Annotated in this window: 51 protein-coding genes (1 of these 51 running past the window's edge); 37 read left to right on the top strand and 14 right to left on the bottom strand. The window is 64.2% G+C overall.

All coding sequences use genetic code 11. The features are described from left to right. A protein-coding gene (locus tag H7A85_RS03630; protein ID WP_182084551.1) for a RidA family protein crosses the window boundary here: on the bottom strand, window positions 1-267 show its 5' portion. The gene continues 198 nt to the left of window position 1, outside the view; only the first 267 of its 465 coding nucleotides appear in the window; its start codon is at window positions 265-267; its stop codon lies off the left edge, out of view. A gap of 93 nt (window positions 268-360) precedes the next feature. On the opposite strand from H7A85_RS03630, the gene H7A85_RS03625 reads away from it, so the two are divergent. From H7A85_RS03625 to lpxB, 14 genes are all read left to right on the top strand, one after another. Next, a complete protein-coding gene (locus H7A85_RS03625) occupies window positions 361-1,173 on the top strand; it encodes a DUF1849 family protein (protein ID WP_182084550.1) in 813 nt (270 codons plus the stop codon). Between the two features lie 164 nt (window positions 1,174-1,337). Further along, window positions 1,338-2,135 (top strand): 30S ribosomal protein S2, encoded by a 798-nt coding sequence (gene rpsB, locus H7A85_RS03620; protein ID WP_182084549.1) that lies wholly within the window; start codon window positions 1,338-1,340, stop codon window positions 2,133-2,135. A gap of 109 nt (window positions 2,136-2,244) precedes the next feature. After that, the gene (gene tsf, locus H7A85_RS03615) at window positions 2,245-3,171 is read left to right on the top strand and encodes a translation elongation factor Ts (RefSeq protein ID WP_182084548.1); all 927 of its coding nucleotides are present in this window, start codon (window positions 2,245-2,247) and stop codon (window positions 3,169-3,171) included. Between the two features lie 102 nt (window positions 3,172-3,273). Further along, window positions 3,274-3,987 (top strand): UMP kinase, encoded by a 714-nt coding sequence (pyrH, locus tag H7A85_RS03610; protein WP_182084547.1) that lies wholly within the window; start codon window positions 3,274-3,276, stop codon window positions 3,985-3,987. Between the two features lie 37 nt (window positions 3,988-4,024). Continuing rightward, entirely contained in the window at window positions 4,025-4,582 is a 558-nt protein-coding gene (gene frr / locus H7A85_RS03605) for a ribosome recycling factor (RefSeq protein WP_182084546.1), read from the top strand. Between the two features lie 49 nt (window positions 4,583-4,631). Next, window positions 4,632-5,360 (top strand): isoprenyl transferase, encoded by a 729-nt coding sequence (locus H7A85_RS03600; RefSeq protein ID WP_182084545.1) that lies wholly within the window; start codon window positions 4,632-4,634, stop codon window positions 5,358-5,360. Between the two features lie 3 nt (window positions 5,361-5,363). Further along, window positions 5,364-6,215 (top strand): phosphatidate cytidylyltransferase, encoded by an 852-nt coding sequence (locus H7A85_RS03595; protein WP_182084544.1) that lies wholly within the window; start codon window positions 5,364-5,366, stop codon window positions 6,213-6,215. A 70-nt stretch (window positions 6,216-6,285) separates the two neighbouring features. Further along, window positions 6,286-7,419: an RIP metalloprotease RseP gene (gene rseP, locus H7A85_RS03590; protein ID WP_244630917.1), complete on the top strand. Its 1,134-nt coding sequence runs from the start codon at window positions 6,286-6,288 to the stop codon at window positions 7,417-7,419. Between the two features lie 199 nt (window positions 7,420-7,618). Continuing rightward, a complete protein-coding gene (gene bamA / locus H7A85_RS03585; protein WP_182084543.1) occupies window positions 7,619-10,039 on the top strand; it encodes an outer membrane protein assembly factor BamA in 2,421 nt (806 codons plus the stop codon). Window positions 10,040-10,067: 28 nt separating this feature from the next. Next, the gene (gene lpxD, locus H7A85_RS03580; RefSeq protein WP_182084542.1) at window positions 10,068-11,135 is read left to right on the top strand and encodes a UDP-3-O-(3-hydroxymyristoyl)glucosamine N-acyltransferase; all 1,068 of its coding nucleotides are present in this window, start codon (window positions 10,068-10,070) and stop codon (window positions 11,133-11,135) included. Then, window positions 11,107-11,577: a 3-hydroxyacyl-ACP dehydratase FabZ gene (gene fabZ, locus H7A85_RS03575; RefSeq protein WP_280514901.1), complete on the top strand. Its 471-nt coding sequence runs from the start codon at window positions 11,107-11,109 to the stop codon at window positions 11,575-11,577. The genes lpxD and fabZ overlap by 29 nt, the downstream gene beginning before the upstream one ends. A 2-nt stretch (window positions 11,578-11,579) precedes the next feature. Then, complete coding sequence (gene lpxA / locus H7A85_RS03570) at window positions 11,580-12,386, top strand: acyl-ACP--UDP-N-acetylglucosamine O-acyltransferase (RefSeq protein WP_182084541.1); 807 nt, start codon at window positions 11,580-11,582, stop codon at window positions 12,384-12,386. A gap of 17 nt (window positions 12,387-12,403) precedes the next feature. Beyond that, entirely contained in the window at window positions 12,404-13,267 is an 864-nt protein-coding gene (gene lpxI, locus H7A85_RS03565; RefSeq protein ID WP_182084540.1) for a UDP-2,3-diacylglucosamine diphosphatase LpxI, read from the top strand. Further along, complete coding sequence (gene lpxB / locus H7A85_RS03560; protein WP_182084539.1) at window positions 13,264-14,451, top strand: lipid-A-disaccharide synthase; 1,188 nt, start codon at window positions 13,264-13,266, stop codon at window positions 14,449-14,451. The genes lpxI and lpxB overlap by 4 nt, the downstream gene beginning before the upstream one ends. Before the next feature lie 3 nt (window positions 14,452-14,454). Here lpxB and gltA read toward each other — a convergent pair whose 3' ends face one another. Both gltA and gltX read right to left on the bottom strand, forming a co-directional pair. Continuing rightward, window positions 14,455-15,744: a citrate synthase gene (gene gltA, locus H7A85_RS03555; RefSeq protein ID WP_182084538.1), complete on the bottom strand. Its 1,290-nt coding sequence runs from the start codon at window positions 15,742-15,744 to the stop codon at window positions 14,455-14,457. Between the two features lie 139 nt (window positions 15,745-15,883). Then, window positions 15,884-17,305, bottom strand: coding sequence for a glutamate--tRNA ligase (gltX, locus tag H7A85_RS03550; RefSeq protein ID WP_182084537.1), 1,422 nt, complete (start codon window positions 17,303-17,305; stop codon window positions 15,884-15,886). A gap of 926 nt (window positions 17,306-18,231) precedes the next feature. On the opposite strand from gltX, the gene H7A85_RS03545 reads away from it, so the two are divergent. Continuing rightward, window positions 18,232-19,758: a ComEC/Rec2 family competence protein gene (locus H7A85_RS03545; protein WP_244630915.1), complete on the top strand. Its 1,527-nt coding sequence runs from the start codon at window positions 18,232-18,234 to the stop codon at window positions 19,756-19,758. On the opposite strand, the gene lexA is transcribed toward H7A85_RS03545, so the two are convergent. The 6 genes from lexA to H7A85_RS03515 form a co-directional block, all read right to left on the bottom strand. Then, on the bottom strand, window positions 19,712-20,416 hold the full coding sequence (gene lexA, locus H7A85_RS03540) for a transcriptional repressor LexA (protein ID WP_182084535.1): 705 nt from the start codon (window positions 20,414-20,416) through the stop codon (window positions 19,712-19,714). The genes H7A85_RS03545 and lexA overlap by 47 nt on opposite strands. Window positions 20,417-20,478: 62 nt before the next feature. Beyond that, window positions 20,479-21,696: a gephyrin-like molybdotransferase Glp gene (glp, locus tag H7A85_RS03535; RefSeq protein WP_182084534.1), complete on the bottom strand. Its 1,218-nt coding sequence runs from the start codon at window positions 21,694-21,696 to the stop codon at window positions 20,479-20,481. Next, on the bottom strand, window positions 21,693-22,175 hold the full coding sequence (gene moaC / locus H7A85_RS03530) for a cyclic pyranopterin monophosphate synthase MoaC (protein ID WP_182084533.1): 483 nt from the start codon (window positions 22,173-22,175) through the stop codon (window positions 21,693-21,695). The genes glp and moaC overlap by 4 nt, the downstream gene beginning before the upstream one ends. After that, window positions 22,168-22,977: an indole-3-glycerol phosphate synthase TrpC gene (gene trpC / locus H7A85_RS03525; protein ID WP_182085047.1), complete on the bottom strand. Its 810-nt coding sequence runs from the start codon at window positions 22,975-22,977 to the stop codon at window positions 22,168-22,170. The genes moaC and trpC overlap by 8 nt, the downstream gene beginning before the upstream one ends. Continuing rightward, complete coding sequence (trpD, locus tag H7A85_RS03520; RefSeq protein ID WP_182084532.1) at window positions 22,977-24,002, bottom strand: anthranilate phosphoribosyltransferase; 1,026 nt, start codon at window positions 24,000-24,002, stop codon at window positions 22,977-22,979. Before trpD ends, trpC begins: the two co-directional genes overlap by 1 nt. Further along, a complete protein-coding gene (locus H7A85_RS03515) occupies window positions 23,999-25,885 on the bottom strand; it encodes a peptidylprolyl isomerase (RefSeq protein ID WP_182084531.1) in 1,887 nt (628 codons plus the stop codon). Before H7A85_RS03515 ends, trpD begins: the two co-directional genes overlap by 4 nt. 162 nt (window positions 25,886-26,047) lie before the next feature. On the opposite strand from H7A85_RS03515, the gene tpiA reads away from it, so the two are divergent. The 14 genes from tpiA (at window position 26,048) to H7A85_RS03445 (ending at window position 40,203) form a co-directional block, all read left to right on the top strand. Beyond that, entirely contained in the window at window positions 26,048-26,800 is a 753-nt protein-coding gene (gene tpiA / locus H7A85_RS03510) for a triose-phosphate isomerase (RefSeq protein WP_182084530.1), read from the top strand. 80 nt (window positions 26,801-26,880) lie between these two features. Next, window positions 26,881-27,456: a preprotein translocase subunit SecG gene (gene secG, locus H7A85_RS03505; RefSeq protein WP_182084529.1), complete on the top strand. Its 576-nt coding sequence runs from the start codon at window positions 26,881-26,883 to the stop codon at window positions 27,454-27,456. A 108-nt stretch (window positions 27,457-27,564) separates the two neighbouring features. Continuing rightward, window positions 27,565-29,193 carry a CTP synthase gene (locus H7A85_RS03500; RefSeq protein WP_182084528.1) on the top strand — a complete coding sequence of 543 codons (1,629 nt, stop codon included), beginning with the start codon at window positions 27,565-27,567 and terminating at the stop codon, window positions 29,191-29,193. A gap of 20 nt (window positions 29,194-29,213) precedes the next feature. Next, complete coding sequence (gene kdsA, locus H7A85_RS03495) at window positions 29,214-30,047, top strand: 3-deoxy-8-phosphooctulonate synthase (RefSeq protein ID WP_182084527.1); 834 nt, start codon at window positions 29,214-29,216, stop codon at window positions 30,045-30,047. A gap of 77 nt (window positions 30,048-30,124) precedes the next feature. Beyond that, on the top strand, window positions 30,125-31,399 hold the full coding sequence (gene eno, locus H7A85_RS03490) for a phosphopyruvate hydratase (RefSeq protein ID WP_182084526.1): 1,275 nt from the start codon (window positions 30,125-30,127) through the stop codon (window positions 31,397-31,399). A gap of 106 nt (window positions 31,400-31,505) precedes the next feature. Next, on the top strand, window positions 31,506-31,844 hold the full coding sequence (locus tag H7A85_RS03485) for a septum formation initiator family protein (protein ID WP_244630913.1): 339 nt from the start codon (window positions 31,506-31,508) through the stop codon (window positions 31,842-31,844). A gap of 283 nt (window positions 31,845-32,127) precedes the next feature. After that, the gene (gene pdhA / locus H7A85_RS03480) at window positions 32,128-33,090 is read left to right on the top strand and encodes a pyruvate dehydrogenase (acetyl-transferring) E1 component subunit alpha (protein WP_244630912.1); all 963 of its coding nucleotides are present in this window, start codon (window positions 32,128-32,130) and stop codon (window positions 33,088-33,090) included. Window positions 33,091-33,100: 10 nt separating this feature from the next. Next, window positions 33,101-34,519, top strand: a complete 1,419-nt coding sequence (locus H7A85_RS03475) for a pyruvate dehydrogenase complex E1 component subunit beta (protein ID WP_182084524.1) — start codon at window positions 33,101-33,103, stop codon at window positions 34,517-34,519. Window positions 34,520-34,792: 273 nt separating this feature from the next. Then, the gene (locus H7A85_RS03470) at window positions 34,793-36,196 is read left to right on the top strand and encodes a pyruvate dehydrogenase complex dihydrolipoamide acetyltransferase (RefSeq protein ID WP_182084523.1); all 1,404 of its coding nucleotides are present in this window, start codon (window positions 34,793-34,795) and stop codon (window positions 36,194-36,196) included. 14 nt (window positions 36,197-36,210) lie between these two features. Next, complete coding sequence (locus tag H7A85_RS03465) at window positions 36,211-36,846, top strand: SGNH/GDSL hydrolase family protein (RefSeq protein ID WP_182084522.1); 636 nt, start codon at window positions 36,211-36,213, stop codon at window positions 36,844-36,846. A 58-nt stretch (window positions 36,847-36,904) separates the two neighbouring features. After that, entirely contained in the window at window positions 36,905-38,356 is a 1,452-nt protein-coding gene (gene lpdA, locus H7A85_RS03460; protein WP_182084521.1) for a dihydrolipoyl dehydrogenase, read from the top strand. 119 nt (window positions 38,357-38,475) lie between these two features. Beyond that, a complete protein-coding gene (locus tag H7A85_RS03455; protein ID WP_182084520.1) occupies window positions 38,476-38,730 on the top strand; it encodes a GlsB/YeaQ/YmgE family stress response membrane protein in 255 nt (84 codons plus the stop codon). Between the two features lie 42 nt (window positions 38,731-38,772). Further along, a complete protein-coding gene (gene lipA, locus H7A85_RS03450) occupies window positions 38,773-39,741 on the top strand; it encodes a lipoyl synthase (RefSeq protein ID WP_182084519.1) in 969 nt (322 codons plus the stop codon). Between the two features lie 3 nt (window positions 39,742-39,744). After that, the gene (locus H7A85_RS03445) at window positions 39,745-40,203 is read left to right on the top strand and encodes a type II toxin-antitoxin system RatA family toxin (RefSeq protein ID WP_182084518.1); all 459 of its coding nucleotides are present in this window, start codon (window positions 39,745-39,747) and stop codon (window positions 40,201-40,203) included. On the opposite strand, the gene H7A85_RS03440 is transcribed toward H7A85_RS03445, so the two are convergent. Together H7A85_RS03440 and H7A85_RS03435 are read right to left on the bottom strand one after the other, a co-directional pair. Then, window positions 40,200-40,700, bottom strand: coding sequence for a CinA family protein (locus H7A85_RS03440; RefSeq protein WP_182084517.1), 501 nt, complete (start codon window positions 40,698-40,700; stop codon window positions 40,200-40,202). The genes H7A85_RS03445 and H7A85_RS03440 overlap by 4 nt on opposite strands. A 2-nt stretch (window positions 40,701-40,702) precedes the next feature. Continuing rightward, window positions 40,703-41,881 carry a bifunctional 2-C-methyl-D-erythritol 4-phosphate cytidylyltransferase/2-C-methyl-D-erythritol 2,4-cyclodiphosphate synthase gene (locus H7A85_RS03435; RefSeq protein WP_182084516.1) on the bottom strand — a complete coding sequence of 393 codons (1,179 nt, stop codon included), beginning with the start codon at window positions 41,879-41,881 and terminating at the stop codon, window positions 40,703-40,705. A 227-nt stretch (window positions 41,882-42,108) separates the two neighbouring features. Between H7A85_RS03435 and dusB the strand changes: the two genes are divergently transcribed. From dusB to hflX, 8 genes are all read left to right on the top strand, one after another. Next, complete coding sequence (gene dusB, locus H7A85_RS03430) at window positions 42,109-43,122, top strand: tRNA dihydrouridine synthase DusB (RefSeq protein WP_244630910.1); 1,014 nt, start codon at window positions 42,109-42,111, stop codon at window positions 43,120-43,122. Window positions 43,123-43,126: 4 nt separating this feature from the next. Continuing rightward, window positions 43,127-44,272 (top strand): ATP-binding protein, encoded by a 1,146-nt coding sequence (locus H7A85_RS03425; RefSeq protein ID WP_182084514.1) that lies wholly within the window; start codon window positions 43,127-43,129, stop codon window positions 44,270-44,272. Continuing rightward, the gene (gene ntrC, locus H7A85_RS03420) at window positions 44,272-45,720 is read left to right on the top strand and encodes a nitrogen regulation protein NR(I) (RefSeq protein WP_182084513.1); all 1,449 of its coding nucleotides are present in this window, start codon (window positions 44,272-44,274) and stop codon (window positions 45,718-45,720) included. The genes H7A85_RS03425 and ntrC overlap by 1 nt, the downstream gene beginning before the upstream one ends. 76 nt (window positions 45,721-45,796) lie before the next feature. Next, window positions 45,797-48,025, top strand: coding sequence for a PAS domain-containing sensor histidine kinase (locus H7A85_RS03415; RefSeq protein WP_182084512.1), 2,229 nt, complete (start codon window positions 45,797-45,799; stop codon window positions 48,023-48,025). Continuing rightward, window positions 48,025-49,386: a sigma-54 dependent transcriptional regulator gene (locus tag H7A85_RS03410; RefSeq protein WP_182084511.1), complete on the top strand. Its 1,362-nt coding sequence runs from the start codon at window positions 48,025-48,027 to the stop codon at window positions 49,384-49,386. The genes H7A85_RS03415 and H7A85_RS03410 overlap by 1 nt, the downstream gene beginning before the upstream one ends. Window positions 49,387-49,401: 15 nt before the next feature. After that, the gene (gene trkA, locus H7A85_RS03405; protein ID WP_182085045.1) at window positions 49,402-50,778 is read left to right on the top strand and encodes a Trk system potassium transporter TrkA; all 1,377 of its coding nucleotides are present in this window, start codon (window positions 49,402-49,404) and stop codon (window positions 50,776-50,778) included. A gap of 174 nt (window positions 50,779-50,952) precedes the next feature. After that, window positions 50,953-51,201, top strand: coding sequence for an RNA chaperone Hfq (gene hfq / locus H7A85_RS03400; protein WP_182084510.1), 249 nt, complete (start codon window positions 50,953-50,955; stop codon window positions 51,199-51,201). Next, a complete protein-coding gene (gene hflX, locus H7A85_RS03395) occupies window positions 51,202-52,608 on the top strand; it encodes a GTPase HflX (RefSeq protein ID WP_244630909.1) in 1,407 nt (468 codons plus the stop codon). A 41-nt stretch (window positions 52,609-52,649) separates the two neighbouring features. Here hflX and mazG read toward each other — a convergent pair whose 3' ends face one another. The 3 genes from mazG to H7A85_RS03375 all read right to left on the bottom strand — a co-directional run bounded on the left by mazG (window position 52,650) and on the right by H7A85_RS03375 (window position 57,428). Then, window positions 52,650-53,513 carry a nucleoside triphosphate pyrophosphohydrolase gene (gene mazG / locus H7A85_RS03390; protein WP_182085043.1) on the bottom strand — a complete coding sequence of 288 codons (864 nt, stop codon included), beginning with the start codon at window positions 53,511-53,513 and terminating at the stop codon, window positions 52,650-52,652. Between the two features lie 2,200 nt (window positions 53,514-55,713). After that, on the bottom strand, window positions 55,714-56,784 hold the full coding sequence (locus H7A85_RS03380; protein WP_182084508.1) for an ATP-binding protein: 1,071 nt from the start codon (window positions 56,782-56,784) through the stop codon (window positions 55,714-55,716). Window positions 56,785-56,786: 2 nt separating this feature from the next. Then, window positions 56,787-57,428 (bottom strand): Mu transposase C-terminal domain-containing protein, encoded by a 642-nt coding sequence (locus tag H7A85_RS03375; protein WP_182084507.1) that lies wholly within the window; start codon window positions 57,426-57,428, stop codon window positions 56,787-56,789. Window positions 57,429-57,671 lie beyond the last annotated feature (243 nt).

The following is a 57,671-nucleotide window of genomic DNA, read 5'->3' as shown; positions in this document are numbered from 1 at the left end:
GATCGTTTCGAGATCGCCGAGCGCGGCCTTGGCCTGGGCGAGAATGTTCACCGCGCAAAGCTTGGCGGCGCGCTGCCCTTCTTCCAGGGAAACGGCCTCGCCGAGCTTGCCCGTCACCGCCAGCTTGCCCGCGTCCATCGGCAATTGGCCGGAGGTCTGCAGGATATTGCCGTAGCGCACGAACGAGACGTAATTCGCGGCAGGTGCCGCTGCGTTCGGCAGCGAGATTCCGGCTTCGGACAGGCGGGCTTCGATCGAATCGGTCATCGTCATTCCTCGGAGCGGTTTGCGCTTGCCACCGCTATCAGCTTTTATCGGTGAGTTCGATCGTGCGAGCCGTCCCTCGGAAAGTCCCAAGTCTTGAAGCATTTCGCCTTGCCGCTGGTCGCGCTCATGCCGATCGCCTTCGATGCCGCGCCGGCTAAGGCCTTCGATCTCCAGCCGCACGAGGCGGTCTATGATCTCGAACTGGCGACCCAGACGCAAAACTTCAGCCAGGTGGAAGGGCGAATCGCGCTCCAGCTGAAGCCTGACACTTGCTCCGGCTTCGTGCTCGACTACCGCTTCCTCGCGCGGTTCCACGAAGAGGACGAACTGACCGTCACGGATCAGCAGACGTTGGCCAAGGAAACGCGCGACGGCAAGAGATACGAGTTTCGCACGCGAACCATCGTGGACGGAACCGAACAGGGCGTTGTCGAGGGAACCGCCAGCAACGAAGGCGCACAAACGAGCGTGACCTATACCTCCCCCGTCCAGAGGGAAACGACGTTGCCTTTATCGGTCTTTCCGCTCGGCCACACCGCGCAACTGGCGGAGCGCGCCAAAGCGGGGGACAGGGTCGTGCAGTCCAAGCTTTTCGATGGCGACGACGAAGCCGAGAAGCAGCTGACGACGACCGCGGTCCTTTTCCCGGCGAAGGCCGAGGACGTGCCCGCCAAGCCTGAGATCGCCACGCTGGTGGAGGGCCTGCGTGCCTGGAACGTCACCGAATCCTATTTCAACGATGACAGCAACGACGACGGGATGCCGATCTTTGAAACGCGCTACCGACTTTACGAGAACGGCGTTTCGGACAAACTCTATCTCGACTTCGGCGACTACACGCTGAAAGGCGATCTGAGCCGTTTGCAATATTACGACCCGGCGGCCGACTGCGCCGCCACCCCCTGATCCGACCACCCCGAAGCTTGCCCGATCCATCCCGATGGTGTATGGGCGCCCCCATTCCACACACGGAAGTTGGGCATGGGGAAACCTTTCGTTTTCCTTTTCCCTCCGGTGGCGGCCTCCGGCCGCTTCGTTCCGTGGAGGCTCAACCGGTAAGGACGAACACGATGGCATTACCTGATTATTCCATGCGCCAGCTCCTCGAAGCGGGCGTTCACTTCGGCCACCAGACGCACCGCTGGAACCCGAAGATGGGCCCCTACATCTTCGGCGCCCGCAACAACATCCACATCATCGACCTCGCGCAGACGGTTCCGCTTCTGCACCGCGCGCTGCAGGCGGTGTCCGACACGGTGGCCAAGGGCGGCCGTGTGCTCTTCGTCGGCACGAAGCGTCAGGCGTCCGAGATCATCGCCGATGCGGCGAACCGTTCGGCGCAGTACTACGTCAACGCCCGTTGGCTGGGTGGCATGCTCACCAACTGGAAGACCATCTCCAACTCGATCCAGCGCCTCCGTAAGCTGGACGAGCTTCTTTCGGGCGAGGCCCAGGGCTTCACCAAGAAGGAGCGCCTGACCCTGCAGCGCGAGCGCGACAAGCTCGACCGCGCGCTGGGCGGCATCAAGGACATGGGCGGCGTGCCGGACATGATCTTCATCATCGACACCAACAAGGAAGCGATCGCGATCGACGAAGCCAAGCGCCTCGGCATCCCGGTCGTGGCCGTGGTCGATTCGAACTGCGATCCCTCTCGCATCGACTTCCCGATTCCGGGCAACGACGACGCGGCTCGCGCGATCTCGCTCTACTGCGACCTGATCGCCCGTTCGGCCGTCGACGGCATCGCCCGCCAGCAGGGTGCGATGGGCGTCGATCTCGGTGCCATGGAAGAAGCGCCGACGGAAGAGGCCTTGGGCGAAGTCGAGGCTCCGGCCGGTGAAGAGCAGGCCGCTTCGGCCGCCTGATCCGCTTCCCCACGATCATCAGGGTGACGGCGCCGACGCGCCGTCACATGACCGGCGCACATCTTCGGACGAAGCGGTGCGCCCATTTTTTATCCGAGAGGCCAATCCGATGACGATCTCCGCTGCGATGGTGAAGGAACTGCGCGAAAAGACCGGCGCAGGCATGATGGACTGCAAGACGGCGCTCGCCGAGACCAACGGAGACATGGAAGCCGCGATCGACTGGCTGCGCGCCAAGGGCATTGCCAAGGCCGACAAGAAGTCGGGCCGCACGGCGGCCGAAGGCCTCGTCGGCGTGGCGTCCGAGGGCACCGCCGCCGTGGTCGTCGAAGTGAACTCCGAAACCGACTTCGTCGCCCGCAACGACGCCTTCCAGGCGCTGGTGCGCAACGTCGCCGACGTCGCTCTCAAGACCGATGGTTCGGTCGAGACGGTCGGCGCCGCGAACTACGCCGGCGGCGAGAAGACGGTCGTCGACACGATCAAGGACGCCGTCGCCACGATCGGCGAGAACATGAGCCTGCGCCGCTCGGCCAAGCTGACGGTCTCCGAGGGCGTCGTCGCCACCTACATCCACAACCAGGTCGTCGATGGCCTCGGCAAGCTCGGCGTCCTCGTCGCGCTGGAATCCACGGGCGACAAGGCTGCCCTCACGACGTTCGGCCGTCAGGTCGCCATGCACGTTGCCGCGACCAACCCGCTGGCGCTGACCGACGGCGAGATCGACCCGGCCACCGTCGAGCGCGAGAAGGCGATCTTCTCCGACCAGGCTCGCCAGTCCGGCAAGCCGGAGAACATCATCGAGAAGATGGTGGAGGGCCGCCTGCGCAAGTTCTACGAGGAGGTCGTCCTCCTGAAGCAGAACTTCGTCATCAACCCGGACCTGACCGTCGAGAAGGCGCTCGAGGCCGCGGCCAAGGACTTCGGCGCGCCGGCCAAGATCGTCGGTTTCGTGCGCTTCGCGCTTGGCGAAGGCATCGAGCGCGAGCAGAGCGATTTCGCGGCCGAGGTCGCGGCGGCCGCTGGCAAGAAGTAAGCACCTTCGTCAACCGACGAACTGGTGATCATGGAAGGGCGTCCGCTTGAGAAGCGGGCGCCCTTCCTGTATCGCAAGCCGGCATCATCCGAAGGGCATGGCATGACGATCCGCTTCAAACGCGTTCTTCTGAAGGTTTCCGGCGAAGCGCTGATGGGGAGTCAGGGCTTCGGCATCGACGTCGCCGTGGCCGATCGCATCGCGGGCGACATCAAGGAAGCGCGCGATCTTGGCGTCGAGATTTCGCTCGTGGTCGGGGGCGGCAACATCTTCCGGGGCGTCGCCGTCGCGTCGAAGGGCGGGGACCGGGTGACCGGCGACCACATGGGCATGCTGGCGACCGTCATCAACGCCTTGGCCTTGCGCACTTCGCTGAACAAGATCGGCGTCGATGCGGTCGTTCTGTCCGCCATCGCCATGCCGCAGCTTTGCGAGAGCTTCTCGCAGCAGGTCGCGTTGGCGCATGCGGAAAAGGGCCGTGTGGTGATCTTCGCCGGCGGCACCGGCAACCCGTTCTTCACCACGGATTCGGCCGCCGCCCTGCGCGCCGCCGAGATGGGAGCGACCGCCCTGTTCAAGGGAACGCAGGTCGACGGCATCTACAGCGCCGATCCGAAGCTGGTCCCGGACGCCACGCGTTTCGACACGCTGACGCACGACGACGTCCTCGGGCGCGGGCTTGCGGTCATGGACGTGACGGCCGTGGCGCTGGCGCGCGAGAACGGTATTCCCATCGTCGTCTTCTCGATCCACGAGAAGGGCGGCTTCGCCCAGATCCTCTCCGGCGGCGGTCGCTCCACGATCGTCACCGACTGATATTCGTTCGTATTCTTACCGTATGAAAGGGGCTGACATGGCCGTTCTCGATCTCAATGAACTGAAGCGCCGCATGGACGGTGCGGTCACGTCGTTCAAGGGCGATCTTGCCGGCCTTCGCACCGGCCGGGCCTCGGCCAACCTTCTCGATCCGATCGTCGTAGCGGCCTACGGCTCCACCATGCCGCTGTCCCAGGTCGCCAACGTGTCCGTTCCCGAGCCGCGCATGGTCGCCGTCTCGGTCTGGGACAAGTCGATGGTGGGCGCGGTCGAGCGCGCGATCCGCGAAAGCAGCCTCGGCCTCAATCCGATCACCGACGGCACGACCCTTCGCATTCCCTTGCCCGAGCTCAACGAGCAGCGCCGCAAGGAGCTCGTGAAGGTTGCCCATACCTATGGTGAGAACGCGCGGGTCGCCGCCCGCCACGTCCGCCGGGACGGGATGGAAACCTTGAAGAAGTCCGAAAAGGACGGCGACATCAGCCAGGACGACAGCCGGGTGATGTCGGAAAAGGTGCAGAAGATGACCGACGAGACGATCGTCGAGATCGACAAGGCGCTCTCCGTAAAGGAAGCGGAAATCATGCAGGTCTAGGCTGATCGGGTTTTGACCGGCAGCGACGGCTTTAGGGCGGGCAGGGACGATGGCTGACAACGTGCGGCATCCTCGACATGTCGCCATCATCATGGATGGCAACGGACGGTGGGCCAAGGAACGTGGCCTTCCCCGCACGATGGGGCATCGGCGCGGCGTCGAGGCCGTGCGCCAGGCCGTCCGCACGGCGCGCGAACTCAACATCGAGTATCTGACGCTCTTCGCCTTCTCGTCCGAGAACTGGCGCCGGCCGGCGGACGAGGTGGGAGAGCTTCTACGCCTCCTGAAGTTCTTCATCCGCCGCGATCTCGCGGATCTGCACCGCGAAGGCGTTCGGGTCCGCGTCATCGGCGAGCGCGAGGGGCTGCCGGCCGACGTTCGCAACCTTCTCGAAGAAGCCGAGCAGTTGACGATCGCCAACGATCGCAACACGCTCCTGATCGCCTTCAACTACGGCGCACGGGACGAGATCGCCCGGGCCATGCGACGCATTGCCGAGAAGCTCGTCAGCGGCGAGACGAGCGTCGAATCGGTTACGCCCGAACTCCTCGACGCGCATCTCGACACGGCCGGTATTCCGGACCCCGACCTCATCATCCGCACCAGCGGCGAGCTGCGCCTTTCCAATTTCCTCCTCTGGCAGGCGGCCTATTCCGAATTCTCCTTCATCCCGTGCTACTGGCCGGATTTCGATGGCAAGGTGTTCGCCGAAGCCGTTCGCGAATACTCGATGCGGGATCGGCGTTTCGGCGGCTTGAGCCGCGAGATCGCGTCCTAGCGGATGGGTCTTGGGCTCGGACGCCTCGCTTCCAGCGCATCCTGGACGGATCTGAGGTCCAGGCTCATTTCCGCCTTGGTGCTAGGCATCGCCGTTCTCTTGCTGACGGCGATCGGCGGTGTGGCATTTCGGCTTCTGTGCTGCGCCACCAGCGTCATCGTGTTCGACGAATGGGCGCGAATGACGCGGGCCAAGCGGGCAGGCGATATCTATCTCTTCGCCTGGCGCGCGCTCTTCGTCGGTCTTGCCGCGTTCTTCTTCGGTTTCCATGCCGTCGCCGTTGGCGTGGTCGTGCTTTCACTCGCTTTCATCGCCATCGTCGATCGAGGCGAGCGCAAGGCCGACTGGGTCATGGGCGGGCTGTTCTATGCGGCACTGGCGGGCATCGCACCGGGCCTCCTGCGCGAGGACGGGGCCGAGGGCTTGGCCGTTCTCGGATTGGTGATCTGCGTCGTCTGGGCAACCGATGTATTTGCGTACTTCTCCGGGCGAATCGTCGGTGGCCCGAAGCTGATGCCGCTGGTTTCCCCGAAGAAGACGATCTCGGGCGCGATCGGCGGGCTGGCCGCGGGTGTGGCTTGCGGGGCCGTGTTCTCCATCTGGCTCGTCGGTTCGGTCAGCGCGATCACCCTGGTTCTCTGTGTTCTCCTGTCTGTTCTCGGGCAAGCGGGCGATCTCTACGAGTCGTGGGTGAAGCGGCGGTTCGGCGTGAAGGATTCCGGCCGGCTGATCCCTGGCCATGGCGGCCTGATGGATCGGATCGACGCGTTGATCTTTGCCACCGGTGCCGCCTGGATCTTCGGAATGCTCGTGGCGGGGGCCGATCATCCGGCCAGGGCCTTCTTCCGCCTTTGACGGGCACGAGATACGTTCGACATCGTGGGCCCGACCCCACGCATCTCCTCAAGCATATGGAGAGTTCAGTTTGGAAACCTGGCTGACGACCCTTTGGGACTCCGCTCTCATCCGCGTCGTGCCGTTCCTTTTCGTGCTCACCGTCATCGTGTTCTTCCACGAGCTCGGGCACTACCTCGTCGGTCGGTGGTCGGGCATCCGCATCCTCGCCTTTTCCGTCGGCTTCGGGCCTGAACTTCTTGGCTTCACCGACCGCCGTGGAACGCGCTGGAAGCTTTGCGCCATTCCTCTCGGGGGCTACGTCAAGTTCTTCGGAGACGAGAACGCCGCCAGCGTTCCCGACCAAGCCGCGCTCAAGCGGATGTCGCCGGTGGAACGCAGCGGCGCCTTTCACACCGCCAGCGTTTCGAGGCGGGCCGCAACCGTCGCGGCCGGTCCGATCGCGAACTTCATCCTCGCCGTCGCGATCTTCGCAGGCACGGCCTATGCCACGGGCATCGTGGTCGGCGACCCGATCGTTTCGGAGGTGCGTCCCGGGTCGCCCGCCGAGGCGGCGGGCGTCCTGCCGGGTGATCGGGTCGTTCGAGCCGACGGGACGACGATCCGCTATTTCAGCGACTTCCAGCGCTACGTCTCGCAGCGCGCGGGCGTGCCGATCGCGGTGGAGGTCGAGCGACAGGGTCAACCCGTCGCGCTGACGATCACGCCGCAGGAGCAGACGCAGAAGGACGGTTTCGGCAACGAGTTTCGAACGGCCGTGATCGGCGTCGTCGCCAATGCGGAAGAGGGCGCGTTCCGAACGCAGGAGCTCGGTCCGCTGGAAGCGTTGCAGTATGGCACGTCGCAGACGTGGTTCGTCACCAAGAGCACCGTGGATTTCGTCGGCGGAATCTTCCGGGGGTCGCAGCCGACCGATCAGATCGGAGGCCCGATCCGCATCGCGCAGGTATCGAGCCAAGTCGCGACCCTGGGCTTCGCGCCGCTTCTCAATCTCGCCGCGCTCCTGTCGGTCTCGATCGGCCTCCTGAACCTTTTGCCCATCCCAATGCTCGATGGAGGACATCTCCTGTTCTACGCGGCCGAAGCGATCCGTGGAAAACCGCTCAGCGAACGCGTTCAGGAGTTCGGATTCAGGATAGGGCTCGCCCTCGTCCTGATGCTTATGGTATTCGCGTTCTGGAACGACCTGTCGAATCTCGTTTGACGGTCGGAGGGGACATCGAGGGGATTTGCGAAGCCTTAACCATGTCGGTGGCCTGCGTGGCCGCTCTGCAACGGTTTTCCGATTCCTAAACGGAATCCCGCCACTTTGGTTGAACGCGTCCGCAAAGCCGATAGAAACGCACGAGTATGCCGAGCTTGGTCAGCGTGCCGTCGGCGGAATGAGAAAAGGTAGTAGCCCTATGAAGGCTGGATCGAAGCTTCTAAGCGCCGTATCGGCGGCTGCACTGTCGTCCACGGTCCTTGCCGCTTCGGTCGTTACTATTGAGCTTGTCAGCCTGTCCGAGGCTGGAGCAGCGGTGGTCAACCGCATCGAGGTGCGCGGCAATCAGCGCGTCGATGCCGAGACGGTCCGCAACATCGTTCAGATTCGCACCGGGCAGAACGCCTCGGACGCCGATGTCGACGCGGCGGTGACGCGGCTGTTCGCGACCGGCCTCTTCTCTGATGTTCGCGCTCGGCAGTCCGGCGGAACGCTGGTGGTCGAAGTCGACGAGAACCAGATCGTCGGCGAGGTGGTCTTCCAGGGCAACAACAAGATCAAGAACGAGCAGCTGGCCGCCTCGGTCCAGACCGCGACGCGCGAGCCCTACAACGCCTCCACCGCGCAGGCCGACGTCGAGGCGATCCGCGCCGCGTATACCCGCATCGGCCGCTCCGATGCCGTCGTGTCGGTTCGCACCATTCCGGCCGAGGGCAACCGCGTCAACGTCGTCTTCGACATCCAGGAAGGCGACCGCACCAAGATCGAGAGCATCAATTTCGTCGGCAACAACGCGTTCGGCGACGGGCGGCTGAAGGAAGTCATCTCGCTGCGCGAGTCCGGCATCTTCAGCTTCCTGCAGCGCAACGACATCTACGACGAGGATCGGCTGCGCGCCGACGAGGAAACGCTGCGCCGCTTCTACTACAATCGCGGCTATGCCGACTTCCGCATCGTGTCCTCGGTGGCCGAGCTCGACGCCTCGAAGAACCAGTACTTCGTCACCATCACGGTCGATGAGGGCGAGCGCTACACCTACGGCAACATCAACATCGATTCGACGGTTCCGGGCATCGACGGCGAGGAGCTTCGCAAGGAGCTCAAGACGCGCACCGGCGATGTCTACAGCGCCGAACAGATCGAGGACTCGCTCGTCGAGCTGACGAATGCGGTGGCCAACCGTGGCTACGCCTTCGCGCAGGTGACTCCGCGCGGCGACCGCGACTTCGCCAACAACACGATCTCCATCGACTACGTCATCGACCAGGGCCCGCGCGCCTATGTCGAGCGGATCGAGGTGCGCGGCAACACCAAGACACGCGACTACGTCATCCGACGCGAGTTCGACGTGTCGGAAGGCGACGCGTTCAATCAGGTTCTGGTGCAGCGCGCCAAGAAGCGCCTCGAATCGCTTCGCTTCTTCAAGACCGTCAACGTCTCGACCGCGCCCGGCAGCCAGCCGGACCGTGTCGTCGTGGTCGTGCAGGTCGACGAGCAGTCCACCGGCGAATTCTCGGTCGGCGGCGGCTACACGACGGGCGGCGAGAACTCCGGTCCGGTGGCGGAAGTCAGCGTGACTGAGCGCAACTTCCTCGGTCGCGGTCAGTTCGTGAAGGTTTCGGCTGGCTTCGGCGAGGAAACCCGCAGCTACAACCTGTCCTTCACCGAGCCGTACTTCCTCGGCCGTCGCTTGGCCGCCGGCTTCGACATCTATCGGACGGAAAATTCGTCGTCCTCGGCCTACGACATCACGCGCACGGGCGGCGCCTTGCGTCTGGCGGCGCCGATCACCGAGGATCTGACGGCCCAGATCGCCTACAACTACAAGGAAGAAACCTTCGGCGACGACAAGGGCGGCATCTACCAGTACGACGCCAATGGCCTGCCGATCGTCGTCAACGGCGTGCCGGTTCAGTTCAACTGCTCGAACTCGCCGACCCCGCCGCTCTACACGCTTTCGTCGATCATCAACGAGGCGATCTGCGACAGCCCGTACTCGACCTCGTCGGTCTCCTACGCGCTCACCTACAACACGCTGGACAACCAGCAGGACCCGCGCAACGGCATCTTCGCGCAGGTCGGCCAGGAAGTGGCAGGCCTCGGCGGCGATGCGAGCTTCATCCGCACCACGGCTCGTGCCTCTTGGTTCAGCCTCCTTTCGGAAGAATACGATCTGATCGGTCAGGTGAGCGGTGGTGGTGGCAACGTGTCGGCGCTCGGCGACGATCTGCGCGTGTTCGACAACTTCTTCAAGGGCCAGGACATCGTTCGCGGCTTCAAGTATCAGGGCCTCGGACCGCGCCAGAACGGCGTGGCGATCGGCGGTACGAACTACGTGAACGCTTCCGCGGAAGCGACATTCCCGCTGCCGCTGGTGTCGCGTGACTTCGGCTTCCGTGGCGCGGCCTTCGCCGACGCCGGTTCGCTCTGGGGTCTCGACAACACCGAAGGTCAGCTCGGTATCGAAGGCGAAGACTTCGCGCTCCGCGCTTCTGCCGGTGTCGGTCTGATCTGGGCCTCGCCCTTCGGCCCGCTGCGCGTCAACTACGCCGTGCCGCTGGCCAAGGAAGACTACGACCGGACGCAGGAGTTCTCCTTCGGGTTCTCCTCGCGCTTCTGATCCCCGTCGGTACGCCGTAAGGCTGGGTATGAGCACGACATTTTTCCAGCTCGGCGAGGGGATCACCCTCGCCGAGCTTTCCCTTGCATGCGGCGCGAGCGTTGCGTCCGATAGCGGGTCGCGCATAGTGCGCGCGATCGCATCGCTCGAATCGGCCGGTCCCGACGACCTCAGCTTCTTCGACAATCCGAAGTATCGCGATGCGTTGGCGGCAACGCGCGCGGGCGCGATCGTCGTTTCCGAGCGATACTCGGCGTGGCTGCCGGAAGGTGTTCCTGCCGTTGTTGCCCGAAACCCGGGGCTTGCCTTCGCGCTGGCTGGGCGCCTTCTTCATCCGGACGCGGTCGCACCGGCGTCGTCTTGGACGGCAGGTCATCGATCGACGGAGACCTCCATTCACCCGACGGCCGTCCTGGAAGACGGTGTCACGGTCGAGCCGTTTTGCATCGTCGGGCCGAATGTCTCCATCGGGCGCGGGACCGTTGTGTCCGGCGGCGCCCATATCGGCGCGGGTTGCCGGATCGGTCGGGACTGCCGGATCGGTCCGAGCGTTAGCCTGCAGCACGCACTGATCGGCAACGGCGTCATCCTGCATCCCGGCGTGCGAATCGGTCAGGACGGATTCGGCTACGTGCCGGGTCCTGCCGGGTTGGTGAAGCAGGTGCAGGTCGGGCGCGTCATCATTCAGGACTATGTCGAGATCGGCGCCAATTCCACCGTGGATCGCGGTGCCGTACGCGATACCGTGATCGGTGAGGGCACCAAGATCGACAACCTCGTCCAAATCGCCCACAACGTGGTGATCGGGCGGCATTGCGTCATCGTGGGCCAGGTCGGAATCGCGGGCAGCGTGACGATCGGCAACGGCGTGGCGATCGGTGGTCAGACGGGCTTCAACGGCCATGTCAGCGTCGGGGATGGCGCCCAGATCGCGGCGGTCAGCGTCGTGACAGGCGATGTGCCGGCGGGAGCCCGGTGGGGCGGGGTGCCGGCGAGACCAATCAGGGAATGGCTGCGCGAGATGACGTATCTGCGCAACCTGTCAAAGGGTAAGCGAGGAGCGAGCGGTGAGCACGGCGGAAACGACAACGCTTGATAGCGTCGACATTCTGAAGATCATGCAGCTCCTGCCGCATCGCTATCCCTTCCTGATGGTCGACCGGATCGTCGATATCGACGGGGACCGAAAGGCGAGGGGCCTGAAGAACGTCACCGCGAACGAACCCCATTTCCAGGGGCATTTCCCGGACTATCCGGTCATGCCCGGTGTCCTCATCATCGAAGGCATGGCTCAGACGGCCGGAGCGATCTGCCAAAAGGCGACGGGTGGGGATTCGACCTCGATCGTGTATTTCATGACGATTGACAACGCCAAGTTCCGCAAGCCCGTGGTGCCCGGCGATCTTCTCGAATATCACGTCACGCAGACCAAGAAGCGCGGCAACATCTGGCGCTTCGATTGCCTCGCCGTGGTCGACGATGCGAAGGTCGCGGAAGCGACGATCAGCGCCATGCTCGTCGCTGCGTCCGAGAAGTGACGATGGCGGCGTATCGCGTTCATCCTTCTTCGATCGTGGAAGACGGTGCCCGGATCGGCGACGATTGCGAGATCGGCCCTTTTTGCCACATCGGCCCCTCCGTGGTGCTGGGCCCCGGGGCACGGTTGAAGTCGCATGTCGTTTTGGCGGGCAACACTACGATCGGCGACGGCGCGCGAATCCATCCCTTCGCCTCGATCGGCACCGAACCTCAGCATCTCAAGTATCTTGGTGAGGACACCCGTCTCGTCATCGGTCGGAACTGCCTGATCCGCGAACATGTGACGATGAATGCCGGCACCGTGCAGGGGCGCTCGGAAACGACGGTCGGCGACAATTGCGCCTTCTTCACCGGTGCCCACGTCGCGCACGACTGTGTTTTGGGCGACAACGTCACGCTGATCAACCACGTCATGCTGGCCGGCCATTGCACGGTCGGAGATTTCGCGACGATCGCGGGCGGTTCGGGCATCCACCAGTTCACCCGCATCGGCCATCATGCCTATGTCGGCGGGTTGGCGGCGGTCGAGGGCGATGTCATTCCGTTCGGCATGGTGCTTGGCAACCGGGCCTATCTCAGCGGGCTCAACGTCATCGGCATGAAGCGTGCGGGCTTCAATCGCGACGCCATCCGCAACGTCCGGAAGGCCTATCGCATGCTGTTCTCGGATGACACGACGTTCCGCGAGAACCTGGACGAGGTGGAGGCGGAGTATCCGAACGACCCCTTGGTTCAGGACCTTCTGGGTTTCGTGCGCTCGGGCGGCGATCGCGCGATCTGCTTCCCCCGCAGCGTCCGGCCGAACTGACACTCGGTCGCCCTAAGATGATCGAAGCGGGCGCGCCGATCGGTATCATTGCCGGGGGCGGCGAACTGCCGCATCTCGTCGTGGCGGCCGCGCGAAGCGCCGGCTACGCGCCTTTTGTCGTCGCGATTGCGGACGGACGGAACGCTGATTGGGGCGTATCGCCGGTCTCCTCGCTTCCTTGGTCTAAGACGGGCGAGGTCTTTCCTCTTCTGGCGCGGCGGGGGATCCGTCACGTCGTTTTCTGCGGCACGATCTCGGCCCGGCCGGATTATCGATCACTCACTCCCAGCCTTCGCACGCTGCGACTGCTACCCGAAATCCTGAAGATGCTTCGAGGGGGCGATGACAGCCTTTTACGAGGCGTCGCAAGCCTTTTCGAACGCCGTGGGATCGAGGTTCTGCCGGTTCAAGCGGTACTCCGCGATGCCCTGATGCCGCACGGCGTCTTGACGAGGCGAACACCCACCGACACGGAAAGGCTCGCGGTCGAACGTGCTGCCGATGCGGCGCGGCAAATCGGGCGGATGGATATCGGTCAGGCGGTGGTCGCCTCCGCCGACCGTGTCATCGCGGTGGAGGGGATCGAAGGAACCTCCGCGATGCTCCGGCGTGTCGCCGAGCTTCGCCAGGCAAAGCGGATCGGCCAGCGCGAGGCCTGCGTCCTCTTCAAGGCGTTTAAGCCGCAACAGGACGAACGATTCGATCTTCCCAGCATCGGCCACGAAACGGTCCTACAGGCGACCGAAGCGGGTTTGGCGGGCGTAGGCCTGACGGCAGGTCGGTCTCTCCTGATCGATCCCGCTCGGATCGTCGACGATGCCGATCGTGCGGGTCTCTTCGTTCTAGGTGTCGCCGATCCGACGGAAGGGGGCTTGCAATGAAGATCGCGTTTCTCGTGGGCGAGGAATCGGCTGATCGAATCGGCGCCGACGTGCTGAAGCATTTGCGCGAGCAATCCGCGGCCGAGATCGAGGCGATCGGCCTCGGCGGCACGGCGATGCGAGAACAAGGTCTGGAAAGCCTCTTCGATATCGAGGAGCTCTCGATCATCGGCGTCGGCGCCATCGTCGCGCGGCTGCCGAGCCTGCTGGGTCGCTTGCGACAGACCGTCCGCTATCTTGTTGCCCAGCGCCCCGACGTGATCGTGACTATCGACAGCTTCACCTTTACCAACCGGGTGGCGCTCAAGGTGCGCAAGGCGCTGCCAAGTGCGCGGATCGTCAATATCGTGCCGCCAGCCATCTGGGCCTATCGCCCGAAGAGGGCGGAACAGCTTGCCCTGGCTGTCGATCGAAGCCTGTGCCTGTTCCCGTTCGAACCGGAGGCCATGCAGCGATATGGTGGGCCGCCCGCCACCTATATCGGCCATCCGCTGATGTCGGAGCCGCATCTCCGTCGCATCATGGAGAAACGGAGCGAGCCAGCGGACAGATCGGCGAGATCGCCTCGGCTTCTGATCCTGCCGGGTTCGCGACGTGGCGAGATCCATCGCCTGATGGACGATTTCGGGCGGACCTTTGCGGAGCTGAAGTCGCGCGTGCCTGCGGTTGAAGCGGTGCTACCCGCCGTGCCCCGGGTTCGGGCGCTGATCGAGGACAAGCTTCGGCAATGGCCTGTTCAGCCGACGCTTCTCGACGGGGAGGATGCGAAGTGGGAGGCCTTCGCAACGAGCGATGCCGCCTTGGCAGCGTCCGGAACCGTCGCTCTCGAACTCGCACTGGCTGATGTTCCGATGGTGCTTGCCTACCGTCTCGACCCCTTGTCCTATCAGCTTCGCCACTTGATGACCGGCTGGACGGCGGCGTTGCCGAACTTCATCGCCGGCCACCCGCTGGTGCCGGAGCATTTCCACGACATGGTCGTCCCGGAAATGCTGGCGCGAAAGCTCGAGCGGCTCTTGGCGCCGAAGCCGGAACGCGCCGCGCAGCTTGCCGGATTTCGCGACATCCGCGAGCGCATGCTCGTGCCCGAACCGCCGGGAGAAGCCGCAGCTCGCATCATTCTTCAGATGGCCGATGAAGCGCAAACGGGCGCCGAAGCGCCCGTTGTTGGTCGGTCGAGCTGAGGATCAGCCCCGGCTGTCGAGCGACGCGTATTCGCGCTGCGCGGCGCCTGTATAAAGCTGGCGCGGGCGTCCGATCCGCTGATGCGGGTCCTCGATCATCTCCTTCCACTGCGCGATCCAACCGACCGTGCGCGCGACGGCGAAGAGAACGGTAAACATCGTCGTCGGGAAGCCGAGCGCCTTCAACGTGATGCCGGAATAGAAATCGACGTTCGGGTAGAGTTTCTTCTCCACGAAATACGGATCGTGCAGTGCGATCTGCTCGAGCTCCATCGCGACTTCGAGGAGCGGATCGTCCTTGATACCGAGCTCGGTCAGAACCTCGTGGCAGGTCTGCTGCATGATTTTCGCGCGCGGGTCGTAGTTCTTGTAGACCCGGTGGCCGAAGCCCATCAGACGGAACGGATCGTTCTTGTCCTTCGCGCGGGCGATGAACTCGGGGATGCGATCCTTCGTGCCGATCTCGGCCAGCATGTTGAGCGCGGCTTCGTTGGCGCCGCCGTGGGCCGGGCCCCAGAGACAGGCGATGCCGGCCGCGATGCAGGCGAAGGGGTTGGCACCGGACGAGCCGGCCAGACGCACGGTCGATGTCGAGGCGTTCTGCTCGTGATCGGCGTGGAGGGTGAAGATTCGGTCCATGGCGCGCGCCAGAACCGGATTGATCTGGTACGGCTCGCAAGGAACGGCGAAGCACATGTGCAGGAAGTTTTCCGCGTAGGACAGGTCGTTGCGCGGATAAACGAAGGGCTGGCCGATGTGGTACTTGTAGGCCATGGCCGCCAACGTCGGCGTTTTCGCGATCATGCGGATCGACGCCACCATCCGCTGATGCGGGTCGGTGATGTCGGTCGAGTCATGATAGAAGGCTGACAGGGCGCCGACCGAGCCGACCATCACGGCCATCGGGTGCGCGTCGCGGCGGAAACCCGTGTAGAAGCGGGACATCTGCTCGTGCACCATCGTGTGCCGCGTCACCCGGTAGGTGAAGTCCGACATCTCTGTCCTGGTCGGCAATTCGCCGTACAGAAGCAGGTAGCAGGTCTCAAGGAAGTTTCCCTGTTCCGCCAACTGGTCGATCGGATAGCCGCGATGCAGGAGGACGCCCTCGTCGCCATCGATATAGGTGATCTTGGACTCGCACGACGCGGTGGACGTGAAGCCCGGATCGTAGGTGAACAGGCCTGTGTTCTTGTAAAGGGACGCGATGTCCACGACGTCGGGGCCGATCGTCCCCTGGCGGAGCGCCAGTTCCGTTTCCTTCGCCCCCAGGGACAGTTTCGCGGCTTCGGTCATGCGTTACCCCTTCTAAAAAGGCCTCGAAACAGGGCTTCGAGGAGCTGGTCCGCCGATCGAGCGCGAGGCGCCCGTGGCATCGATTTCGAGTCCGATTTATTGCACCGCAACCGCCGGAAAGCCAGCGGCAGCGGCATGGTCATGCCGCCTGATCGCGCAGTCTGTCCAAGCTTTCCTCACGCCCGACGACATCGAGAACGTCGAAGACGCCGGGCGATGTGGATCGGCCGGTCATGGCTGCGCGTAAGGGTTGGGCAATCTTGCCGAGCTTGAGACCCTTCGCCTCGGCAAATTTCCGAACGACCGCTTCCACGCTCTCGGCCGACCAGTCGGATACACCTTCCAGGGACGGCAAAAGCTCACGAATGACGTCGCGCCCGCCCGAGTTCAGAATTTCGGCCGCCTTGTCGTCGAGCGCGAGGGGGCGCGATGCGAAGAGGTAACTGGCACTATCCGTCAGTTCCACCAGCGTCTTGGCCCGCTCCTTGAGGCCCGGCATCGCCCTCTGGAGCTTCGATCGCTCGGGGTTTTCGGAAGCGTCCGCGAGGATCGAGCCGTTCGGCAGGTATGGCTGTGCCGAAAACAGGGTGTCTACCAGCGCTTCGTCGTCCATCGCGCGGATCCAGTGGCCGTTGACGGCGTCGAGCTTGGCGAAGTCGAAGCGCGCCGCGCCTTTGTTGATGTCGTCGATATCGAACCAGGCGATCATGTCTTCGGGCGAGATGATCTCCTCGTCGCCGTGGCTCCAGCCCAAGCGCACCAAATAGTTTCGCAAGGCGACCGGAAGATAGCCCATCTCCCGATACGCCTCGACGCCGAGCGCACCGTGCCGTTTCGACAACTTGGCGCCGTCCGCTCCATGGATCAGAGGGATATGGGCGAACACGGGGATATCCCAGCCCATCGCGTCGTAGATCATGGTCTGGCGTCCGGCATTGGTCAGATGATCGTCGCCGCGAATGATATGCGTCACGCCCATGTCGTGGTCGTCCACGACGACGGCATGCATGTAGGTCGGCGTTCCGTCGGAGCGCAGGAGGATGAAGTCGTCGAGATCCTTGTTGGGGAACCGAACGTCGCCTTGAACGCGGTCACGCACCAGCGTCTCGCCCTCCAACGGCGCGCGAATGCGAATCACGGGCTTCACGCCCACCGGCGCTTCCGCCGGATCGCGGTCGCGCCAGCGGCCGTCGTAGCGGGGAGGGCGCTTTTCCGCCTTGGCCTTCTCGCGCATCTCGTCGAGTTCGGCAGGCGTCGCATAGCAGTAGTACGCACGTCCCGCGGCGACGAGTTCCTCGGCGACCTCGCGATGGCGTGCGGCCCGTTCGAACTGGGAAACGGGTGGTTCGTCCGCTTCGAGGCCCAGCCAGCGAAGACCTTCGATGATCGCGTCCACCGCCGCGTCGGTGGAGCGCTCTCGATCGGTATCCTCGATACGAAGCAGCATCCGGCCGCCCATCTTGCGGGCATACAGCCAGTTGAAGAGCGCCGTGCGTGCTCCGCCGATATGAAGATATCCGGTGGGAGACGGGGCGAACCGTGTCACGACGCGGTCGGTCATCGAACGTCCTTGAATATGCGAGGTCTTCGGATCCCGGCTCGCCGAACGGAAGCGGGGTATAAGCGGAGCGCGCACGAAGAGCCTGACTGTCTTTTCCGCCGCGTTGTGTAGCATAGGGCGCCGGCGAGACAAGCGAAGCGAAAAGGGTGGAGACGATACCCAGTCAGTCGATCCCCGGATCTCGCGATACCGTCGCAGGCGGTTGGGGCGATTCCGTTCGCTTTGCGCTCCTCGTGTTTCAAAGTTGGACGGCAAGACAGATCGAGCTCGAACGGCGATCGCGAACGGCCTTCGCGCTCTTCCCCATCGGAATGATCTGTTCGATCTGCGCATACTACACGATCGCGATGCGGCCGCCGATCTGGGTCGATATCTCGACGGCACTTGTCGCAATCCTTCTGACGTTCTTCGCGCCCTCCCTGAAGGGAGCTCGAACGGTCGGCCTTCTCGTCGCCGGAGCCGCCGCCGGCCTTTTGGCCTGCGAGTTCGAAGTCGCCCGCACCCGGACCGTCATCCTGTCGGGCGACGCCACCGTTCGGATCACCGGCACCGTGCTGATGCGCGAAGCGGACGAGCGCGGGCGATACCGCTACACGATCGAAATCGCATCGACCGAACGCCCCGTCCTGTCGCGGCCGCCCGGGCGCGCCCGCATCGTCGTCCCTTCGAAGCACGCGGCGCTCGATATCGGCGACACCTATGTCGGCCTCGTGCGACTTCGCCCGCCTGCCGGGCCGGCCTTTCCCGGCGCCTACGACTTCGCCTACGCACCCTACTTCGACGGGCTCGGAGCGTATGGTTTCTCGCTGGGTGCGCCGGCACGGGGCCCGCCGCTACGCCCGCCGACCTTCGCCGACCGGGTGGCCGCTCTCCGCTTGTCGATGGGGGATAAGATCAGAAGCGCCGTGCCGGGACCGACGGGTACCGTGGCGGCCGCGCTGATCACGGGCGAGAGGGCGGGAATCCCTGAGAAAATCAACGACGATCTGCGGGTCACCGGTCTCGCGCATGTGCTGTCGATCAGCGGCTATCATATGGCGCTGGTGGCCGGCCTTTTCATGCTCGCCGTGCGCGCGATGGCCGCCCTGGTGCCCGGTCTTTCGCTTCATCGGGCGACGAAGAAGATCGCAGCCGTCGTTTCGCTCGGCGCGACGACGTTCTACTTCCTGCTGTCGGGCGACAACGCGGCGACGGAGCGATCCTACATCATGATCGCGGTGATGCTGGGCGCGGTGCTCCTCGATCGTCCCGCCTTGACGCTACGGAACGTCGCCATCGCCGCCATCATCGTGATGGCCTTATCGCCGCATGTGGTGTTGTCCGCGACGTTTCAGATGTCGTTCGCGGCAACCGCCGCGCTGGTCGGGGCCTACGGCGCATACTCGCGGTGGCGAATTCGACGCCCGAAGTCCTCCTCGGCCGGTCTCTTCAGTCCGAAGAATATCGCGCTGATCCTGTTCGGTATGGCTTTCTCGTCACTGATCGCGGGGGCGGCGACGGCACCCTTCGCGGTGTATCACTTTCAACGCGGAGCTCCATTCGCGCTGTTCGCCAACGTGCTCGCGTCGCCTCTGTTCAGTTTCTGGATCATGCCGTTGGGAATGATCGCGGTCCTGGCGATGCCTTTCGGACTGCAGGATCTCCCGCTTCGAGGAATGGGCGCGGGACTGGACGTCGTCTTCGCGATGACGGCGTGGCTTGCCGACAGGTTTCCCGACTATCCGACGGGAATGATCAGCGCGCAGGCGCTGCTCCTGTGGACAGCGGCAATCCTGATCCTGTCGTTCTCCGCAAGCAGCTTTCGCTGGTTCTGTGCGCCTTTGACGCTCGCGGGCTTCCTCGTCAGCCAGCCCCCAGACCCGCCGGAACTCCTGGTGTTCGAGAGCGGTAGGGAGCTCGCACTCATCGAGGCCGGCGGCGCGCTGCATCCCATTCGAGACAGGACAGCCTCCTTTGTCTGGGACCAGTGGAAGCGAGCGTTCCCGAACCATCCAGCCTCGGGCTCCGAACCGTCGTCGACGACAAGCGTCGGATCGAGCGGGACGGACCGCTTTCGATGCGAGAACGAGATATGCCGTGGACAAACCCGATCCGGACTGCGGATCTCCTGGAGCGACGACTACACGCGGCTGGCCGACCTTTGCGAGGGGACGGATGTCGCGATCGTCGCGCGCGCGATGGTTGCAAAGGTCTGCGACAACGGAACGACGCTTGTGACCCTTCGCAGTCTGCGACGAACCGGATCGCTATCCATCAGCCGTTCCGCCGATACGGGTTTGCCGGTTCTTCAACCTTCGATCGCCGATGCGCCGGCCGAATGGAACGCCCACCGCAACGCTCCATGGCCGGAATACTGGCGCAAGCCAGCCAATTCAGGCCCAGACGCGGACAACCCAGGTCGGAGGGTCAGTGATACCGACGGATCAGCCCGACCAGACGACCCTGCACCTTGACGCGGTCGGCACCGAGAAGACGGGTCTCATAAGCAGGGTTCGCCGCTTCCAGCGCGACCATGCCGTCCTTCCGACGAAACGTCTTCAAGGTGGCTTCCTCGTCGTCCACCAAAGCCACGACGATATCCCCCGCGTTCGCGACGTCGGACTTGAGAATCACCACGGTGTCGCCGTCGAGAATGCCGGCCTCGACCATGGAGTCACCCTTGACTTCCAGCGCGTAGTGCTCCCCTGCGCCGATCATTTCGGGGGGGACGACGATGTCGTGCGTGTTCTGCTGGATGGCCGAGATCGGTACACCTGCCGCGATGCGGCCCATGACGGGAACGGACAGGCTATTGCCGCTCGGAGCGGGGCGCTGCTTGAACAGCGGCTCGACGTTGGATCGGTCGCTCGGCGTGGCTGTGGGCTTGGCACTCACCACAGCGTCCCCCTTCCCATGAGAGTCGGGCAACTTCACGACTTCGAGAGCGCGGGCGCGGTTGGGCAACCGTCGAATGAAGCCACGCTCCTCCAAGGCCGTGATCAGACGATGGATGCCGGACTTCGAACGAAGATCGAGCGCATCCTTCATCTCGTCGAAGGAAGGGGGAACACCGGCGGACTGGAGACGCTCATGGATGAACATCAGCAGGTCGTGCTGCTTACGCGTCAGCATCAAACGAATCCCTGAAACAAAACCTGAACAAAGCTATCTGTTCTGTATGTGTTCCGCAAGGATCACGTTGTCAACGGAATGAAAAGGCATTCTTCCCCCGCAACTGCGGCAGGGGCGTGGGCTGGACGGATCAGCAGCGCGTCCGCTTGTGCGAAGACGGAAAGGAGGGACGAGTCCTGCCTCGGCAGCGGCGTGACGATCGTTCCATGGGTGTCCGCGTCGTAGTGAACTGTGGCTCTCAGGAAGTCCGTTCGGTGGTCGTTGGCTTTCACCGCGGTCCCGAGAAAGCCCTTCCGCTCGAGTCGCTGCGCCGGGCGACCGGCCAGTCGCTCCACGAGAGGCTTCAGAAACAGCTCGGCCGTCACCAGGCAGGATGCAGGGTTTCCGGGAAGACCCAAGACTCGCATGTCGCCCTTGCGCCCCGCCATCAGCGGTTTGCCGGGCCGCATCGCGACCTTCCAGAAATCGAGCGATACGCCCTCGCGGCGCATCACCGGGCCGACGAGATCGTAGTCCCCGACGGACGCGCCGCCGATGGTCACGAGGACATCCGCGCCCTCGGCTTCCGCCCGGGCTAGGCAGCGAACCAGTTCCTCGTCCTTGTCGCGAACGATCCCGAGATCGAGCACCTCGCCGCCTGCCGCCTCGATGATTCCCGCTAGGGCGATACCGTTGCAGGCGATGATCTGAGACGGGCCGGGCAATGTGCCGGGAGGGACAAGCTCGTCGCCGGTCGCGGCAACGGCCACCCTCGGACGACGCACAATCTCGACTTCGGCATGGCCACCGCTGGCGATCAACGCTGCGGAGCCAGCGCCAAGCCTGGCACCCTTCGTTGCGAGAACGGCTCCGGCGGAAAAATCGTTGCCGGCGAGGCGGACGTGGCCGCCGTGCAAGATGGATTGGAGAATTCGAACGCGATCCTGGTCGATCCCGGTCGTGTTCTCTTGGATCACCACAGCGTCTGCGCCGGCCGGTATGGGCGCGCCGGTGAAGATGCGAACCGCTTGCCCCGTCCGCAGGGCTCCCTCGAAGGCACGCCCCGCCGCCGACTCGCCGATCAGGACGAGATCGATCGGGCAATCGGCGACGTCCTCGGCACGCACGGCGTATCCGTCCATCGCGGAAGCATCGAAGGACGGCTGGGTTCGAAGGGCGCCAACGTCGCCGGCCAGCACCCGACCCGTGGCCCGGAGGATCGACACGCGCTCGGTGGCGGCGACGGGATGGACATCGCTCAGCAACCGCGCACGAGCGTCCTCGAACGGGAGGAGGGTCACGAAGCCGTCCAGTGGCCCGAACGACCGCCGGACTTTTCGAGAAGACGGATACCCGTGATGGTCATCTCGCGATCCACAGCCTTGGCCATGTCGTAGATCGTTAGACACGCGACGGATACGGCGGTCAGCGCTTCCATCTCGATCCCGGTCTTGCCGCTGACGCGCGCGCTGGCCGTCACGCGGACACCGGGAAGCGCCGGCTCCAGCTCGATCTCCACGACGATCTTCTCGATGGGCAGCGGATGGCACAGCGGGATCAGCTCGTGGGTTCTCTTCGCCCCCATGATCCCGGCGATCCGCGCAACCGAAATCACGTCGCCTTTCTTGGCGGCGCCGGCGCGGATCATCTCCAGCGTTTCGGCCGCCATCAGCACTAGCCCTTCCGCCGTCGCCTGCCTGCGCGTCACGTCCTTCTCGCCGACATCCACCATGGAGGCGTTTCCGCCGGCGTCGAGATGCGTGAGCCTGGCGTCAGACACGTTGCGCGTCCCCTTCCAGAAGGGATCTCGTCGCCGCTTCGACGTCTTCCTGCCTCATCAGGCTCTCGCCGACGAGGAAACTTCGGATACCAAAGGCTTCCAGCCGTCGGCAGTCGGCGTTGGATGCGATCCCGCTTTCGCCGACGAGGATGCGGTCGTCGCCGACCATGCGCGACAGGCGCTCGCTGATGCCGAGGTCGGTCTCGAACGTGCGTAGATTGCGGTTGTTGATGCCGACGAGGCGGGAGCGAAGCCGAAGCGCGCGTTCCATCTCCGCTTCGTCATGAACTTCGATTAGCGCGTCCATTCCGTAGGAGATGGCGGCTTCCTCGAGGTCCGAAGCCAGCGCGTCGTCCACGGCGGCCATGATGATCAGGATCGCGTCGGCGCCCCAGGCGCGCGCTTCGGCGACCTGGTAGGTATCGAACAGGAAGTCCTTGCGAAGGGCGGGAAGTCCGGTCGCGTTGCGCGCCGCGACGAGAAACTCCGGCGCTCCCTGGAACGACGGCTTGTCGGTCAGAACGCTGAGACAGGCCGCGCCCGCGCGCTCGTACGCCGCCGCCAGGGACGGGGGGTCGAAATCATCCCGAATGAGGCCTTTGGACGGACTGGCCTTCTTCACCTCGGCGATCAGCGCATAGCGACCAGCGTCGAGCTTACGCTTGAGAGCGTCGGCAAACCCACGGGGCGCCGTTTGTTGTCCGATGCGAGTTTCGAGATCGGAGAAAGGCGTCGCCATCTTCGCGGCCGCGATCTCTTCGCGCTTGTAGGCTTCGATCTCTCTCAGAAAGTCGGCCATGATCAGTTCGCCCTCGCTTCGGCCGTCGCGGCGATCAAGCGCTCCAAAGCCTCCAAAGCCCGACCGCTCGAGATCGAGTCGCGAGCCATATCGAGCCCGGACGAAAGGTCGTCCGCACGCCCTGCGACGACCAGCGCCGCCCCTGCATTCAGGACGACGATGTCATGATACGCGCTGCCCTCGTTCCGCAGAACGGCTCGAAGCGCGCGGGCGTTCTCCTGCGCGTCGCCGCCCACGATTTCGGAAAGCGAACGCCTCGCGAAGCCGTAGTCGGCCGGCTCCAGCACGTCCTCTACGATCCCGCCGTCTTCGATCCGGGCGATCATGGTCTTGCCGCAAACGGTGATCTCGTCCAGCCCGTCCCCGTGGACGACCCATGCCGCCTTCGTATCCAGCGCCAGAAGCGCTCCGGCCACCGGGCGAACCCATTCGGGCGCATAGACACCGACGAGAAGGCGCTTGGCGCCGGCTGGGTTCGACAGGGGCCCGAGCATGTTGAAGATCGTGCGGGTGCCGAGCTCGACACGCGATGGACCGACGAAGCGCATCGCCGCATGATGGGTGGGCGCGAACATGAACCCGATGCCGGCTTTCGCGATGGTGCGCGAAATCTCGGCGGGTTTCAGGTCGACGTCGACACCGAGAGCGGCGAGAACGTCGGCCGCGCCCGAGCGGGAGGAAAGCGCCCGGTTGCCATGCTTGGCGATCGTCACGCCACATCCGGCCACGACGAAGGCCGAGCAGGTCGAGACGTTGTAGGTCCCCGCATGGTCGCCGCCGGTTCCCACGATGTCCACCGCGTCCGCCGGCGCCGAAACGGTCGCCATGTTGGCGCGCATCACATCCACGGCGCCCGCGATCTCCTCGACGCTTTCGCCGCGAACGCGAAGCGCCATGAGGAAGCCGCCGATCTGCGAAGGCGTCGCCTCGCCGGACATGAGGATGGAAAAGGCCTGCCGCGCTTCCTCGCGCGTCAGCCGATCCCCGCCCGCGACCTTGCCGATCAGTGGTTTGAGGCTGGAGCTCATCGAGCTCCCACCTTGGCCTGCTGGAGTGCCGTGTTGTTGTAGTTGACGGGGATGGTGCTTTCCAGAAGCGCGACGTAGCTCTGGAAGAGGTCTTCGCGCAGCACGTTGTCGAGGTTGCCGCGCGACTGCGCCGAAACCGAGCCGGCCGCGTCGGCCGGCGCGATGACGTCCGTCACCTGCAGGACGACGGCTTCGCCGGACTGAAGGGACGGTGCCTCGGCGACGGTGCCGGACGGGCCGGAGAAGGCTGCCCTCGTCGCCGCTTCGCCAATCTCGGAGCGGCCGCTTTCGCGGCTGATCGCGTTGGCGGTTTCGACGCTCAAGCCCTCCACTTCGGCAACCTGGGCGAGGCTTTCGCCGCCGCGCACACGCTCCGCCAGCGCTTCGGCGCGCTCGGTCATCAGGCGTTCCGCCTCGTCCACCTTCCAATCGGCCACGACACGCTCGCGAACCTCGGCGAGCGGGCGATCGCGTGCCGGCGTGATGTCGCCGAGTTCGAAGAAGACGTAGTTGTTTCCGTCGTAGTTCACCGGCTGGGGCGGGACGCCCTGTTGCGCGGCGAATACGGCGGCGAGCAGCTGAGCCTGCGCGGGCAGGTCGGCAACCCTGGCGTCGTTCGGCGTCGTTCCGTTGCTGTCCACGGCCTCGACGGATCTCGCCGTCTGGTTCGCCTGCTGCGCGGCCTCACCCAACGGCGCGCCGCTCGTAAGCGCGTCGGAGATCGTATTGTAGGCTTGGGTTACGGCTGCGTTGGCGGCTTCGTTCGCCAACGTCGTACGGATTTCCTCGCGCACTTCGTCGAGCGGGCGGACGACCTCCGGCTCGACCCGGTCGGCCAGAAGGATCACCGGACCGAAAGGCCCGTCCACCACCGGCGTCGGTGTTCCCGGCGTCGCGGAGAATGCGGCTTCCGCCAAGGCGGGGTTGGGGATGGCGGAGCGCGCGACCGAGCCGAGATCGGCGACCTGCCGGCCCTCGGCGGTCGCTGCCTCCGCGAACGGGACGCCGGAGCCTAGCTGCGCCGCCGCGCGGTCCGCCGAGGCTCGGTCGGCGAACACGATCTGGCGGACGGCGCGCTTTTCAGGTGTCGTGAAGCGAGCGCGGTTGGCGTCGTAGAACTGCGCGATCGCCTCGTCCGTGATGCTCGACGGATCGGCAACGGCGGCAGGCGTGAGGGATACATAGGAGAAGGCTCGGTATTCCGGCGCGCGGTAGCCGTCCTGCCCTTGCGTGAAGAAATCGTCCAGCGCCTCGTCGCTCGGCTCCTCGACCGTATCGACGGACGGAGGCGTGAGGCGGAAGTAGCTCACGTTACGGCGTTCGCCGTTGTACTGGCCGACGGCATCGACGAAGGCGGCGGGCACGACGGCGCCGTCCGACAGCGACGCGATCATCTGGTTGCGGATCGCGCTGCCGCGAAGATCCTCCAGATAGGACTGTTCGGTGATCTGCGCATTGGCGAGAACCGCCCGCATCGCGTTGCGCGAGAAGTTTCCCGACTGATCCTGGAAGGCGGGCTCGCGCTGGATGAGCTGGATCAGCCCGTCGTCCGAAACGCCGACGCCGAGCCGCGCCGCATTCTCATCGAGGAGCGCACCGGCGCTCAGCTGCGAAAGGACGGCCTGATCGAGACCGAACGCTTCCGCTTCATCCGCGCTCGGGCGGCGCTGGAGCTGCTGCGAAAGCCTGTTCAGACCCTGCCGATAGGCGAGCTGGAACTCTGGCACTGTCACGCGCGTATCGCCGGCGGAGATGACGGTGCTTCCGCCGTCGCTTCCGCGCAGGACGTCCGCGACACCCCATCCGACGAAGCTGACCGCCAAGGCGCCGAGGAAAATCCGGGCGACCCAGCTCGACGCGCCCCGCCGCATCTGATTCAGCATCGCCTGTCTCCTGTCTCGTCCTACGCTTCGGTTTCTCGGGGGATAAGCGCTTTGACCATCGAAGGAAAGCGCGCAATCGCGCCCTCACGCTTGATTCAATCCATGTGCTGCCGGTAGCACGAACGGGACGACGCCTTGCAGGATGCGAAAGGGAGGACGGGGATGGCTGTGCGCAGGAAGCTGATCGCGGGAAACTGGAAGATGAACGGTACGCGCGGGGCGTTGGCCGACCTCGCCGAAATCGTCGCAGATCTTCGTGCCTCACCCTTGCCGGACGCCGACGTCCTAATCTGTCCCCCGGCAACGATTCTGCGCGAAGCCGCGCAGATGAGCGAAGGCGCGATCTCGATTGGGGCGCAGGACTGCCACTCCAAGGTGAAGGGCGCGCACACCGGGGACATTTCGGCGGAGATGATCCGTGATGCCGGCGCGACCCACGTCATCCTCGGCCATTCCGAGCGGCGCACCGATCATGCCGAAACCAGCGCAGCGGTTGCCGCAAAGACCTCCGCCGCCTGGGAGGCCGGTCTGGTGGCCGTCGTGTGCATCGGCGAAACGCAGGAAGAGAAGGATGCCGGTCGTACGCTCGATGTCCTCGACGATCAGATCGCGCATTCTCTTCCCGAGAATGCTTCGCCTTCGACCTGCGTCCTTGCCTACGAGCCTGTCTGGGCCATCGGAACGGGGCGCACGCCGACCGTTGCGGAAGTCGGGGAAACGCATGCCTTCATCCGGGGCCGCTTGGCGCAGCGCTTCGGCGCGTCGGCCGCCGCCGAATTCCAGATTCTCTACGGCGGTTCGGTGAAGGCCTCAAACGCTGCCGAGCTCCTCGGCCTCGACGATGTGGACGGCGCTCTCGTGGGCGGAGCGAGCCTCAAGGCGGCGGACTTCTTGCCGATCTGCCGCGCCGCCTGAACCTATCATGGAAAGCGGTTGGAATAGTTCGGCGCCTCCTATAGAAGACGCGCAACTCTAGATCGATAGCGCCCGAGCTTATGCAGACCGTTCTGATCGTCATCCATCTCCTGATCGTCCTGGCCCTCGTGGTCGTCGTTCTCCTTCAACGTTCGGAGGGCGGCGCCCTCGGGATGGGTGGGGGCGGCGGCGGCCTGATGACGGCGCGTGGCGCCGCCAACATGCTGACCCGCACGACGGCGATTCTCGCGACCGCCTTCTTCATCACTTCCATGGCGTTGGCCTTGATGGCCCGCTACGGCTCGGACGGGCTCGACATCCTCGACCGCGTTCCCGCGCAGACGGCGCCGGCCACCGGCGGCGCGGCAGGCGGCAACCTTCTGGATCAACTCGGCGGCCTGCCGCCGAGCGGCGGGGCGGACGCTCCGGTGGACGTGCCCGCTGGCGGCACGGCGCCGACCATTCCGGCGGCGCCTACCCAGGCACCCGTGACGCCGGCACCCCCAACAGAAGGCGTTCCGACCGGCGCTTCGGCGCCTCAGATTCCGGCCAATCCGGCACCGGAGGCATCGACCGCGACGGACGTGCCGACGGTTCCGCCGGTCGAGACCCCGGCGGCTGGTACGAGCGAGCCGGCGCAGCCCAGCCAGCCCTGATCGGCTGGTCATCCGGCATCCTATCTGGGGCGCTCCGGCGCCCCTTTTTCGTTTCCAGTCGATATTCCGGCTGGTGGAATCTGGCTTGAGCGAGTATCGGGAAGGCCCATGGCGCGATACATTTTCATCACCGGCGGCGTGGTTTCATCTTTGGGCAAGGGGATCGCGTCCGCGGCCCTCGGCGCCCTACTACAGGCGCGCGGATACCGCGTGCGGCTGCGCAAGCTCGATCCCTACCTGAACGTCGATCCGGGCACGATGAGCCCGACGCAGCACGGCGAAGTCTTCGTGACGGACGACGGGGCGGAGACGGATCTCGATCTCGGGCACTACGAGCGCTTTACCGGCCGCTCGGCCAACCGAATGGACAACGTGACCACCGGGCGGATCTATCAGGAGATCATCGCCAAGGAGCGGCGCGGGGACTATCTCGGCGCGACCGTTCAGGTCATTCCGCACGTCACGGACGCGATCAAGTCCTTTGTCCTCGAAGGCAACGAGGACTACGACTTCGTCCTGTGCGAGATCGGCGGAACAGTCGGCGATATCGAGGCCATGCCGTTCATGGAAGCGATCCGCCAGCTCGGCAACGACCTGCCGCGTAACGGCGCGGTCTACGTGCATCTGACGCTGATGCCCTACATCCCGACCGCCGGCGAGCTGAAGACCAAGCCGACGCAGCACTCGGTCAAGGAGCTGCGCTCGATCGGTATCCAGCCGGACATCCTTCTCGTCCGCGCGGATCGCCCGATCCCGCAGGAGGAGCGTCGCAAGATGAGCCTCTTCTGCAACGTGCGGGAAACGGCTGTCATCCAAGCGCTGGACGTGGCGACGATCTACGACGTGCCGATGGCCTATCATCGCGAGGGGCTCGACACCGAGGTGCTCGCCGCCTTCGGCATCGATCCAGCCCCAAAGCCGAAGCTCGAACGCTGGATTCAGGTCGTCGAAAACGTCGCCAAGCCGGAAGGCGAGGTGACGATTGCCGTGGTCGGCAAGTACACGGGGCTCAAGGACGCCTATAAATCCTTGATCGAGGCGCTGCAGCACGGCGGCATCGCCAACAAGGTGCGCGTCCATCTCGACTGGATCGAGTCTGAAGTCTTCGAGAAGGAGGATCCGACACCCTACCTCGAGAAGGTCGGCGGCATCCTCGTGCCCGGCGGCTTCGGCGAACGTGGTGCGGAAGGCAAGATCAGCGCCGCGCGGTTCGCGCGCGAGCGCAACGTGCCGTATTTCGGCATCTGCTTCGGCATGCAGATGGCGGTGATCGAAGCGGCTCGCTCGCTGGCGGGCGTCGAAGCGGCGAGCTCCACCGAATTCGGCCCGACCTCCGAGCCCGTCGTCGGGATCATGACCGAGTGGATGCGCGGCAACGAGCTGGAGCAGCGCGCGGCCGAGGGCGATCTCGGCGGCACGATGCGGCTCGGCGCGTATAACGCGAAGCTCGCGGAAGGCTCGAAGATCGCCGACATCTACGGCTCGACCACGATCCAGGAGCGCCACCGCCACCGCTACGAGGTCAATCGCGGCTACCGCGACAGGCTGGAAGAAGCGGGCATGCTGTTCGCCGGCATGTCGCCGGACGGGCTGCTGCCCGAAACCGTCGAGCTTCCCGATCATCCGTGGTTCATCGGCGTCCAGTATCACCCGGAGCTGAAGTCCCGGCCGTTCGAGCCGCATCCGCTGTTCGCCTCGTTCATCGCCGCGGCGATCGAACGCTCGCGCCTCCTCTGACCGCCCGCGAAAGGTCTCCCATGATCGCTCCGAACGCTTCGATCCGGTTGCGCGGCGTCGAGTTCTCGCAAAGCCTGCCGTTCTCGCTGATCGCGGGCCCCTGCCAGATGGAAAGCCGCGATCATGCGCTGATGATCGCCGAGCGCATGAAGCGGGTGACCGCCGATCTCGGCATCGGCTACGTGTTCAAGGCGAGCTTCGACAAGGCGAACCGCACGAGCCGTGAGGGCCGGCGAGGCATCGGCCTCGCCGAAGCCCTGCCGGTCTTCGACGAGATCCAGAGCCAGTTCGACCTGCCGGTGCTGACCGACATTCACAACGAGGCACAGTGCGAGCCGGTCGGCGAGGTCTGCGACGTCCTGCAGATTCCGGCCTTTCTTTCACGCCAGACGGATCTCCTTGTCGCCGCCGCCAAGACGGGCCGTGTCGTCAACGTCAAGAAGGGGCAGTTCCTGGCCCCTTGGGACATGCGGCACGTCGTTGAGAAGGTGACGAGCAGCGGCAACCCGAACGTGCTCGTCACCGAGCGTGGTGCTTCGTTCGGCTACAACACGCTGGTGACCGATTTTCGCGGCCTGCCGATCATGGCCGAGATCGGCGCGCCCGTCGTCTTCGACGCGACGCATTCGGTTCAGCAGCCTGGCGGGCAGGGCGGTGCATCGGGCGGCGAACGGCGCTTCGTGGAGACCCTCGCGCGCGCGGCGGTCGCCGTCGGCGTTGCGGGGCTGTTCATCGAAACGCATGAGGACCCTGACAATGCGCCTTCGGACGGCCCGAACATGGTCGCGCTCGACGACATGCCCGAGCTTCTGGAGCGCCTGCGCGATCTCGACGCGGTGGCCAAGGCGCTTTGATCTGATACCCAGCCGACACTTCCCAAGCGTCGGCTTCTTCGTTCAACATCTTCGACCACGCCCAGGAGGGACGGACCATGACCGCCATCATCGACATTATCGGACGCGAGATCCTCGACAGCCGCGGCAACCCGACCGTCGAAGTCGACGTCGTTCTGGAAGACGGCTCGATGGGTCGCGCGGGCGTTCCGTCCGGTGCCTCGACAGGCGCGCATGAGGCCGTGGAGCTTCGCGACGGCGACGAGCGCTACGGCGGCAAAGGCGTTCAGCAGGCAGTTCAGGCGGTCAACACAGATATTCTTGAAGCCATCGTCGGCTTCGAAGCGGAAAACCAGATCCGTATCGATTCGGTGCTGAAGTCGCTGGACGGCACCGCCAACAAAAGCCGCCTCGGCGCCAACGCCATCCTCGGCGTTTCGCTGGCCGTCGCGAAGGCGGCTGCGGAAGCGGCCGGCTTGCCGCTGTACCGCTATGTCGGCGGCGCCAGCGCGCACGTCCTTCCCGTCCCGATGATGAACATCATCAACGGCGGGGCGCATGCCGACAATCCGATCGACTTTCAGGAATTCATGATCATGCCGGTCGGCGCGGAAACCTTCGCCGAGGGGCTGCGCATGGGCGCCGAGGTGTTCCACACGCTGAAGAAGGCGTTGAAGGCCGCCGGCCACAACACCAATGTCGGTGACGAAGGCGGCTTCGCGCCAAACCTCGAATCCGCTAAGGCCGGTCTCGACTTCGTCATGGCCTCGATCGAGAAGGCCGGCTACCGCCCGGGCGAAGACATCTATCTGGCGCTCGACTGCGCTTCGACGGAGTTCTTCAAGAACGGCCTCTACGATCTCGAAGGCGAGAAGCGGAAGCTTTCTGCCGACGACATGGCCGGCTACCTCGCCGAACTTTCGGCCGCCTATCCCATCATCTCGATCGAGGACGGCATGGCTGAAGACGACTGGGCCGGCTGGAAGTCGCTGACCGACAAGGTCGGCAGCAAGGTCCAACTCGTCGGCGACGACCTCTTCGTCACGAACTCGGTACGCCTTCGCGAAGGTATCGAAAAGAAGGTCGCGAATTCGATCCTCGTGAAGGTCAACCAGATCGGCACGCTGACCGAAACGCTCGACGCCGTCAGCGTCGCGCACCGCGCAGGCTACACCGCCGTGATGTCCCACCGCTCGGGCGAGACCGAGGATTCGACGATCGCCGATCTCGCCGTCGCGACGAATTGTGGGCAGATCAAGACCGGCTCGCTTGCGCGCTCGGACCGGCTCGCGAAGTACAACCAGCTCCTGCGCATCGAGGAAGAGCTCGGCGATCAGGCTGTGTACGCCGGCCGCTCGATCCTTCGCGGCTGAACCTGTTTGATCTGATCGGAGGCGAGGCGCTGCAAGGCGCCTCGCTTTTGCCGTTTGGTAGCCTTAACGGCGCGTGAACATCTCTACAGTATCGTCGGACCCAAGAATGGAGTTCGACATGCATACGAAGCAAAAGCGGAAATCGTGGTTGCAGCCGCTGATCGTCCCGGCGATCACGCTTCCCTGTCTCGCCTATTTCGCCATGCACGCTCAAAGCGGGCGCTACGGTATCGAGGCTGGCGCCGCACTGCAGACCGAGCTCCAGCAAAAGTCGTCCGTGTATGACGAACTCGTTTCTCAGCGCGAGGCGCTGGAACAGCGTGTCGAGCTCCTCAGCGATGGAACGCTCGAACGCGATATGATTGACGAGCGTTCCCGGGGATCCTTGAATCTCTCGACCGCTGACGAGGTCACGATCCTTCTAGGAAGCCGCGATCGGGAATAACCATGTGTGAGTTAAACAAAGCGCAATTTTACTGGTTTAACCTGACGTAGGTTACGACGACTGCTGCTTCTTGCGCGGTGTCCAAGTCCGACTATACTCCCACAAATCGATAGCCTCTCTCATATCGGGGCTGCAGGGTATGGGAGCCTTCATGGCCGCTGGTAAGAAGCAAACCGTTGGCGAGCCGGGATCGGCCTCGCAGGCCGGTTCTACCACAAACATCGAGCAGACTCTGAACCGATTCTCGCCGCCGGCGCCTGCCTCCTTCGGCCGCGATGAGGAGATGAGCGCCTATCGCGAAATGCTGCTGATCCGCCGTTTCGAGGAAAAGGCCGGCCAGCTCTACGGTATGGGCTTCATCGGCGGCTTCTGTCACCTCTACATCGGCCAAGAAGCGGTCGTCATTGGCATGCAGATAGCGATGAAGGAAGGCGATCAGGTCGTCACGGGCTACCGAGATCACGGGCACATGCTCGCGACCGGAATGGAATCGCGCGGCGTCATGGCCGAACTCACGGGTCGCCGCTCCGGCTACTCGAAGGGCAAGGGCGGCTCCATGCACATGTTCTCCAAGGAGAAGCACTTCTACGGAGGCCATGGCATCGTCGGGGCGCAGGTTTCGATCGGCACCGGTCTCGGCTTCGCAAACCGCTACCAGAGCAACGGCTCGGTCGCGATCACCTATTTCGGGGACGGTGCCGCCAATCAGGGGCAGGTCTACGAGAGCTTCAACATGGCCTCGCTGTGGAAGCTCCCGGTGGTCTACGTCATCGAGAACAACCGCTACGCCATGGGCACATCGGTGAACCGCGCCTCGGCGGAAACGAACTTCGCCCATCGCGGCATTTCCTTCAAGATTCCCGGCATTCAGGTGGACGGCATGGATGTCCGCGCCGTGAAGGCGGCGGGCGATCTGGCGCTCGAGCACTGCCGCAGCGGCGAGGGTCCGATGATTCTCGAAATGCTGACCTATCGCTATCGCGGTCACTCGATGTCCGACCCTGCGAAGTACCGGACGCGCGACGAAGTCCAGAAGATGCGCGCCGAATCGGACCCGATCGAGCAGGTTCGCCAGCGCCTGATCGAGACGCACGGCGCCTCGGAGGACGATCTGAAGGCGATCGACAAGGAGGTGCGCGACATCGTGGCGGATGCTGCGGAATTCGCACAGAACGATCCTGAGCCCGACGTGTCGGAGCTGTGGACCGACATCTACGCCGATGCCGTACCGCAGGCAGCCGAGTAAGGAGCAGGACATGCCGACAGAAATCTTGATGCCTGCCCTTTCGCCGACCATGGAAGAGGGCACGCTTTCGAAGTGGGTCAAGCAGGAAGGCGACACCGTGTCGCCTGGCGACGTGATCGCCGAGATCGAGACCGACAAGGCCACCATGGAAGTCGAGGCGATCGACGAGGGTCGCATCGGTAAGATCCTGATCCAGGCCGGCACGGAAGGCGTGAAGGTCAACACGCCGATCGCCGTTCTGATCGGCGAGGGCGAGAGCGCCGACGACGTGGCGACGCCCGCGAAGGCACCGGCGCCGTCAGGGAGCCAAGCGCCGATCGAGGCGAAGCCCGATGCCGCCGAGGGCGACAAGTCGACGCCGGCTCCGGTGCCCGCTCAAGGCATGTCGCATCCCAAGGTCGACGATGCGGACGGTGACTACGCCGAAGAGATCCCGGCCGGAGCCAAGCTGAAGACCCAGACGGTTCGCGAGGCGCTTCGCGAGGCGATGGCCGAGGAGATGCGGGCCGACGAGCGCGTGTTCCTGATGGGCGAAGAAGTCGCCGAGTATCAGGGCGCCTACAAGATCAGCCAGGGTCTTCTCGACGAGTTCGGCGCGCGCCGCGTGGTCGATACGCCGATCACCGAGCACGGTTTTGCGGGTCTGGGTGTCGGTGCGGCGTTCGCCGGGCTGCGGCCGATCGTCGAATTCATGACGTTCAACTTCGCCATGCAAGCGATCGATCAGATCATCAACTCGGCCGCCAAGACGCTTTACATGGCGGGTGGGCAGATGGGCTGCCCCATCGTGTTCCGCGGCCCGAACGGCGCGGCGGCGCGTGTGGCGGCCCAGCACAGCCAGGATTATGCCGCCTGGTACAGCCACATTCCCGGCCTCAAGGTCGTGCAGCCCTATACGGCGGCGGATGCGAAAGGCTTGATGAAGTCGGCGATCCGCGATCCGAACCCGGTGATCTTCCTCGAAAACGAGATCCTCTACGGTCATTCGTTCGAGGTTCCCGATACGGACGACTGGACCGTTCCGATCGGCAAGGCTCGCATCCACCGCAAGGGCAAGGACGTGACGATCGTCTCGTTCGGCATCGGCATGACCTATGCGGTCGCGGCCGCCGAGCAGTTGGCCAAGGAGGGCATCGACGCCGAGGTTCTCGACCTGCGCACGATCCGCCCGATGGATGTCGACGCGATCGTTCGATCGGTGAAGAAGACAAATCGCTGCGTAACCGTCGAGGAAGGCTATCCGCAGAACTCGGTGGGTTCGGAGATCGCATCGCAGCTCATGGAAAAGGCGTTCGACTATCTCGACGCGCCGGTTCTCAAGATTTGCGGCAAGGACGTTCCCATGCCGTATGCAGCCAACTTGGAAAAGCTCGCGCTGCCTTCGGCCAAGGAAGTGGTCGAAGCCGTCAAGGCCGTCTGCTACCGCTGACGCCGGCAGCGGCTTCGCTGCCGAGCTCAGGTTTTGCGGCGGATCGTTCGACGGTCCGCTGCGTATGGCCGGTCCGATGCGATGCGCCATCCGTCGAGGCGGCGGGCGGTTTTGCGGCTCATATCGGATCGCGATGATCATCGACGGCGCCGGCACCGGCTTTCGGTCCGGTGCTTGGTATCTCTGCAGGATGGCTTGACGCGCCGATTAAGAGCGCGTCGTTCGTCGCAAGTTCTAGGCCCGGCTGAAGGGCAACCCAGGAGACGTCCGCCCATGCCCATCAACATCACGATGCCGGCCCTTTCGCCGACGATGGAAGAAGGCAACCTTGCGAAGTGGCTGGTCAAGGAAGGGGATCGCGTTTCCGCCGGTGACGTGATCGCCGAGATCGAGACCGACAAGGCTACCATGGAGGTCGAGGCGGTGGATGAGGGAACGGTCGCCAAGATCGTGGTTCCCGCCGGCACCGAAGGGGTGAAGGTCAACGCTGTGATCGCAGTTCTGGCAGCCGAAGGCGAGGACGCATCGAAGGCGACGGCCGGAGAAGCGACGACCCCGGAGCCCAAGGCATCGGTTGCGGCCGATCAGCCGGTGACGGGCACCGAAAGCGACGCCAAGGACGCATCGCAGCGCGGCTACGAGCGGCCCGCCGAGATGGCGACCGGGACGGGCTCGCAAGCATTGAAAGCGCCGGAGCCGAGCGACAAGGGCTCTCGCGTCTTCGCGTCGCCCCTCGCGCGTCGTATCGCCAAGGACCAAGGTGTCGAGCTTTCAGGGATTCAGGGCAGCGGGCCCCATGGGCGTATCGTGAAGGCGGACGTCGAGGCGGCTACCAAGGGCGGCGCCAAACCGGCGGCACAGGCGACCGATGCTGCAGCGCCGGCCCCGACGGCGTCGGCGGAGACGGCCCCGGCCGCGCCGAAGCCTGCAAACGACGACGCGATCACCAGGCTCTTTGCCGAAGGCTCCTTTGAGAAGATCCCGCACGACGGCATGCGGCGCACGATCGCCAAGCGCCTTGTCGAGTCCAAGCAGACCGTTCCGCATTTCTATCTGTCGCTCGACTGCGAACTCGATGCTCTCCTCGCGTTGCGCAAGCAGCTCAACGGCGCGGCGCCGACGGTGAAGACCGAAGCGGGCGAGCGGCCCGCCTACAAGCTTTCGGTCAACGACATGGTGATCAAGGCCATGGCGAGCGCGCTTGTGGCGGTGCCGGATGCCAACGTTTCCTGGACCGAGAGCGCGATGCTCAAGCATCGCCACGCCGATGTCGGCGTCGCCGTCTCGATCGAAGGCGGCCTGATCACCCCGATCATTCGCCGTGCGGACGAGAAGACGCTGTCCACCATCTCCAACGAGATGAAGGACCTCGCCAAGCGGGCCCGTGGCCGCAAGCTGAAGCCCGAAGAGTACCAGGGCGGCACAACGGCCGTTTCCAATCTCGGCATGTTCGGCATTAAAGACTTCTCGGCCGTCATCAACCCGCCGCACGCCACCATTCTGGCTGTCGGCGCTGGCGAGGAGCGGGCGGTGGTCAAGAACGGCGCGGTCAGCGTCGCCACTGTCATGACCGTCACGTTGTCGACGGATCACCGCGCGGTGGACGGTGCTTTGGGGGCCGAACTCATCTCCGCGTTCAAGCGGTTCATCGAAAACCCGATGAGCATGCTGGTCTGAGACGGGGCTCGGCTGTGGTCCGGACGATCCTCTGCTACGGCGATTCCCTGACTTGGGGGTACGATGCCGCCGGGCCGAGCCGTCACGCTTACGAGGATCGGTGGCCGAGCGTGTTGCAGGAGGCTCTTGGCGCGGGCGCACGGGTGATCGTCGAAGCTCTGAACGGTCGGACGACGTCCTTCGACGATACGTTGGTCTGGCAGGACCGAAACGGCGCGCGCGTACTGCCGACGGTCCTCGCCTCGCATGAGCCGCTCGATCTCGTCATCCTCGCGCTCGGGACCAACGACTTCAAGCGGCATACCGGCGGCGGAAATGCTTCGCAGTCGGCGCGGGGAATGAAGCGGTTGATCGAGATCGTGCGAGGTTTCCCCTCTACCTTCGGTTATGCCGCGCCCGAAATCCTGCTCGTCTCGCCGCCGCGGCTCGCGACGTCGGACAACGCGGATTTCCGCGACGGGCTGGCTTTCGCGGCTGGTGAGGTCGCCCGGCTTCCGCAACTCTATGCAGAGCTTGCGAGCCAACACGGTTGCGATCATTTCGCCGCATCGAATTTCTGCGAGGCGACGCCGCTCGACGGCGTGGATCTCGACGCGGCCAACACCCGCGCTTGGGGACGAGCGATCGCGCGGCATCTTCAGCAAGATTGAACAGCTGCAGCGGGCGCCCCGGCGCCGATGAAGCGGCAACGAACACGGGAAGACGATCATGGCCGATACCTACGACATCCTGATCATCGGCGGCGGACCCGGCGGCTATGTCGCGGCGATCCGCGCCGCGCAGCTCGGCTTCAAGACGGCGGTGGTAGAACGCGAGCATCTGGGCGGCATCTGCCTGAACTGGGGCTGCATCCCGACCAAGGCGCTGCTTCGCTCTGCGGAAGTGTTCCACTACGCCGAGCACGGCGACAATTACGGCCTGCAGATCGCGAAACCGCAGTTCGACATCGGCGCCGTGGTGAAGCGTTCGCGCGGGGTTTCCGCTCAGCTGAACGGCGGCGTCGCCATGCTGATGAAGAAGAACAAGGTCGATGTGATCTGGGGCCAGGCGAAGGTCACCAAGGCGGGCAAGGGCGGTCCGGTCGAGGTCGAGGTGGGCGAGCCGACGAAGCCGGCCGTTCAGCCTCAGAACCCTGTTCCCAAGGGCGTTCTCGGGCACGGCACCTACAAGGCGAAGCACGTCATCGTCGCGACCGGTGCGCGCCCACGTGTCTTGCCCGGCATCGAAGCGGACGGCGACCGGATCTGGACCTATTTCGAGGCGATGAAGCCGCAGGCCATGCCCAAGTCGCTGATCGTCATGGGCTCGGGCGCGATCGGCATCGAGTTCGCTTCGTTCTACCGGACGATGGGGGCCGAGGTCACCGTGGTGGAACTCCTGCCGCAGATTCTCCCGGTGGAGGATGCCGAGATCGCGGCCGTCGCGCGCAAGCAGTTCGAGAAGCAGGGCATGAAGATCCTCTCGAACGCCAAGGTCGCGAAGGTGACCAAGTCCGCCGGCGGCGTCGAGGTGACGGTCGAGCAGGATGGCAAAACGCAGGTCCTCCAGGCTGAGCGACTGATCTCTGCGGTTGGTGTCCAGGGCAACACCGAGGGTTTGAACCTGGAAGGGGTCGGCGTCGAGATCGATCGCGGCCTCGTCAAGATCGATGCGTACGGGCGGACGAACGTCGAGGGCATTTACGCGATCGGCGACGTCGCGGGTGCGCCGATGCTGGCGCACAAGGCCGAGCACGAGGGCACGATCTGCGTCGAGAAGATCAAGGGCCTGGACGCGCATCCGATGAAGCGCAGCCAGATCCCCGGCTGCACCTATTGCCAGCCGCAGATCGCCTCCGTCGGACTGACCGAGGCGAAGGCAAAGGAGAACGGCCGTGAAGTGAAGGTCGGCCGCTTCCGCTTCGTGGGCAACGGCAAGGCGATCGCGCTGGGAGAGCCGGAAGGCATGGTGAAGACCGTCTTCGACGCCAAGACCGGCGAGCTTCTGGGCGCGCATATGGTCGGCGCCGAGGTGACCGAGCTGATTCAAGGCTTCGTGATCGCCATGGGCCTGGAAACGACGGAGGAGGACCTGATGCATACGGTGTTCCCCCATCCGACCTTGTCGGAGATGATGCATGAGAGCGTTCTCGACGCCTACGGCAAGGTTATCCACATGTGAGACACGTCGAGGCTGGACTGATCGGCATATTCGCCGCCTGGTCGGCCTTGACCGCCCGATTTCCGGCCCATTTACGATCCTGAGCGCGCATTTTTGCCGCAGGTGGACAGGAGTTTCGTATGAACGGCGTCGGTATCATCATGTCGATCATCCTCGGTGGGCTAGCCGGGTGGATCGCGGAGAAAATCATGAAGGCCAATATCGGCCTTCTGACCAACATCATCCTTGGCATCGTCGGCGCCCTGTTCCTGAACTTCATCCTCTCGCTGCTCGGCGTCATCACGGCACCGACGTATCTGGTCCAGTTCATCGTCGCCATCGTCGGCGCTTGCATCCTGATCTTCCTCTGGCGTGCCATCCGCGGTCGAGCCTGAATTCGATTGCGACCAGCGGTGGCCTCTCCTAAGTAAAGGCGCATGGTCACCGTTCTCGACAGACGATCGCAGGCCGAGGGGCAACCTCGGCCTCGCCATCCGGAAAAGGCCCACAAGCCCGATTCCGCAGTTCTTCCCAAGCCGGACTGGATCCGGGTCAAAGCGCCCGTTTCGGCCGGCTATGCCGAGACGCGGGAAATCGTCAAATCCAACCGTCTGGTGACGGTTTGCGAGGAGGCGGGCTGTCCCAACATCGGCGGGTGTTGGGAAAAGAAGCACGCGACGTTCATGATCATGGGCGGCATCTGCACGAGGGCCTGTGCCTTCTGCAACGTCGCAACCGGAAGACCCAATGCGCTCGACCCCGACGAGCCGGCCAGCGTCGGCCGCGCGGTCGCCAGCATGGGCCTGTCCCATGTCGTCATCACCTCCGTGGACCGGGACGATCTGCCGGACGGCGGGGCCCAGCATTTCGTCGAAACCATTCGCGCCATTCGCGCAGCGGCGCCCACCACGACGATCGAGATCCTGACGCCCGACTTCCTTCGCAAGCCGGGTGCGCTAGAGAAGGTCGTCGCGGCTCGCCCCGACGTTTTCAACCACAATCTCGAAACCGTGCCCTCGAACTATCTGACGGTTCGCCCGGGCGCGCGCTATTTCCATTCCATCCGTCTGCTTCAGCAGGTCAAGGAACTCGATCCGACGATCTTCACCAAGTCCGGCATCATGGTCGGGCTCGGCGAGGAGCGGCACGAGATCCTCCAGCTCATGGACGACCTTCGTTCGGCCGATGTCGATTTCATGACGATCGGCCAGTATCTCCAGCCGACCCGCAAGCATCATCCCGTGATCCGGTATGTGACGCCCGACGAGTTCCGCTCGTTCGAAACGGTCGGTTACACCAAGGGCTTCCTGGTCGTGGCCTCAAGCCCGCTGACGCGCTCGTCGCATCATGCCGGAGACGATTTCGAGAAGCTGAAGGCAGCGCGTATGGCGCGCGCGGCCGCATAGCATATGCCGAAATTCGAAAACGCGCGGATCGTCCGGCATACGCCGGACGAGATGTTCCAACTGGTGGCGGACGTGGAACGCTACCCGGAATTTCTTCCCCTTTGCCAGAACCTCGTCGTTCGCTCGCGCCGCGAGAAGGATGGCAAGACGCTTTTGATCGCCGACATGACGGTGGCCTACAAGTTGATCCGTGAAACATTCGCCTCGCAGGTCCTGCTGAAGCCGGAGCAGCGTGAGATCGACGTGAAATATGTCGATGGCCCGTTTCGATACCTGGAGAATCGCTGGAATTTCGATCCGAACCCGCAAGGGTGCGAAGTTCGGTTCTACATCGACTACGAGTTCAAGAGCCGAACGCTTGGGATTCTGATGGGGTCGATGTTCGAATATGCGTTTCGGCGCTTCGCCACCGCCTTCGAACAGCGCGCGGCGGAAGTCTATCCGAAGGCGGCCGTCGGCTAGCGGCCTAGTTCGTCCAACGCACGGTGCAGCAACGCGAGTGCCGCGATCACGCTTCGTGCGCGAACCTCATCGCGCCCGAGGGAACCGAAGTGATGTTCCTCGTGGACCAGTCTGCCCCTCGCAGCGGTCGCGAAGTGTACGAGGCCAACGGGCTTTGCCGTCGAGCCGCCTCCGGGGCCAGCGATGCCCGTGACGGAAATCGCGATATCCGCGCCACTGATCCGCGTCGCACCTTCCGCCATGGCCAAAGCCACCTGCCGCGAGACCGCGCCGTACTGCGCGAGTAGGGCCTCAGGGACACCGAGAGTTCTTGCCTTGGCCTCGTTGGAATATGTGACGTAGCCCGCGCCGAACACCGCCGACGCACCGTCGACCGATGTGATGGCAGCTGCGACAAGGCCTCCTGTGCAGGATTCCGCCGTGGCGACGAAGACTCTGGCATCCCGTGCCCTGGATACCAGCAGGCCGGCGGAGCGGCGCGCGTCGTCTCCGATCATGATCATTGGTCCGCGTAGACGACGCTGGCGGTCGCGATGGCAGCGATGCCTTCGCGCCGTCCGATGAACCCGATCGTTTCGTTGGTCGTCGCCTTGATCGAGATTCGCGCTGGCCCGAGCCCGGTCACGGAAGCGATCACATCCGTCATCGCGTCGCGGTGCGGGCCGACCTTGGGTGCCTCGCAGATCAGCGTCACGTCCACGTTGCAGATCCGGCCGCCACGTGAGGCGACGAGGTCGGCAGCATGCTTCAGAAACAACTTGGAGGCGGCGCCTTTCCATTGCGGATCGGACGGTGGGAAGTGGGTTCCGATATCCCCCGCGCCGCAGGTCGCGAGCAACGCATCCGTCAGCGCATGGAAGCCCACATCGGCGTCGGAATGGCCGAGAAGGGCTTGGTCGTGCGGGATCCAGACGCCGCAAAGCGTGACGCCGTCGCCCGGCACGAGTTGGTGAACGTCGTAGCCGTTGCCAACGCGCACATCGATCATTGCGGGTGCTCCTGTCAGCTTTTCGGCGGCCATCTCGAGGTCCCGTTTCGTGGTCAGCTTGACGTTGTCCGGGTCGCCCGGAACGAGCGCGACCGAAATTCCGGCCCATTCCGCGATCGACGCATCGTCGGTGAATTTCCCCTCGGCGATGTCGGCCGCGCGGTGATGGGCTTCGCGGATCAGCGGGAAGCGAAAGCCCTGCGGTGTCTGTGCGGTATGCACGCCCGTTCGGTCGAGGGTTGCCACGATGGTGCCGGCAGCCGCCTTCTTGAGTGTGTCGGCGACCGGTAGGGCAGGGATCGCAGCCGACGCCGCACGGACGCGATCCACCACATCCGCGATCGTTCGCTCGGACACGAAGGGTCGTACCGCATCATGGATCAGGACGATCTCAGGATCGGCCTCGACGAGTGCGTCGAGGCCCGCACGAACCGATGCCTGCCGCGTAGCCCCGCCGACGACGAGGCGAGCGCGCCCCGCCGAATGGGCGATCGCTTCCATCGCGAGCGCTTGATCGTCGGCGTGGACGACAACGACGATTTCGCCGATCTGGGGGCTGGCTTCGAAGGTCGACAACGTTCGAGCGAGGACCGATCGCCCGGCGATGCGGAAATACTGCTTAGGCCCATCGATCGTCTGGCCCGCCCGCGACCCCCGACCAGCCGCTACGAGGATTGCTGCAACGCTCATGCGCTTTGACGCCCACTTTCAATCTGCGAAATCGTGGCTGCTGCGTAGCGCAAACCGGAAGCGAATGCACATTGCTGCACCACACCATCGATGTCGCCTTGCACCACAAATCTGCTTGTATCCTAGGCAACCCACGATATGCTATCTGAATGTGCTCAACAATTGATCCTCAAACGCTGGACGTCGAGTCGGGGGCGGCAATCTGCGTCCACGCCGATCGAGGCGGTTTGCGGATCGGCAGCTTGCAGATCGAAAGTCGGGTCTGTCTGGCCCCCTTGTCAGGCATTACGGATTTTCCGTTTCGTCGCCTCGTCCGTTCGTTCGGGACGAAGCTTGTCTATAGCGAGATGATTGCGAGCGGCGAACTGGTTCGCAACGATGCGGACAGCCGTCAACGGATGCACCCGGACGGGGGTGGCGTGCATGCGGTACAACTGGCCGGCCGGGAGACGGAAGCCATGCGCCGCGCGGCGGAAGTGGCCGTCGGCGAAGGCGCAGATCTGATCGACATCAATATGGGATGCCCGGCGAAGAAAGTGGTCGGCGGCCTTTCCGGGTCGGCACTGATGCGCGATCTCGACCACGCCTTGCGACTGATCGAGGCGACGGTGGAGGGTGCCGGTTCGGTTCCCGTGACCTTGAAGATGCGGCTGGGATGGGACCGAACATCGTTGAACGCTGCCGACCTCGCGGTACGCGCCGAGGGCGCTGGCGTAAGTCTCGTCACCGTTCACGGCCGCACGCGCGATCAGTTTTACACGGGCAAGGCGGACTGGCAGGCCATCGGCGATGTCAGTCGTGCCGTCGGAATTCCGGTCGTTGCAAACGGGGACCTGGTTCGGGCCGAGGATCGCTGCGCGATGCTGCGAGCGAGCGGCGCGAGTGGGGTCATGGTGGGTCGCGCATCCTGTGGGCGGCCGTGGTTCCCGGCCCTCGTCGCCGGCGAACTGGACGCTTCGCGCACCCAGGAGAGCTTTGCCGATCTCGTCCTCGATCACTACGATCAGATGCTCGACTTCTACGGCCCCCACACGGGTGTGCGCCATGCGCGCAAGCATTTCGGCTGGTACCTCGACCGCTATGAGAGCGCATGCGGGGCAACCTTGAGCCTCGATCGGAGCGAGTTGATGCGTGCGATCGACCCAGCCCTCGTCCGCCCTCGTCTGCGCTCGCTCTTCGGGGCGGCGACGCTGTGCGACGTCGATCTGGATCTACAAGCGACCATGCAGCGAGCGGCCTGACGCGATGCCGGCGGAAAGAAGCACCACCTTGACCATCGACACCGCGGGACTTCTCAACGCGCTGCCGCATCCCGTCGTTGCTTTGGATGCGGAGGGGCGTTTCGTCTTCGCCAATTCGGATGCGGAACAGTTCTTCTCGGCAGGTGCGGCGCACCTGTCCAAGCGTAGGCTTTCCGACTTCATTCCGGGCGACAGCCCGATCTTCGGTTTGATCGAGCAGGTTTCGCGCACCCATTCGCGTATCAGCGAATACCGGGTCGACGTTTCATCGCCACGCCTTGGCATGGAGCGGTTGATCGATGTCTACGTGTCGAGCCTGAGCGACCCGCCTGGCCATACGCTGGTGATGTTCCAACTGCGCTCGATCGCCGACAAGATGGACCGGCAGCTGACGCACCGCTCCGCCGCGCGCACCGTGACGGGGCTGGCAGCGATGCTGGCGCATGAAATCCGCAACCCGCTTTCGGGCATCAAGGGCGCGGCGCAGCTTCTGGAAGCGGAGGCGAGCGACGAGGATCGGGTGCTGACGCAACTGATCCAGGACGAGAGCGAACGGATCGTGAAGCTCGTCGACCGGATGGAAGTGTTTTCCGACGAGAGGCCGTTGGAGCGCTCGGCCGTCAACATCCACTCCGTGCTGGAGCATGTGAAGGCGGTGGCCAAGAACGGCTTTGCGCGCGGCATCAAGATCCAGGAATCCTACGACCCGTCGCTGCCTTCGGTCTTCGCCAACCGCGACCAGTTGGTTCAGGTGTTCATCAACCTTCTGAAGAACGCCAGCGAGGCGGTCGGCGGGCGGGAGGGCGGCGAGATCAAGCTGTCGACCGCGTTTCGGCCGGGCGTCCGTCTTTCGGTGCCCGGGGCACGCACGCGGGTCACCCTGCCGCTGGAATTCCTGGTCGAGGACAACGGCGTCGGCGTGCCCGATGACATCCGCGAACAGATCTTCGATCCCTTCATCACCACCAAGCCGAGCGGGACGGGGCTCGGCCTCGCGCTGGTCGCCAAGATCGTCGGCGATCATGGCGGGGTGATCGAATGCGACTCGCATCCCGGACACACGACCTTCCGCGTTCTGATGCCCGCATGGTCCGAACCGGATCTGCCCGAGGCGGACGCCTCTTCCTCCAAACGTAGACGGGCGCGCTGATGGCCTCCTCGCAGATCCTCGTAGCCGACGACGATGCCGCCATCCGCACCGTGATCTCGCAGGCCCTGATGCGTGCGGGCTTCGAGGTTCGGGTGACCTCCAACATCGCGACGCTCTGGCGCTGGGTCAACGCGGGCGACGGGGATCTCGTCATCACCGACGTTCTGATGCCCGACGGGGATGTGTTCGACATCCTGCCGAAGATCAAGAACACGCGTCCCGATCTGCCGGTGATCGTGATGAGCGCGCAGAACACGTTCATGACGGCGATCAAGGCCTCGGAGAAGGGGGCCTACGATTATATTCCAAAGCCCTTCGATCTGACCGAACTCGTCGGCATCGCGCGGCGCGCGCTGGCCGAGCCGAAGGCGGAAGCCCGGCTCAAGAACGCCGACGACGGTTCTGAGCCGATCCCGCTCGTCGGACGCTCGCCGGCCATGCAGGACATCTACCGCTCGCTGGCGCGCATGATGCAGACGGACCTGACCGTCACCATCACGGGCGAGTCCGGCACGGGCAAGGAACTGGTGGCTCGCGCGCTGCACGACTATGGGCGCCGCCGGAAGGGGCCGTTTGTCGCGATCAACATGGCGGCGATCCCACGCGATCTGATCGAATCCGAACTGTTCGGCCACGAGAAGGGAGCCTTCACCGGTGCCCAGGCTCGCACCAGCGGGCGCTTCGAGCAGGCGGAAGGCGGAACGCTGTTTCTGGACGAGATCGGCGACATGCCGATGGAAGCGCAGACGCGGCTCCTGCGCGTGCTCCAGCAGGGCGAATACACCGTTGTCGGCGGTCGTACCCCGATCGCGACCGATGTGCGTATCGTGTCGGCCACGAATAAGGATCTGCGCCAGCTTATTCAGCGCGGCCTGTTCCGCGAGGATCTGTTTTACCGGCTCAACGTCGTGCCGCTTCGCCTTCCGCCCTTGCGCGAGCGGATCGAGGATCTGGTCGATCTGACGAACCACTTCTTCGCGTTGGTCCAGAAGGAAGGGTTGGCGCGCAAGACGCTGACCTCCGGCGCGCTGGACGTCATGCGGCGGTACTCGTGGCCGGGCAACGTGCGAGAACTGGAGAATCTCGTCCGGCGCCTTTGCGCCCTTTATCCGCAGGACGAGATCACGGCCGAGCTGATCGAGCACGAGCTTGCCAGCGATCAAAGCAAGAGTCCGGAAGTGGATCGTGAGGCCAGCAAGCCGATCGAGCTTTCCGCTGCCGTCGAGCGCTACCTTTTCGACTATTTCGGCTCGTTCGGAAACGAACTGCCGCCACCGGGGCTGCACGGTCGGATTCTGCGCGAGGTCGAGTATCCGCTAATCGCCGCAGCGCTCGCCGCCACGCGCGGAAACCAGGTCAAGGCGGCGGACCTTTTGGGCGTCAATCGCAACACGCTCCGCAAGAAGATTCGCGATCTCGACATTTCGATCGTCCGGTCCATACGTTAACTTTTTCTCGATTCCTCGTTGCACTCTGAACACAATGCGTTGCAAGGATGCCACGTGAGTTCGTCACGGGAGCGGCATGGCAGCGCATTCCACATTGATCGACGGAGATGTGCCGACGCTGGGTGAGCGCCGCCGGTTCATGCTGGTGCCGGGCATCCTGGCTGTGGTCGGAGCCCTGGTGACGGGTGCGATCTCGTTCGTCGTCCTGATGGGTTTGACGCCGATCGCGCCGACCGACGCTGTGGTGAAGACCGCAAGCGTCGTCAACGGTCTTTTTGTTCTCCTTCTCTGCGTGCTGATCGCGCGAGAAGTGCTGCGGATGACGAGGGCGCGGCGCAACGGCAAGGCAGCCTCGCGTCTGCACGTCCGGATCGTCGTTCTGTTTTCGATCGTGGCCGCGCTGCCGGCGCTCCTGGTGGCGATCGTCGCCGGGATCACGCTCGATCTCGGTCTCGATCGGTGGTTCGAGATCCGCACCCGGACGATCGTCGATTCCTCGATCAGCGTCGCGAAGGCCTACGTCAACGAGAATGCTCGCAACCTGCAGGGCTCCACGCTGTCGATGGCTCAGGATCTGCGCAACCAGCGCCAACTCTTCAATCTCGACCGGACCGGCTTCGAGAACGTGATGACGGAGCAGGCGAAGGGCCGTTCGCTCCTGGGCGCACAGCTTCTGGGCGACGACGGTGTGCCGTTCCTCCGGGCGGATATCCCGGTGGAGCGTCCGCTTCCCGTGCCTCCGGCCGATGCGCTCCAGCAAGCGTCGGAAGGCAACCTCGTGTTCATCCCACCGGGGGTGACCAACCTCGTCGGTGCCGTCCTGCGTCTGCGCGAGTTCGGCGACGTTTACCTCTACACCGTGCGGGTGGTGGACCCCGAGGTGATCGCCGCGTTGCGGCTGATGGAGGAGAGGACGGCGGAATATTCCAGCCTGTCCAACAACCGTTTCAGCCTGCAGATCGCGTTCGCACTCCTGTATCTCGGCATCACGCTGATCGTTCTTCTGTCGGCAATCTGGACGGGCATCGGCGTCGCCGACCGGCTCGTGCGGCCCATCCGCCTTCTCATCACGGCGGCGGACGAGGTCAGCGAGGGCAATCTCGGCGTTTCGGTTCCCGTTCGGGCATCGGACGGCGATGTCGGGTCGCTTTCCAACACATTCAACAACATGATCCGCCAGCTTCGCAGCCAGCGCCACGAACTGGTGGATGCCAAGGACGTCATCGACGAGCGCCGGCGGTTCACGGAGGCCGTGCTTTCGGGCGTAACGGCGGGTGTGATCGGCGTGGATCGCAACGGCGCCGTCAGCATGCTCAACCCGTCGGCGGAGCGGATCCTGTCCGTGCAGGCCGCCGAAACCATCGGACACGATCTCGGCCATGTGCTTCCGGGCCTGCAGGACGTGTACCGGGCGGCCGGCCAATCGAGGCGCCATGAGCATCAGGAGCAGATCCGGCACAGGGTGCGCGAGCGCGAGCGGACGCTGAACGTGCGCGTGACGTCCGAGGAGGGCGATCAGGGCGCCAGCGTCGTAACGATCGACGACATTACCGATCTCGTCGATGCGCAGCGCTCCTCCGCCTGGGCGGACGTCGCCCGGCGCATCGCACACGAAATCAAGAACCCGCTGACGCCGATCCAGCTGTCGGCCGAGCGCATTCGCCGGCGGTATGGGAAGCTGATCGAAACGGACCGCGAGATCTTCGACCGCTGCGTCGATACGATCATCCGCCAAGTATCCGACATCGGCCGCATGGTGGACGAGTTCTCGACCTTCGCGCGCATGCCCAAGCCCAAGCTGGAGGAGCGCGATCTGCGCGAGCCGCTTCGCGAGGCGGTCTTCATGCGGGAGCTGACCACGCAAAGCATCAAGATCGAAGCCGAACTCGCGAGCGAGCCGATGCAGGGCTCGTTCGATCTTCGCATGCTGTCGCAGGCCTTTGGCAATCTCGTGAAGAATGCCGTGGAATCGATGGAAGCGCTTCCCGGCCACGACGGGCGGATCACCGTGCGCGCCCTCACGCGCGAGGGAACGCATATCGTCGAGATCGAAGATAATGGCGTCGGCTTCCCCTTGGAGGATCGCGATCGCCTGCTCGAGCCCTATATGACGACGCGCGAGAAGGGGACGGGGCTGGGGCTCGCGATCGTTCGTAAGATCGTCGAGGAGCATGGCGGGACGATCGAGCTCGACGACGCCCTGCATTATGAGCGCGGAGCCCTCGTTCGCATCCGGCTTCCGGCGTCCGCGCCGGGGGAGGCTGGCCCGATGACAGCGAATAACGAACAAGACGGTGGAGACTGATGGCTGCGGATATCCTGATCGTTGACGACGAAGCCGACATCCGCGAGCTCGTTGCGGGAATTCTCGAAGACGAAGGCTACGAAACGCGAACGGCCGGAAATTCGGATGCCGCCCTTCAGGTCATCGCCGATCGCGTTCCGCGCCTGATCTTCCTCGATATTTGGCTCCAGGGGAGCCGGCTCGACGGGCTCGACGTTCTGGACGCCATCCGTGCCCAGCATCCCGAAGTGCCGGTCGTGATGATTTCTGGCCACGGCAACATCGAGACAGCCGTTTCCGCCATTCGGCGGGGCGCCTACGACTATATCGAGAAGCCGTTCAAGGCCGATCGGCTGCTCCTGATTGCGGAGCGTGCGCTGGAAACCTCCAAGCTGAAGCGTGAGGTTTCCGAGTTGAAGCGGCGCTCCAGCGACTCGCCGGAGCTGATCGGTCGCTCGCACCCGATGAACCAGCTCCGCGCGACGATCGACCGCGTCGCGCCGACCAACAGCCGCGTCATGATCCTCGGACCGTCGGGCTCCGGCAAGGAGATGGTGGCTCGCGCCATTCACGGCGCATCCGCCCGCGCGAAGGGGCCGTTCATCGCGCTCAACGCCGCGGCGATCACGCCCGATCGCATGGAGGTCGAACTCTTCGGGACGGAAACGCCGCTGGGCATGGAACGCAAGGTCGGCGCGCTGGAGGAGGCGCACGGCGGCGTTCTTTATCTCGACGAGATCGGCGATATGCCGCGCGAGACGCAGAACAAGATCCTGCGTGTGTTGACGGAGCAGACGTTCGAGCGCGTGGGCGGTACGAAGAAGGTCAAGGTCGACATTCGCGTCATCTCGTCGACCTCGCAGAACCTCGAGTCCCTGATGGCGGAAGGCACCTTTCGCGAGGACCTGTTCCACCGCCTTGCCGTCGTCCCGATCTCGGTTCCGCCTTTGTCGGACCGTCGCGCCGATATCCCGCTTCTGATCGAAGCCTTCATGAAGCAGATCGGCGAGCAAACCGGCATCAAGCCGAAGGCCTTGAGCCCCGAGGCGCTGGCCGTTCTCCAGTCCAGCGACTGGCCGGGCAACATCCGGCAGCTACGCAACAACATCGAGCGACTGATGATCCTGTCGCGTCAGGACGGGTCGCAGGCGATTTCCGCCGACATGCTGCCGCACGAGGTGAGCGATATGCTGCCGCGCACGCCGAGTCAATCGGACGGTCGCATCCTGGCGCTGCCGCTGCGGGACGCGCGCGAGGTGTTCGAGAAGGAATATCTCGTGGCGCAGATCAACCGCTTCGGCGGCAACATCTCGCGCACCGCAGAATTCGTTGGGATGGAACGCTCGGCGCTTCACCGCAAGCTGAAGTCGCTGGGGATCTGACGCCGCCCCGTGCCGATGAAGATCGTCATCTGTGGTGCTGGGCAGGTCGGCTACGGCATCGCCGAACGGCTGTCCGCCGAGCGCAACGACGTGTCCGTGATCGACACGTCGAAGGTGCTCGTCGGCAATATCCGCGAGACGCTGGACGCGAAGGGGATCGTGGGTCATGGCGCCTTTCCCGAGACGCTGGCGGAGGCCGGCGCTTCGGAAGCCGATATGCTGATCGCCGTCACCTTGCACGACGAGGTGAACATGGTCGCCTGTCAGGTGGCCCACGCGCTCTTCAACGTGCCGACCAAGATCGCCCGTATCCGCTCGCAGGCCTATCTCCAGTCGCACTGGCAGGACTTGTTCTCGACCGACAACCTGCCGATCGACGTCGTGATCTCGCCCGAGATCGAAGTCGCGAAGATGGTTTTGCGCCGCATCGCGCTGCCGGGTGCGGTGGATACGGTTCGTTTCGCTAATGACACGATCTCGCTGATCGCCATCGAATGCGGCGAGGAATGCCCGGTTCTCGGCACGCCGCTGGGGCAGCTGTCCGAGCTCTTTCCCGATCTCGGCGCGACGGTGGTCGGCGTCCTGCGGGACGAGGAAATCTTCATCCCGAACGCGGTCGACATCCTCTACGCCGGGGATCTCGCTTATGTCATCGTCGAGCAGTCGCAGGTTCGACGCACGCTGACCCTCTTCGGCCATGAAGAGCCGGAAGTCGGGCGCATCGTCATCGCCGGCGGCGGCAATGTCGGCACCACGGTCGCTCGCGAGATGGAAAAGCGCAACCTTGCCTCGCGGCTGCGGCTCGTCGAGGCCGAGCGCGAACGGGCGCTGCACATCACCGACGAGCTTCGGCGGACGATCATCCTGCATGGAAGTGCTCTCGATCCCACCATCCTGCGCGAGGCGGACATCGCCGAAGCGGATCTGATGGTGTCGCTGACGAACGACGATCAGGTGAACGTCTTGAGTTCGGCGATGGCCAAGCGGCTCGGCGCGAAATCCAATCTGGCGCTGATCAACAGTCCGACCTTCCAGGATCTTGCCAAGCATCTTGGGATCGACGCCGTGATCAACCCGCGCACGGTGACGATTTCCCGCATTCTCCAGCATGTCCGGCGCGGGCGTATCCGCGCGGTGCATTCCGTGCAGAACGGCTTGGCGGAGGCGATCGAGGCCGAGGCGCTGGAAACGTCGCCGCTGGTCGGGCCACCTCTTCGCGAACTCGACCTGCCGGATGGCATGCGCATCGGCGCCGTATCGCGAAACGGCGTCTTCATTCGGCCGACCGGGCAGACGCGGATTCGGGCCAAGGACCGCGTCGTAATCTTCGTTCGCTCCGACGCGGTGCGCCAGGTCGAGCAGTTCTTCCGCGTCAGCCTCGAGTTTTTCTGATGTGGCGGTGCAACGCCGTCATACCTATCTTGCGGATGGAAGATCGGCGAACGACGGGCCGCTTGAATGGGTTCGGTAGCTGGATCACAAATTGACGACCGGGTTCGATTCTCTTCCCCTCCCATGATCTCGCACCCGGCGCGAGCACGGCAAGAACAATAACAGGACATGTCGATGGCCGAACGCGCCCAGAACCTGCAAGACCTTTTCCTCAACACCGTTCGCAAGCAGAAGATTTCGCTGACGATCTTCCTCGTCAACGGGGTCAAACTGACGGGCGTCGTCACCTCGTTCGACAACTTCTGCGTGCTGCTTCGCCGCGATGGACACTCGCAGCTGGTTTACAAACACGCTATCTCCACCATCATGCCGTCTCAGCCCGTGAACATGCACGAGGCGGGAGACGAAGACGGGAAAGCCTGATTGACCGAATACGATAAGGATACGCACACCAAGGGCCCGGTCGAGCACGAGCGCGTGCCGACACGCGCCGCCGTCTTCGTTCCGGTGGTTCGCCAGCGCAATTCGGCCGACGAAGCGGTCGAAGCCGTTCGCCGCGGCGACGAGGAACGCTTGGTCGAGGCCGAAGGGCTCGCGCTCGCCATTGATCTTCACGTGGTCGCACGAGGGCTGATTCCCGTCTCCAAGGTCCAGCCGGCGACGCTGATCGGATCGGGCAAGGTCGACGAGCTGAAAGGACTGGTTGCGGCCGAGAAGATCGGCTTGGTGATCGTCGATCACCCGCTCACTCCCGTTCAGCAGCGCAATCTCGAGAAGGAACTCGATGCGAAGGTTCTCGATCGAACCGGCTTGATCCTCGAAATCTTCGGGCGTCGCGCGCGCACCAAGGAAGGGCGGCTGCAGGTCGAGCTCGCGCATCTGAACTACCAGCGCGGTCGTCTCGTTCGCTCGTGGACCCACCTGGAGCGTCAGCGCGGCGGTGCCGGCTTCCTCGGAGGCCCCGGCGAAACGCAGATCGAGGCCGACCGTCGTCAGTTGCAGGAGAAGATCAAGCGGCTGGAAAAGGAACTCGACCAGGTTCGTCGCACCCGAACCCTGCACCGTGCGAAGCGCAAGAAGGCACCCCATCCGATCATCGCGCTCGTCGGCTATACCAATGCCGGGAAGTCGACCTTGTTCAACAAGGTGACGGGCGCCGAAGTCCTCGCGAAGGACCTTCTTTTCGCAACGCTCGATCCGACGCTTCGACGCATCGTCCTCTCGCACGGAACGGAAGTCATCTTCTCCGATACGGTGGGCTTCATTTCCGATCTACCGACGCATCTCGTGGCCGCCTTCCGGGCGACGCTCGAAGAAGTGGTGGAGGCGGACGTCGTTCTTCACGTGCGCGATATCGCCAATCCCGACACGGCCGCGCAGGCGGCCGACGTTCGCAAGATCCTCTCCGATCTCGAGATCGACGCGGACGATGCGGAACACGTGATCGAGGTTTGGAACAAGGCGGACATGCTGAACGATTCGGCGCGGGCTCAAGTGGAGGCGGCGGCGGGCTCGCATACCGGCGGTCCGACGGTTCATATCGTCTCGGCCCTGACGGGCGAGGGAGTGGACGCTCTTCTCGCCGATATCGAGGGGCGCATTGCCGGCCGCGCGGAAACGGTCAGCGTCGTGGTGCCGGCGGATGATCTCGGCGCCCTGTCCTGGCTCTACGACAACAGCATAGTGCAGGATCGCGAGGACCGGGAGGACGGCAGCGTCAGCTTGGCACTGAGCGTGACCCGTCAGGCGCGATCCGACCTTCTGCGCTTCGGGCACCACCATCCGGGCATCAGCATCGATGGCGTGCTGGACGAAGCACGCGCCCACTGAACACCGAGCGAGCGCGGTCGTTCGATCGCGCTCGCTTTGGACTAATCCGTTCGCGCGGATGCCTTGGCGCCTTGCCAGAGCGTCTCCTGCTCGGGAAGAGATAGATCCGCAAGGGAGCGTTCGCCTTGTCTCGCCGCGTCCTCCATATGGGAAAACCACCTGCGGAACTTGGCGACCGTTCCTCTCAGCGCGGTGTCCGGATCGATCTCGTAGCGGCGGGCGAGGTTGACCACGGTGAAAAGAATATCGCCGAGTTCCGATTCGATGGCGCTCCGATCGCTTGAAGCTGCGGCCTCCTCGAACTCCGCGGTCTCTTCACGCAGCTTGGCGATGATCGGCTCCGGCTCGGTCCAGTCGAAGCCAACGGTCGCGGCTCGCTCCTGAATCTTTCGAGCAAGCGGCAACGCGGGCAGGGCGTTCGGCACCGCGTCGAGTAGGCCGTCTGAATCTCCGGCCGGCACGTGGAGCCATTCTGAGCCGTTTGCTTCCAGGCTTCGGCGGGCGGCCCGCTCCTCACGCCGCTCGCGCTTCTCTTCTTCCTTGATGCGGTTCCATTGACCCTTGGCCGAGCGCGCCGAGCGCGCTTCGGCGTCTCCGAACACGTGTGGATGACGCCGGATCATCTTGCGCGTGATGCCTTCCACCACATCCCCGAATTCGAACAGTCCGAGTTCGGCCGCCAGCTGCGAATGGTAGACGACTTGAAGCAGGAGGTCGCCCAGTTCCTCGCGCAGATCCAACGCATCCCTGCGCTCGATGGCGTCGACGACCTCGTAGGTCTCTTCGATCGTGTAGGGGACGATGGTGTCGAAGGTCTGCTCGATATCCCACGGGCAACCCGTTTTCGGCTGGCGGAGCGCCGCCATGATCTCGATCAGTCGTGCGATGTCGTGGGACGATTGCATGTTGTACCCGGAAAGATTGTTCGCGATGGAACGTAGGATCCAGAACGTCAGAACCCGCCGAGCCAACAAGATCGCTCGACGGGTCCGGATGTTTTCAACTGCAGGCGGCGAAGGGCATCCTGTCACGACCGCCAAAGGATGCCTCAGGCGTTCTGCAAATAATTGAAATCATTGGTATCATCCCAGGATATTGCCTCGACCATCGATCGCCACCGCCTCCGAAATGCCTCGGCGCTGATGATAACGCCGGGAAAAGGTGAGGCAATCCGAAGACGGCGGACTCCGACATACCGCTGTTTCGCAACTCGCCACAAAGAAAAGCCCCCGGCGTTTCCGCCGGGGGCTGTTTCCGCATTCGATCCGGGATCGGTTCAGCCGGGGCTCGTCCCCGGAAGGCCCGACAGTCTCGACTTCTCGTAGAAGATGGTCGGTCCGATTGCGAAGGCCGGCTCGATACCGTTCCCGCTCAAGATGCTTCGCATCCTCCGAGGAGGCACTCCCGCTCCTCTCGCGAAATGGAAGAGCTGCACGTAACGGTTTTCGAATGCCTCGACGTCGGCTTCGTAGACCACCGTCTGTTCGCAGCGGTTCACCGGGTTGCGGGCGCGCCGAAAGGGAAGGCGTTCCGCATCCAGGAGTTCCTTGAGTCTTCGGGTCGTCAGTTGCAGACGCCGCTCCGCATCGCGCAGCGACATCCCGCCGTGATCGGGCTGCCGTACGAGCGGCAATATTTCCTCGACCCTGACGAGAATTGCCGCGCATCGCCTGGCGCTCGGATCGAGGTCGACGGTTTCGAGCCGCCCTGCGACGAGAAGGCGGAAGATCTCCAGGATGGAGCAGTTCGCACGTTTCGCGGCCTCGCCGACGGGCCGAAGGTCGCGAGCATCTTGATCACCCTTTCGGATGAGAACGGTCGCGAGGAAGCGGTCGAGATCGGAGCGGCGATAGGCGTGATCGCCGACGCCGTCTGTTCCGCCTCCGATCCACGGCTCGAACAGATCGCTTTTAAGAAGGAGCATGTCCACCGGCCGCTCGACCCCGAGGTATCTGCCTGCCGCCTTCAACGACATCGAGCCGGCGACATCCTCCAAGAAGGCCTCCATCCGCTCGGCAGAGACGAGCACCCGGTCATCGCTAAGGGCGTCCGTCTCCTTCCCGATGATCCCGGCAGCCTTCGCCAACTTTCGAAGCCGCTTCGGGTGCGCGCCGGACTGCAGCGCCGCGGAATGGATCGAGTGCAGACGACGCCCGGGAACGGGCTTGCCGAAAATCTCGTCGTCCGGACCGACGGGCATCGTCTCGAGAACATGCCTCGTCATCAGATCTCGAAGCGGATCGTATGCCGCATCCTCGCACTCGTGCGCCAGAAACTCGTAGAGCCGTCCGAAGGTCGCTCTCGGGCCCCACGTCGTCTTCGACGCGACGAAGCGGTTCTGCAGCCGTTCCAGGAAAGCACGGATGGACCGCTCGCCACCGGAGACGATGTCGTAGCCGACGGCGTCGGCCATGTACCTCTGGGTCTCGGTAAGCTCATCCGTGCGGTACCGCCGTCCGAACATTTCCGTCGCTCCGACGACTTCCGAGATTCGGCAGACGGCATAGAGCGGGAGCGGCGCCAGCCAGCCGTCCGGGACGACGCCGTCGATCCTGTCCGCCAAGTAGTGCTCGAAGCGGGAAGGCTTCCGCACATTCGCCGGTACCGCGAGAAGCGAAGGCAGGACCGGCGAGACGAGACCGGCGAAATCGTGCAGCGAGTTCGGTCGGCCGTCTTCGGACGCGACGACCAGTTCCCGGACATGCTGGAAGCAGGTCCTGATCGGATCGATTTGCCAGTGGGTGCGGCCGTAGGGACGCACATCCGCCCGTCCGCCGCCGCATTCGACGTCGGCCGCCAGGCAATCCGGGCAGACGCGCAGGATCTTCCGGCTCAGGGTTTCGCGTGTCAGGAGCTGACCGGCCAGTTCGAACCGGTGTCCCCGTCCGACGATCGGCAGCCCGGGGAAACGACCCTGAGGCAGATGCGTCAATCGAGCGAGAGAATCGAGCTCCACCGGATCGCCGTCGACGAGTCCCTGAAACCGCAGCCCGAAATCGAGGCAGAAGTCACGGGCGCTGCGACCGATGGCGAGAGCCGTGCGGGAGCAGAAGCTCGCCGGGGTTTCGTCATGATGGCAGGAGGGGACGAGATCGGGGTGGATCATCATGCATTCCTCGTATCGCGAGGCTTCTTGGCTTCGGCATCGTCTTCCTTCATCGCCGCAGCGGACACGCCCATGACGTCGAGCGAGCGCCAGTCGTCGACGACGAAGACGTTGCGCTGATCGCTGCAACCGCTCCGCCTGGCGTAGACGGACGCGAAGTGGGCGGTTCCGACCTCTTCGACTCCGGCACGGGCAGCTTCGAGCACCGCGTCCTGGACAAGTTCGATTGTCGTGCCAGCGGCGCCTCCCGAGGCATGCAGGAGGCGAAGGAAGAATTCGTCTCCCGGCATCCGGCGAATCCGGACGCCGCCACGGTTGGCATACTGCTTGAAGATGCCGAGCACGTCGTCACGGTCGTTCGACAATGTCAGCGCCTTGAATTCGACGAAGTGGCACCGCCGCCGGATCTGCCTGTCTCTCTCGATGACGTCGGCAACTTCCAGGAGACCGGACAGGACGAGCCACACCGGCCAATCCGGAGCCTGCATCAGCCCCTTCAGGGTGTCGCGCACCTTCTGGATCTCGTTCTCGGACTTGTTCGTGAAGAGGTGTTGAACCTCGTCGATGTGAATGAACCGGACGCCCCGGGTCGGCAGGAGCTGGCGGAGCATCGACCAGACGACGTTCTCCTTGATGTCCCGGGTCGAGTCGTAGCCCAGCTTGCGCAGCAGCGTCTGCCCGAGGAGCTTCAGCGTGCAGGGCGAGGGAGCCACGATCGAGACGAGGACCGACCCGCCGTCCGCATTCAGATAACCTTCGAACTCCGGCATGTTCGAGAAGCACCGGTGCAGCGAGCGGGTCTTGCCGGATCCGGACGGACCGATCACACCGAGCATGCGCCCTTCTCCCAGCCGACCGATGGCCGGCATCCCCTTCGTTTCGGCCTCTGCCATGTTGAGGAGGCAGGCATCGACCAACTGCTCCATCTCCGCCTTCAGATTCGCGTCTCGGGCGAGGGGGAAGAAGCCGCGCCACACGGACGACGTCATCCGTGCCCTATCCATCCGCTCCGGTGTCTGGCCCGCCTGCAGACGAGCCAGAACGTCATGAGCCTTCGCTTCATTCTTCATGATCAATCCTCCAGAAGATCTTCGTCGTTTTCGTCGCCGGACACGGAGCGGTCCGATTCGTCCGTGCCGGCCAGGAGTTCGGGCTCGTCGGAGACACCGACGTCCTCTGCCGGCCCTTCGAGCAGGGGGACGCCGTCCCCGTTGTTCCGAACCACGTCGAAGAGGGCGTCATCGATTTCAGCATCGGTGCGCTCGAAGCCCGTGAAGACGGCCTTCTCGATCCGGGCGTAGTCCGCGAAATCGAGAATCGGCGACGCGATGCCTGCGCGCCTGCGTGTCCCCTCGGCCACGGCGCGGATGTCGCGGACCGCATCGAGAACGATGTTCTCGCTCGCCGCAGCTTCCGTCTTGAAGCGGGATCGAAGGTTCCTGGCGCCCATCAGCCAGTGATCGAGCGTGACGCCGTCCATGCCATGGCGTCGGCAGGGAACGGTCAGCCGACCGTTCGGCAGGCGGACGGAGATGCTTCCGAGATCGGACGGATCGACGCGGATGAGGACGTCGATTCGCGACCGACCGGCGAGCAGGGCGTACAGCTCGGGCGACTGGTAGAAGAGTCCCATGAAGCGTACGCCGTTCTTGGTCACGCGCCGTTCGAGCAGCGTGCCGAAGATGTGCCGCCGCTCTTCCGGCGTCGGCGGCATAGGGACCCCGAACGTCTTCCGCAGTTCGAGCCAGGCATTCCGCGGCGTCTGCCCTCCGAGACCGGCATGCGGCGTGTTGTGGTAGATGTCGACGATGTATCGAACGAGGAGCTGGCCGTGGCCTGCCCCTATCAGGTGGTCCGGTTCAAATCTAATGCATGGTAGGTTTGGCGACCACGGTTGAGGTGGCCGGCGAAGCGGGTTGGGGTGGCGCAGCCGGCCATAGCGCGGCGGCAGGTGCCG

Origin of the sequence: Aureimonas sp. ME7, assembly GCF_903970965.1 — a bacterium.
Classification (GTDB): Bacteria; Pseudomonadota; Alphaproteobacteria; order Rhizobiales; family Rhizobiaceae; genus Aureimonas.
The sequence above is the reverse complement of the archived record's forward strand: the minus strand, read 5'-3'. Positions and strand labels throughout refer to the sequence as shown.

Bases quoted from the DNA above. Each gene is read 5' to 3' on its own strand.
- lpxB (WP_182084539.1), top strand. From the start codon at position 13,264: ATGAAGATCGCGTTTCTCGTGGGCGAGGAATCGGCTGATCGAATCGGC.
- H7A85_RS03600 (WP_182084545.1), top strand. From the start codon at position 4,632: ATGGCTGACAACGTGCGGCATCCTCGACATGTCGCCATCATCATGGAT.
- frr (WP_182084546.1), top strand. From the start codon at position 4,025: ATGGCCGTTCTCGATCTCAATGAACTGAAGCGCCGCATGGACGGTGCG.
- tpiA (WP_182084530.1), top strand. From the start codon at position 26,048: ATGGCTGTGCGCAGGAAGCTGATCGCGGGAAACTGGAAGATGAACGGT.
- rpsB (WP_182084549.1), top strand. From the start codon at position 1,338: ATGGCATTACCTGATTATTCCATGCGCCAGCTCCTCGAAGCGGGCGTT.
- ntrC (WP_182084513.1), top strand. From the start codon at position 44,272: ATGGCCTCCTCGCAGATCCTCGTAGCCGACGACGATGCCGCCATCCGC.
- pdhA (WP_244630912.1), top strand. From the start codon at position 32,128: ATGAGCGCCTATCGCGAAATGCTGCTGATCCGCCGTTTCGAGGAAAAG.
- H7A85_RS03500 (WP_182084528.1), top strand. From the start codon at position 27,565: ATGGCGCGATACATTTTCATCACCGGCGGCGTGGTTTCATCTTTGGGC.
- hfq (WP_182084510.1), top strand. From the start codon at position 50,953: ATGGCCGAACGCGCCCAGAACCTGCAAGACCTTTTCCTCAACACCGTT.
- H7A85_RS03440 (WP_182084517.1), bottom strand. From the start codon at position 40,700: ATGATCGGAGACGACGCGCGCCGCTCCGCCGGCCTGCTGGTATCCAGG.
- lexA (WP_182084535.1), bottom strand. From the start codon at position 20,416: ATGCTGACGCGTAAGCAGCACGACCTGCTGATGTTCATCCATGAGCGT.
- mazG (WP_182085043.1), bottom strand. From the start codon at position 53,513: ATGCAATCGTCCCACGACATCGCACGACTGATCGAGATCATGGCGGCG.
- H7A85_RS03410 (WP_182084511.1), top strand. From the start codon at position 48,025: ATGGCTGCGGATATCCTGATCGTTGACGACGAAGCCGACATCCGCGAG.
- kdsA (WP_182084527.1), top strand. From the start codon at position 29,214: ATGATCGCTCCGAACGCTTCGATCCGGTTGCGCGGCGTCGAGTTCTCG.
- pyrH (WP_182084547.1), top strand. From the start codon at position 3,274: ATGACGATCCGCTTCAAACGCGTTCTTCTGAAGGTTTCCGGCGAAGCG.
- lipA (WP_182084519.1), top strand. From the start codon at position 38,773: ATGGTCACCGTTCTCGACAGACGATCGCAGGCCGAGGGGCAACCTCGG.
- lpxD (WP_182084542.1), top strand. From the start codon at position 10,068: ATGAGCACGACATTTTTCCAGCTCGGCGAGGGGATCACCCTCGCCGAG.
- H7A85_RS03470 (WP_182084523.1), top strand. From the start codon at position 34,793: ATGCCCATCAACATCACGATGCCGGCCCTTTCGCCGACGATGGAAGAA.
- H7A85_RS03515 (WP_182084531.1), bottom strand. From the start codon at position 25,885: ATGCTGAATCAGATGCGGCGGGGCGCGTCGAGCTGGGTCGCCCGGATT.
- H7A85_RS03380 (WP_182084508.1), bottom strand. From the start codon at position 56,784: ATGAAGAATGAAGCGAAGGCTCATGACGTTCTGGCTCGTCTGCAGGCG.
- trpD (WP_182084532.1), bottom strand. From the start codon at position 24,002: ATGAGCTCCAGCCTCAAACCACTGATCGGCAAGGTCGCGGGCGGGGAT.
- H7A85_RS03375 (WP_182084507.1), bottom strand. From the start codon at position 57,428: ATGCCGCCGACGCCGGAAGAGCGGCGGCACATCTTCGGCACGCTGCTC.
- H7A85_RS03595 (WP_182084544.1), top strand. From the start codon at position 5,364: ATGGGTCTTGGGCTCGGACGCCTCGCTTCCAGCGCATCCTGGACGGAT.
- H7A85_RS03415 (WP_182084512.1), top strand. From the start codon at position 45,797: ATGGCAGCGCATTCCACATTGATCGACGGAGATGTGCCGACGCTGGGT.
- trkA (WP_182085045.1), top strand. From the start codon at position 49,402: ATGAAGATCGTCATCTGTGGTGCTGGGCAGGTCGGCTACGGCATCGCC.
- lpxI (WP_182084540.1), top strand. From the start codon at position 12,404: ATGATCGAAGCGGGCGCGCCGATCGGTATCATTGCCGGGGGCGGCGAA.
- secG (WP_182084529.1), top strand. From the start codon at position 26,881: ATGCAGACCGTTCTGATCGTCATCCATCTCCTGATCGTCCTGGCCCTC.
- H7A85_RS03485 (WP_244630913.1), top strand. From the start codon at position 31,506: ATGGAGTTCGACATGCATACGAAGCAAAAGCGGAAATCGTGGTTGCAG.
- tsf (WP_182084548.1), top strand. From the start codon at position 2,245: ATGACGATCTCCGCTGCGATGGTGAAGGAACTGCGCGAAAAGACCGGC.
- H7A85_RS03475 (WP_182084524.1), top strand. From the start codon at position 33,101: ATGCCGACAGAAATCTTGATGCCTGCCCTTTCGCCGACCATGGAAGAG.
- eno (WP_182084526.1), top strand. From the start codon at position 30,125: ATGACCGCCATCATCGACATTATCGGACGCGAGATCCTCGACAGCCGC.
- lpxA (WP_182084541.1), top strand. From the start codon at position 11,580: ATGGCGGCGTATCGCGTTCATCCTTCTTCGATCGTGGAAGACGGTGCC.
- H7A85_RS03435 (WP_182084516.1), bottom strand. From the start codon at position 41,881: ATGAGCGTTGCAGCAATCCTCGTAGCGGCTGGTCGGGGGTCGCGGGCG.
- H7A85_RS03425 (WP_182084514.1), top strand. From the start codon at position 43,127: ATGCCGGCGGAAAGAAGCACCACCTTGACCATCGACACCGCGGGACTT.
- H7A85_RS03455 (WP_182084520.1), top strand. From the start codon at position 38,476: ATGAACGGCGTCGGTATCATCATGTCGATCATCCTCGGTGGGCTAGCC.
- gltA (WP_182084538.1), bottom strand. From the start codon at position 15,744: ATGACCGAAGCCGCGAAACTGTCCCTGGGGGCGAAGGAAACGGAACTG.
- lpdA (WP_182084521.1), top strand. From the start codon at position 36,905: ATGGCCGATACCTACGACATCCTGATCATCGGCGGCGGACCCGGCGGC.
- bamA (WP_182084543.1), top strand. From the start codon at position 7,619: ATGAAGGCTGGATCGAAGCTTCTAAGCGCCGTATCGGCGGCTGCACTG.
- H7A85_RS03445 (WP_182084518.1), top strand. From the start codon at position 39,745: ATGCCGAAATTCGAAAACGCGCGGATCGTCCGGCATACGCCGGACGAG.
- gltX (WP_182084537.1), bottom strand. From the start codon at position 17,305: ATGACCGACCGCGTCGTGACACGGTTCGCCCCGTCTCCCACCGGATAT.